We start from the raw sequence: 54,756 nt of genomic DNA, 5'->3' as shown, positions 1-54,756 counted from the left end.
AGGGCGAGGTCACCGACAAGGGCTCGATCAACCAGCGCGCGGTGCTCGAGCATCGCAGCCTGCTGATCGAGGAGCTCTACGCTGCCAATCCATCGGACCGTGTGATATCGGTCGGGTAAGAAAACGTCGCACCAGGGAGAACGCCATGTTGTTGAAGGATCAGGCTGTCATCGTCACGGGCGGCGCGTCGGGACTGGGCGCGGCGACCGCGCGTAAGCTGGCGGCGCAGGGCGCCAGGGTCGCGGTGTGCGACCTCAATGCCAAGCTCGCCGAAACTGTCGCCGCCGAGATCAAGGGCGTGGCTGTGGCTTGCGACGTCTCCGATGCGGCTTCCGCTGAGGCTGCGATCGCCCAAGCGACCAAGTCCCATGGACCCGCGCGCGTGCTGGTCAATTGCGCCGGCATCGGCGTTGCCAAGCGCGTCGTCGGCCGCGACGGCCCGATGGCGCTCGCCGATTTCGACAAGGTGATCAAGGTCAATTTGATCGGCACCTTCAACATGCTCCGCCTTGCCGCGAACGAGATGTCCAAGCTCGAGCCGCAGGCAACCGGCGAGCGCGGCGTCATCATCAACACGGCATCCGTTGCCGCTTATGACGGCCAGATCGGGCAATCGGCCTATTCGGCCTCCAAGGGCGGCATCGTCGGCATGACGCTGCCGATCGCGCGCGAGCTGGCGCAGTTCGGCGTCCGCGTGCTGACGATCGCGCCCGGCCTGTTCCTCACGCCGCTGCTCGCCAACCTGCCGCAGGAAGCCCAGGACTCGCTCGCCGCCGCGATCCCGTTCCCGCGCCGGCTCGGCCACGCCGAGGAGTTCGCGGCACTGGCGCTGCACATGGTCGAGAATTCGTACCTGAACGGCGAAGTGGTGCGCCTCGACGGCTCGCTACGCATGGCGCCGAAATAGGGCGCAGCATATGTTCGTGAACCGGCGCGACGTCCAGATCCAGTGGGGTGACTGCGACCCCGCCAACATCGTCTATTACCCGCGCTATTTCGCGATGTTCGACGATTCGACGTCGACCCTGTTCGAAGTCGCCGGCTTCTCCAAGCAGGACCTGGTCCGCAAATACGGCTTGGTCGGCATTCCCATGGTCGACACACGCGCCAAGTTCTACATCCCCTCGACTTACGGCGACTGGATCACCATCGAAACGAAGGTCGAGAGCATCAAGCGCTCGAGCTTCGAGGTGAAGCACAGCGTCTACAAGGGCGAGGCGCTGGCGATCGAGGGTTTTGAGACCCGTGTCCTGGTCGGCCGCGACCCCGTTAACCCCGACAAACTGAAATCGGCACCGTTTCCTGCGGAAATGGTAGCCAAATTCACCGGGAGCGAGGCCCGGAGCTAAATCGCCACATCACCAAAAGAGGGGGCTGAATTACCCCCCGATTTCTGCTTTCAAAGAAACACATAAAGGGAGGAATAGATGAAACGCTTTTACCTGACCGCCGCCGTCACCGCGGCCGCGCTTGCGCTGCCAGCCGTGCCCGCGCTGGCCCAGACCGCCGAGGTCACCATCGGCATCACCACCACCACCACGGGCCCCGGCGCAGCGCTGGGCATTCCCGAGCGCAATGCGCTGGAGTTCGTGCCGAAGGAGATCGGCGGCGTGCCGCTGAAAGTGATCGTGCTCGACGACGGCGGCGATCCGACCACCGCGACCACCAACGCCCGCCGCTTCGTGACCGAATCCAAGGCCGACATCATCATGGGCTCGGCGCTGACGCCCCCGACCATCGCGGTGTCCAACGTCGCCAACGAAGCCGGCATTCCGCATTTCGGCCTGGCGCCGTTCCCGATTACGCCGGAGCGCATGAAGTGGTCGGTGGCGATGCCGCAGCCGATCCCGATCGTGGGCAAGGTGCTGTACGACCACATGAAGTCGAAGGGTGTGAAGACCGTCGGTTATATCGGCTATTCCGACTCCTATGGCGACCTCTGGTTCAACGATTTGAAGGCGCAGGCCGTGCCGATGGGCATAACCATCGCCGACGAGGAGCGCTTCGCTCGCCCCGACACGTCGGTGACCGGACAGGTGCTGAAGCTCGTGGCGGCGAATCCCGATGCCATTCTGGTCGGCGCTTCCGGCACCGCGGCCGCGCTGCCGCAGACCGAGCTACGCGAGCGTGGCTATCAGGGCCTGATCTACCAGACCCATGGCGCCGCCAGTATGGACTTCATCCGCATCGCCGGCAAAGCTGCGGAAGGCGTGCTGATGGCCTCTGGTCCCGTCATGGATCCCGAGGACCAGCCGGACGAAGCCGCCACCAAGAAGCCGGGCCTCGCGCTCAACTCGGCCTATGAAGCCAAGTACGGCCCGAACAGCCGCAGCCAGTTCGCCGGTCACTCTTACGACGCCTTCGAGATTCTCAAGCGCATCATCCCGGCGGCACTCAAGACGGCGAAGCCAGGCACGCCGGAATTCCGCGAGGCGATTCGCCAAGCGCTGCTGTCGGAGAAGGAGCTTGCGGCGAGCCAAGGCGTCTACAATTTCACCGAAAAGGATCGCTACGGCCTCGACGAGCGCTCGCGCATCCTGCTCACGGTGAAGAACGGCAAGTACACGCTGGTGAAATAGACGCAGCGGCAGGATTGAGACGACGAGAGCCGGCCCGATGGGCCGGCTCTTTTTGTTTGCAGCGAGCGTAATGCCGGATCGCGTTTGAACAACAGCACCGCTCTCTGAGTTCCCTCCTCCCTTGTGGGGGAGGGGACACACCTTTCTCGGGGCGCTAGATGAGTCTCATTCCAGGCCTCAAGCCGCCTGCCGCAGCGGGGTCCAGGCGAACTCCGGATAGTAACTGTCCATCATCCGGTCGACATAAGCGGTGAGGTTCCGAAATCCTTCGGCGCGACGGCGCAGTGCGGATTCGAAGAACGGCGTCAGGATCCCGGCGAGTGCACCGAAGGCGGTGGCATCGACGCCGCAGGGCTTGTTGCCCATCAGATAGGACTTGTCGCCGAGCTGCACCGAGAGCGCAAACAGCGAGCGCACGGCGAGATCGACGTCGTCATCGGGCGCGTGGCGGCCGAGTCCGGAGAGCAGGTAGTTCTCGGCGACACGGAATTGCGCGTCCTCGCGCAACTTCTCGCGATTGTGCTCCGGCGCGCCGTCGAAGAAATGCGCAGGCCCCTTGGCGAAGTTGACCGGATCGACCCAGCGCGCCCCGACCAGCGCAAAATAAACGTGATGCTCGATCATGCGTTCGAATGCCCAGGCCTGCGCGCGCTCGACGAGCGACAGACCGGCGTCGAAATCGAAGCCGTAGCGGCGCTCGATATGGGCGCGGATGAAAGTGGAATCGGCCACCGCCTCGCCGCCATCGTCGATGAAGGGCAGCTGCCCCTTGGGTGATGCGGGTGGCATCGCCCGCTCCTTCCGGTAGGGCAATCCCGCCATCTTGAGCTGCACCTCCGTCTTGGTGACGAAGGGGCTGATTTCCGGCAGGCCGAAGCCGGCGCCAAAGCCGTAAAGCGTGATCATGAAGGCTCTCCTGAAACGACCGAAAGAGTTGAGGGAACTTAACCGCGGGCTGCTGCCACCATGGTGGCAGCAGCCGTGATATCTTCTGCGAAACGGGCCCCCCGCCAGGCGCGGGCCATGACATGACGGACCAGCGCGTCCGCGGCCTGGACCAGGAAGCGAGCCACCATGGTCGCGAGCGCAAGGCGGAGGTCGAGGACCATGAGATCAAGGGATACGAGGCGGCCGAACGCCCATGCGTACCAAGCTCGGGCTTGCAAACGCGGGACTTGCAAAGGCTGGACCTGTAAAGGCGGGGTCCGCCACAGCGCAGCGGCCGGGCCGAAATGAGTTGGAATGATCATGGACAAATCCTCTTCAGTCGACGTGTTGTCCCGGTATAGAACTCCCCTGCTGCCAACATCCTGTCAGCAGCCACGCGCCGCCTTCTGAAAAACCACCGACAAGAGATCCGTCATGAGACGCGCCGACCGGCTGTTTCAAATCATCCAGGTGCTGAGGCGCACGCGTAAGCCGCTGACGGCGGACGCTATCGCGGCCGAGCTCGAGACCTCGAAGCGCACAATCTATCGCGACATCGCCACGCTGATCGGCCAGCGCGTGCCGATCCGTGGTGAAGCCGGCATGGGCTACATCCTGGAAAAGGGTTTTGACCTGCCGCCTTTGATGCTGACACCCGACGAAATCGAGGCGGCGGTGCTGGGCGCGCAATGGGTCGCCGGCCATGCCGATCCCGCGCTGGCGCGTGCGGCTGAAGATCTGATGGCCAAGATCGCCGACACTGTCCCTGAGCGCCTGCGTCCGTTCGTGCTGGAGCCGGCAAGCCGGGCCCGGCCGAGCTGGAACAGGGAGCCGGACCGCCTGGACATGGCTCGCACGCGCACCCAGATCCACGAAGGCAAGAAGATCATGCTGCGCTATCGCGACGAGCAGGGCCGCGCCAGCGAGCGCATGATCTGGCCGATTTCGATCGGCTATCTCGAAGCCGTGCGCCTGCTCGCGGCCTGGTGCGAGCTTCGCGGCGACTTCCGCAGCTTCCGCACCGACCGCGTGGTCGACGCGAGCTATCCCGACGAGAGATATCCTGAAAGGCGCGACGTGCTGCGCGCGAAATGGCGCCAGAGCCTGGTCTGGGGCCCGCCAAAGGACACGTGACGATGGATGAGAACGCCCCCATCGACCTGTCGAGCTGTTGCCAGAGTTGCGGCGCCTGCTGCGGCTATTCGGCGAACTGGCCGCGCTTCTCGATCGAGAGCGACGAGGAGCTTGCCGCGATTCCCGAAGCGCTCGTCAACGACCGTCAGTCCGGCATGCGCTGCGAAGGCGATCGCTGTTCGGCGTTGCAGGGAGAGATCGGACAAGCGACGGCGTGCGGCATCTACGCAGTGCGACCGGACGTGTGCCGCACCTGCTTGCCCGGCGATGCCGAATGCGCGATGGCGCGACGGAAATTCGGGCTGCCGGTGATAGAGGCCGCCGGCGCATGATCCGGAAAAGTGTGCAGCGGTTTTCCGCCGAGATCATGCGCCAATAGAGAGCTAGAGCGCGATCGAGCGCGCTTTAGGCCGGGACGGCTTCGCTGATCTCGTCGTCGATCTCGTCGTCCAGCGGCGCGAGCACCGAGAGCGGCTTGGTCGACAGCGTGATCGGCTTGCGGCCACCCGACAGCGACGGCGAGGATTTCGCCGCGCCTTCGCGCGCAAGCGCGTAGAGCGTCGAACCGACACGGCCGCCGTTCTCGATCAGGTCGCGCTCGTTACAGCTGCCAGCGATCGCGACCGCCAGCGAGTGCAGATGGCTGCGGCGATAGCAGAACAGCGCCAGCCTGGCGCGCGCGTCAGGGGAAACACTTTCAACCAGCCTCGGCAGGCCACTCTCGCTGGCGCGGTACATCTCGCCAAGGAGTTCGTCGCGGACCGGGCACGAATCGCCTTCAAAGGTATCGCGGCTTGAAAACATTGCAGTTCTCCCTCGTCTGGGAAGATGCAGTGCAATTCTCTAATGAAAGGTTAACCACGCTGCCCGGTAGTCACCCGGGGGTCCTTGCGCGTGGGCCGCGAATCAATGGGCTGGGCGGGGATCCAGCCGCGCTATCTGAGCCGATGAGTCAGGCGCGAACGCCTCCACGCGTCATGGCCGGGCTTGTCCCGGCCATCCACGGAAAGCCGAGAGGCGCGCAGAACGTGGATGCCCGGGACAAGCCCGGGCATGACGACCTCTTGTGGATGCCGATGGACGACCACCTACGCGCCGAGGCCGCCAGCGGTCAGTTCGCCGCCATGAAGATGGAGAGGCCGAAGCCAGTCAGATGGTGCAGGGCCTGGTCGACACCGATCAGGGTCCAGAACCAGGGATGCGCAAGATCGACACCGAAATTGGCTGAGACGAGGCCCTTGGCGCGGTCGATCGTGATGTGGATGACGAAGTCGATCAGCGCCACAAACCAGAATTTCGGCGCCACGATCAGGATCAGCGGCAGCGCAACCGCAAGGTGAACCAGGCAGTGCACCAGGAGCGGCAGGGCCCAACCGTGCTTCTGGTCCTTGCCGTGCGCCATCCAGGCGGTCTGGAGGACGAAATCGGCGATGATGTGCTTGAACGTCAGCAGCAACATCCAACCAATGAGGGCTTCGACCGGAACCGCCGATGACAGGGGTGGAAACGACAAGGCGCCCTCGTTGACGTGACAAGAAGAATTGGAGCGTTCAGCGCAATCTCTTCCTGGACCGGTCAAATCGCCGGGACTTGCGATTTATGACACCTCCCGCGGCGGAATGCAGCCGGGGGGAACCGGAAAATCGCCAACTGTGGCTAACTGGTGATAGGATGACCAATCGCCGGGGCCGAGTTGAGTAAGGTTACCTTCGGCTCGGAATTTGCATTCCGCGGCCTGCGCGCTACCATCGTCAGTAGAGAATATCGTTCTTTTTTCAGACGTTTACGAATTGCAGGGCGACCGCAGCGATCACATCCGCAAGCCGCCCGCCACCGGAAGCATAAGGCCAGAGTGCTGCCATGAGTACTGAGGGCCCGACCTCATCGCCGATCGAGCCACCGCCCCGGCGACCCAAGGTGATCAAGACCAACCAGCAGCAGGTCTTCCTCTACGTCGTGCTGACCCTGCTGTTGTCGCTTGCCACCGTCTGGGCCGGCCGCATGCTGGTGCACAATTCGGAGACGCTGACCTTTGCGGTCGGCGCCCCCAACAGCGACGAGGCGCTGTTCGCAGCCAAGCTCGCCGCCGTCCTGAAGAACAACGCCTCGCGCTTCCGGATCAAGATCGTCAACAACGCCGACAACGCCAAGGCGATCGCCCAGTTCGATCGCAAGCAGGCCGACCTCGCGGTGCTGCGCACCGACGCCAAGGTGCCGCTGCGGGCACGCACGCTCGCGATCCTCGAGCACGATATCGTGCTGCTGCTCGGGCCCGGAAACAAGAAGATCAAGTCGCTCGCCGAGCTGAAGAAGAAGAAGGTCGCCGTCGTCGCCGACAACGACTCCGCGCTCGTCTTCGTCCGCGGTATCCTCGACGTTCCGGAGGGTGCGGACGCGGGGAGGATCCGGATGGCGCCACAGGGCGCTACGCTCGACAAGCTGTTCGCGCCGGCGAGCGGCTTTGGCGCGGTCGTCGCCATCGTCCACGCCTCGCGGGCGGTGCGGGACAAGGCGTATGAGCAGGTCGCCAGGCGCGGCGGCTTCACGCTGAACGCGATCGACGAGGCGAAAGCGCTGGCGCGCAAGATCCCCGGCATTTCCAGCGAGACGCTGACGGCGGGCACGCTGTCTGCATCGCCGGAAATTCCCGGCGACGATCTCGACACGATCGGGCTCGAATGGTTGCTGGTCGCCCAATCCAGGATGTCGCCGACGGCGGCCGGGGAGCTCGCGCGCACCGTCTACGAGAACAAGTCCGCGCTCGGGCTCGACAGCGGCTTTGCCACTAGGATCGAGCCCGCCTCCGTCGAGAAGGACGCCTTCGTGATGGCGCATCAAGGGGCGGCCGACTACATCAACGACGACACCAAGTCGTTCATGGATAAGTACAGCGACCTGATGTATCTCGGCGCTGCCGCGCTCAGCGTCATCGGCTCGATCTTCGCCGCGATCTACGCCAAGATCACCCGGATCGCGCCGGAGAAGGCCAGCGAGCTGGCCACCGCCATCCTCGACATCGGCGAGCGGATCGAACATGCGCATTCGCTCGACCAGCTCGAATGTCTCCAGGACGAGCTGGAAGGCATTTTACGCGGCGCCGTCATCGGCCTCAGAGACGGCACGATCAGTACCGACGGGCTCGACACCTTCAAGCTCGGCTACGAATTCGTCCGCGACGAGATCGGCATGCGCCGCGACTATCTCAAGCGCCATGCGGGCGCGGGCGAGAAGGCCGCTCAGGATGTGGCCCCTTCCCAGCACGACGAGAGCAATGTCGTGGTGGTGAAGACAGCTCAGAGTGCCTGACCCATCAATTTGAGGACCTACGGCGACGCCTTGCCGGCACGTCTGCGAGCGACCGGGGGCCCTAGGCCGGGAACCGTCCCTGTCCACAACCGTTTGTTCTCGGATCAACCGGAGACCGCGCCATGCGTGCACTCCTCATCATCTTCCTGCTGGGAATGTTGGCCGCGGTTGGCTATTTCGTTTATTCCGCGATGGCAGTCGAGGGCGAGCCGATCCCGACGGAAGGCTACGTGGCGCTGGCGTTGGGGGCCGGTTTTTCCGTTCTTGTCGGCATCGGCTTGATGGTGCTGCTGTTCTTCAGCAGCCGTCGCGGCTACGACGAACCGCCGCATTTCAAGTAGCGGCGCGTGGTCCGGCGGACCGTCGTTGACGGCCTCGAGCCGGGCAGGCACTTTGGCAGCGAGGTTCCAGCCGGGGACCGCAAAGACGAAACTGAGCCGCCTGCCCGCATGTCCAAGCCGCTGATCTCCGCTCTGGCCCAGTTCGCGGCCGCCACGGCCGGCCGCAACATGACCAGGGCGGCCTATGTGGCCGTCGCCGTCGGCGTGCTTGCCATGGTGCTCCTGACGGTCAACCCGGCCTATGAGACGGCACATCGCTGGGTCGACGCCCTGCTTTGGACCTGTCTCGTGTACTTCGTATACGAATGGGTGGTCCGGCTGCGCCATATGACGCGACAGGGGCGCCTTGCACTCTACATGTCCTCCTCCGCCGGGCTGGTCGACGCGGTCGGTGCGTTGGCCGTGCCGGCCGCGCTGATTCTCGGGATCGAGCCCAGGACGGCGTGGCTGCTCAGCGTGCTCTGGGTGCTGAAGGTGGTGCCGGGCATTCCCGGCCTGCGGCAGCTCCGCCGCGTGCTGGTGCTGGAATCGGGGCCGCTGGTCAGCGTGCTCGTGATCTTCCTGATGGTGGTCTTCCTGGCCTCGGTTGCCGAATATTTCCTGGAGCGGGACGTGCAGCCGCAGACGTTCGGCAGCGTGCCGGCCGCGCTGTGGTGGGCCGTCGCAACCCTGACGACGACGGGCTATGGCGACGTGGTGCCGGTGACGCCGCTGGGCCGCATGGTGGCGGCGCTGGTGATGATCTCCGGCCTCGGTGTGTTCGGCCTCTGGACCGGTATTTTGGCGACCGGCTTTGCCGCGGAGACCCGGCGCGACAATTTCCTCAAGACCTGGGAATCCGTCAGCAAGGTGCCGTTCTTTGCAGCGCTTGGACCGGCCGCCATCGCCGACGTCACCCACATGCTGCGCACCATGGAGCTGCCGGCGCGCACCATGATCATCCGCAAGGGTGCGCAGGGCGACTGCATGTATTTCATCGCCGCCGGCGAGGTCGAGGTCGACCTGCCCGGCAAGAAGGTGCGGCTCGGCGATGGCGCCTTCTTCGGCGAGATGGCCTTGCTCGGCAACAATTTGCGCGGCGCCAACGTCTCGACCACCAAGGTGTCGCGGCTTCTTGTGCTCGACCTCGTCGACTTCCGCGTGCTGATGGCGCGGCATCCCGATCTCGCCGAGACCATCGATGCCGAGGCGAAGCGGCGCGCGCTCGAAAACAAATAAATGGCGACAAGCAAATAAATGGAGACAAGAATGTCGGACACAGCCGACGCAGCCACTGGCCCGGTGCTCGAACTCGTTGGCGCACGCGCCACCATCCGCCTCAACCGGCCCAAACATCTCAACCGGCTCCAGGCCGAGGATCTCGGCGAACTGGTCAAACTGTTCGACCGGGTCGAGGCCGATCCTGCTATCCGCGTGCTGGTGCTGACCGGCACGGGGCGCGCCTTCTCCGCGGGCTATGACCTCAATTCCGTTGCCGAGCGCGCGGTCAGTGCGAACGAGCAGCAGAGCGCGGGATCGGCGTTCGAGGTGGTCGTCAACCGGCTGGAGGATCTCGGCGTCCCCACGATCTGCCGGCTCAACGGCGGCGTTTATGGCGGCGCGACCGACCTCGCGCTTGCCTGCGACTTCCGCATCGGCGTCGATACCGCCGAGATGTTCATGCCCGCGGCACGGCTCGGGCTGCATTACTACAGCAGCGGCATCAAGCGTTACGTGACGCGGCTCGGCGTCGACAATGCAAAAAAACTGTTCCTGACCGCGCAAAAGATCAGCGCGCCGGAGATGCTGCGGATAGGCTATCTCACCGACATGGTGGCGTTGGAGTTTCTGGACGAGGAGGTCGACAGGCTCGCTGCGGTCCTCGCCGGCAACGCGCCGCAAGCGATGCGCGGCATGAAGCGCGCGATCAACGAATTCGCCCGCGGCGAACTCGATCAGCAAGCCGCCGACCAGCGTCACCGCGACAGCATGCGCGGCGACGAGATCAAGGAAGGCATCAAGGCGTTCGCGGAGAAGCGACCGCCGAAATTCTGATCAAGCCCGCTTCGACCGCATCGCGCGCACCTGCGTGAGCCTGGGATCGCGGGCAAGCGCCTTGTAGCGTTTGCTCTCGATGGGATAGATCGCGATCCGGCCCTTGCTATCGGCATGAACGCCCCAGCCGAAGCGCTTGCCCAGGCTCGACGCCCTCATGCAAGCCTGCCCTCGGGAGAAGAACGCTTCGCGGGCCGCCTGCTTCTCCGTTTTCGTCGCCTTCACGGCGAGTTCGCGTCCCGGCGCAGACGTCGCGAAGATCACGTCGTCGGACGTGTATTTGTAAGGCGCCTTGGCGATCATCCCGTATTGCAGGCACGCCACCGTCGGCTTTCCCGCGCGCAGCGGCGGCTCTTCGCCGGTACGCGCAGGACAATCTTCAGCAACCTGGATGAAGGTGTTGAAGCAGTTGGTCGTGTGCACCGGCTTCGTCATCTGCAACCCCGGTTCATTCAACCGCCAGCCGCCGCAGCATGCTGCGCCGCCATCTCAGCGTCCGCCGCGTTGATGCGCTGGAACGCGGGCCGCGAGGTCATGCGTTCGGCATAGCGGACGAACACGTCCTTTTTCGGCACAATGCCGAACATCATGGTCCAGCTGAACGCGACGCCCCACAGCACGTCGGCGGCCGTCATGCGCTCGCCGAGCAGATACGGTCCCTTCGACAGCTGCGCCTCGAGCGCGCCGAGCATGATGTCATAGTCGGCATACGGCGATTGCGTGATCGGTGCCGGCTCGCGCTGCATGAACTTGTCGATCAGGGCCGGCTCGAACGAGGCGCCGTAATAGGCGATCCAGCGCAGATACGGGCCGCGCAGCGGATCGTTCAGCGCGGGTGTCAGCCCCGCCTGCGGAAACAAATCGGCGAGATAGATGGTTATCGCGACCTGCTCGGTCACCAGCGCGTTGCGGTGGTGGATCGCCGGCACCTTGCCGAGCGGGTTGATGGCGAGATAGGCCGGCTGGCGCTGCTCGCCGGCCTTCATGTTGAGGACATGAAGATCATAGGGCGCCCCCAGCTCCTCCAGCAGCACCCGCGTGCCGGTGGCCCGGGTTTGCGGCGAATAATACAGCGTGATGCGGTTCGGATCAGTCATGGCGGTCTCCATCTGCCGGCTGGCGATGGCGTTGTAGCGGACCATACCTGACATCCTGTGTCAGGTATGGTTTAATGAATCATGCGCGCGAGCCGGATGCTGTCGATCCTCACCACCCTCCAGGCCAAGGGGCAGGTCACCGCGCCCGAGCTCGCGCAGGCCTGCGAAGTCTCGGTGCGCACGATCTACCGCGACATCGACGCGCTCGCGGCGTCCGGCGTCCCCGTCTATGCCGACCGCGGGGCGGAGGGCGGCTATCGCCTGCTCGACGGCTATCGCGTGCGGCTGAACGGTCTGTCGCAGAGCGAGGCGGAAGCGCTGTTTCTGGGGGGATTGCCGGGCCCAGCGGCGGCGTTCGGGCTGGATGCGGCGATGATCGCCGCACAGAACAAGCTGATGGCCGCGCTGCCCGCCAATTTGCGCGAAGACGCCGGACGGATGCAGGAGCGCTTTCACCTCGACGCGCCGGGCTGGTTCGGCGAGGCGGAAGAACCGAAGCATCTGCGCACGATCGCCGCCGCGACCCTGCGCGGGACACTGATCAAGATCCGCTACCAGAGCTGGCGCGCCGAGAAGCAGCGTCGCGTCGCACCGCTCGGTCTCGTGCTTAAAGGGGGCAGCTGGTATCTCGCAGGTCTGGTCGACGGCAGCGTGCGGACCTATCGCGTCGCGCGCGTGCTCGACTGCACCGCGCTCGACAATCGGTGTGAGCGGCCCGCCGGTTTCGATCTCGCTGGCTATTGGCGGGACGCAACGCTGCGTCTTGAGGCCGAGATGCATCCCAATGTCGCGATCGTTCGGCTGTCGCCCTTCGGCGTGAAACTGCTCGATGCACTGAGCCAGCCTTACGTCAGGGCGCGTACGCAGCTCGAAGAGACCGCGGATGCGGACGGCTGGCGCATTGCCAGAGTGCCGACCGGAAAGACGTCATGGCATGCCGCCGCCGAATTGTTGCGGCTCGGGCCCGAGGCCGAAGTGCTGGAGCCGGCCGACCTGCGCGAGAAGATGGCCGAGCTGACAGAGGCGATGGCTGTGCGCTATCGCGCGGCGCGGAAAACAGGACGGCGGCGCGACGCGCCGCGACCGACGAAACACTCCTGAAACACGATTCTCCCCGCGCTGCATGAACGCATTCGCGTTTCGGCTCGACCGAGATGCAGGGACACAACAACGGCCCTTACGCCAAACTGGAGAATGAAAATGTTTCGTAAGCTTGCACTTGGTCTGATCGCCGCCGGCTCGCTCGGCGTTGCCGCTCTCGCCCCCACCGCCGCGTCGGCCCACGGCTTCCACCATCACTGGGGTCCCGGCTGGGGCTTTGGCGGGGTCTACATCAACAGCGGCGTCAACAATTGCTATCAGGAGCGCGTCGTCCAGACCCGCCACGGCCTGCGCGTCCGCGTCGTGAACGTCTGCGCATACGGGATCTACTGATATCCCGCATTCACGACAAAGCCCCGATCGCACCGCGATCGGGGCTTTGCGCGTCGATTTTTCTTCCGCTAACCGGCCTGTCTATGTCGCCGAAACCAGGCCCAGGTCTCGCGCGTCGTCCGGACGTAGCCGCGGCCACGATGGACGATTTCGCCGTCGACGATCCCGTTCAGCTTCGGCAGTGCGTGGAACGGGATCGAGGGATAGGCGTGATGCTCGACATGGTAGGGCATGTTCCACGCGATCCATTTGACGATCGCGCCGGTGTAGGTGGTGCGGGTGTTCTGGAATGCGCTGCGGGTACGCTCGCAGCCGGTGTGCTCGGCGTAGAGATAGGGACGCAGGAAGAACTGCCCAATGATCAACGGCACGATCCAGACCCAGAGCAGCAGCGCCGACGAGAACCACAACGACAGCACGAGCAGCAGCGCATAGAGCGCGACATAGGCGCGCGCCTCGGTGACGATGATGGCGCGCCTGTTCTCGGGGATCCATGGCACGACGACCTTGCCGGTGACGGCATGGCCGAGCATCAGCCACAGGCGGCCGGCGACCTGAAGCACGCCGCTATAGGCGAGCGCGAGCTGCGTGTCGGATTTCGGCTTCACGCCGACGACGAGCTCCGGGTCCCTCTCGGGGTCTTGGGTGTAGCGGTGATGGTCCCAGTGAAACAGGCAATAATATTCGTAGGGCAAGCCGATGATGAAGCCCGAGAGATAGCCGACCACGAGGTTGAGACCGCGACTTTTGAACGCGGTCTTGTGCGCCGTCTCGTGCACGGCCATGAACAGGAAGGCGACAAGATAGCCCTGCACAGCCATCAGCGGCAGCGCCCAGAGGGCGCCATGGCGTGAGGCGACCATCCAGATCAGCGCGCCGACCAGCAGGATCACGCCGTAATGACCGAGGCTCTGCACGGCGCCCCTGAGGTTGGACCGCACCGACAGTTCACGCAGCATCGCCGGCGCCAGCGGCTTCAGCCGATGGCCGGAGTCTGAAACGGTTGCGTCACTCATGATCGGATGCCTGCCCTACTTGCCGAGAAGCTCCGCGATCTCGGCCTCGATGAAGGCCCGATCGCGCGGATTGTTGACGGGGTTGCCGGCGCGATGGCCGTGCAGCGACGGGATCGGATGCAGCACCGCAGAGCGCGCATTGACCAGCCCAACGAGTTCGTCCTCGTTGTCGCGGACGTCGAAATAGCGGTCCGTCGCACCAGGCATCAGCAGCATGTGGGCCGTGATCGCACCGAGCGCGCGATCGAAATCGCCGTTGAATGTGGCGCAGCGACTGATATCGCCGTTCTGCCAGATCGCGATCTGAGCCAGGAGATCGTTGGCATCGCGCCGGGCAAACGCCGCGTCCCAGGTGCGGACGAGATAATCGTCCAGCGAGGTGAAGCCTGCTTCGCGCCAGATCTCGTCGCGATAGAAACCGTGCGACATCGCCCAACCCGCGTAGACTCGCCCCATGGCGCGATAGCCTGCGACGGGCTTCTCGGCGAAGCGGCCGTCACGGAAGGCGGGATCGGCGGTCAGCGCGGCCTTCACACTTTCCAGGAAGACGTAATTATAGGGCGCGCAACGGGCACTGCCGCAGACGACGGCCGCCCGTTCGACCATATCGGGATGCAGCGCCGCCCAGTGATAGGCCTGCATGCCGCCCATCGACCAGCCATAGACCAAGGCTAGCTTCGAGATGCCGAACCGCTCGGTGAGCAGCCGATGCTGGACCGCGATGGCATCGTGATAGCTCACGATCGGGAACGGCGCGGCGGTATTCGACGGCGAGGACGACAGGCCGTTGCCGAACAGGTTCGGAATCACGATGAAGTAGCGCGTGGGGTCGAGCACGCCGTCGGGGCCGATCAGCCACTCGGTGTCGGTGTGCTGCGCGCTGAACGAGGTCGGATAGAGAATGACATTGTCCTTGTCCGGACCGAGCGTGCCGTAGGTCTTGTAGGCGAGCTTGAGCGAAGGGACGACGTCCCCGGACTGGAGCCTGACGTCGCCGGCCTCGAAGATCTCGTAGTCGCGCCCTGCCGTCATGGACCGAACTCCCGCTCACGCGGCAAGCGCGCCGCGGACACAGCGATGCATCGATCATGCCGGTCCCGCAGACGCATCGTCGCGTCACGCTTAATACTGTACTTATAGTCCATTTATTGTGAATCAGCAAGATAAATCCGGTCGCGAGCCGGCTCAGGCGATGGCGGCCAGATAGCGCGCGACAGAGGCCGCGAAGGCGGCCTTGGCGCCTGCGGCGATGTTGCGGTCCCACCAGGCGCCGTAGATGCGATCGAAGGCCAGCGGCTCGACGGCAGCCGCAATCCGTCGCACTGCGGCGGCATTGAGTGGCATGTAGTTCGGATATGAGTACATGAAGCTGACGAAGCGGCGATCCATCGTGACCTGCGCGATATCGCCGGTGAGCAGCGCGCCCCTGCCGTCCGCACCCCTCGCATGGTGCAGCATGGTGGCGCCGGCGAAGTGACCACCGGTGCGCAGGAGCAGCACATCGTCGGAGATGCGATGGTTTTCGCCGGTCCAGTGCACGATCGACGCATGCGGACGCGTCACCCATTGGCGATCATCGGCGTGCAAATAGACCGGCACCCCGCCGAACGCCTCGCTCCAGTCGGCGAGCGCGCCATAGTAATGCGGATGCGAGATCGCGATCGCCTTCAACCCGCCGAGCGACCGCATATGCGCGATCGCCTCCGGCGTCGCCAGCGGTACGCAGTCCCACATCAGCCAGCCGTCCGCGAGCGGCACCAGCAGCGCCCGCTGGCCGATCGCAAAACTTGGCTCGAGCGCGATGCCGGTCAAGCCGAGATCGTCGCGCCAGGCCAGGCAGTGACGTTCCGAGAGCGCCTCGCGCGTGAGGAAAGTCTGGCCCTTCCAACCGACGTATTGCCGCTCGTCCTCGCAAATCTGACAGGCCGCGGGCGGATTTTCGCCATCCGGGAATTGCGCGCCGCAGGTTTCGCAGGTCCAGAGAGGCATGCCGTACTCCCAACAGAGACAATCCAACGTCAATAAGGAATTGCTGGCCGTAACTGCAAGGCCCGCCTCCGGGCCAGGGCTGGAACCAACCCGATCAGCACTCGTTAATGCCTCGTCCGCGCCAGAACGATTGGCTGAAAGGATTATGTCCCACCCGCCGTATTCCGGCTGAGACGACGTTTTGGTATCGATGACATCGCGGTCCCCCTCCTCGTCTCGTATCTGGCCCCTGTTCGCTCTCAACTTCTTCATGGCCGACATGCAGTCGGGCATCGGCCCTTTCGTCGGCGTCTTCCTCCAGGAGCGCGGCTGGGCGAGCGGGTTGATCGGTACCGCGATGACGATCGGCAATGTCGCGGGCATGCTGATCACCACGCCGATCGGCGGCTTCATCGACGCCAGCCGCAACAAGCGCATGTGGGTCGTGATTCCCGGCATCTGCGTGGTGCTCGCCTCCGCGATCATCCTGATCTCGCAAAATTTCTGGGCGGTGACGTTCTCGCAGATCGCACAATCGCTGGCGAGCGCCGCGATCGTGCCGGCGGTCACCGGCATCACGCTCGGCATCGCCAAGCAGAAGGGCTTCAACGCGCTCAACGGCCGCAACCAGGCCTTCAACCACGCCGGCAACATGGTCGGCGCCGCGCTGTCGGGCTATCTCGGTTACAAGTTCGGCTATGTCTCGGTGTTCGTGCTGGCGGCGGTGTTCGGCGCCATCGCGATCGCCTGTGTGATGATGATCCCGGCCAAGGCGATCGACGATCGCGCGGCGCGCGGCAGCAAGGAGGACGATCCCGACAGCGCGCCGGACGCGCTCACGATGCTGCTCAAGCATCGTGCACTGCTGGTGCTGGCACTGGCGCTCGCGCTGTTCCATCTCGGCAATGCCGCCATCGTGCCGCTCTATGGCCTGGCGGCGGTCGCCGAGGGCCAGGCCAACGGCCCGAGCTTCGTCGCGACCATCGTGGTGATCGCACAAGGCGTCATGGTCATCACGTCGCTGATCGCAATGAAGGCGGCGAGCAAGCGCAACTACTGGCCCATCATTCTTGTCTCCTTCATGTTCCTGCCCATCCGCGGCGTGCTCGCCTTCTTCGTCACGGGATGGTGGGGCGTCGTACCGATGCAGGTGCTCGACGGCCTCGGCACCGGACTCCAGACGGTTGCCGTCCCCGGCATGGTCGCGCGCTCGCTCAACGGCACCGGTCGCATCAATCTCGGCCAAGGCGCCGTCATCACCGTGCAGGGCGTCGGCGCGAGCCTCAGTCCCGCGCTTGGCGGCTGGATCGCGCAATGGATCGGCTACGGCCCGACATTCCTGCTGCTCGGCGGTTTCGGCCTCGCGTCCATGGCGCTGTGGTTCGCGTTCGGCGCCCACGTGAAGAAGTATTGAGGCGCGAGCTTCACGTGCCAAAATTCTTCTGGATCGCCTTGTCGAGCGTCTCGCCGCCGACGAAGCGCTGGCGTAGCTCGCGCTTGAGCAGCTTGCCGCTCGGGTTCTTGGGCAGGGCATCGACGAAGATGACGCGCTTGGGCACCTTGAAATGCGCCATCTGGCCGGCGCAATGCTTGATGACGGACTCCTCGTCGAGCTTCTCCCCGCTCTTGACCACGACGATCGCAGTCACCGCCTCGATCCAGCGCGGATCGGGCAGGCCTACCACCGCCACCTCGGACACGGCGGGGATGCGGTAGACCATCTCCTCGACCTCGCGGCTCGCGACGTTCTCGCCACCGGTCTTGATCATGTCCTTGACGCGATCGACCACGGTGATGTGGCCCTCTTCATCGACAGTGGCGAGATCGCCGGAGTGAAACCAGCCGCCGGAGAACGCCGCCACCGTCTTGACCGGATCGTTGTAATAGCCGGAGAGCAGATGCGGTGAGCGGTGCACGATCTCGCCGACTTCGCCGACCTTCACATCCTCCATTGACGTATTGACCACGCGGGTCTCGACATTGAGCACGGGCTTGCCGGCCGAGCCGGCCTTGCGCAGCTGGTCCGCAGGACCCAGCACGGTCGCGAGCGGCGCGATCTCGGTCTGGCCGTAGAAATTCCAGAACTTCACGCTGGGCAGGCGGCGCTGGAGCTCGAGCAGCACCTCCACCGGCATGATCGAGGCGCCGTAATAGCCTTTCTGCAAGGTGGACAAATCCGTCTTGTCGAAATTGGGCGAGCGCAGCATCGCGATCCAGATCGTCGGCGGCGCGAAGAACGACGTGATCTTGTGCGTCTGGATCAATGAGAGAATGTTGTCGGCCGCAGGCTTGCCCGTGATCACGCCGGAGGCGCCGAGATAGATTTGCGGCCCCAGGAACACGTCGAGCTGCGCGCAATGATAGAGCGGAAGGGCGTGCAGGAATTTGTCGTCCACGCTCATGCCGCCGTCGATGATGCAGCTGACATACTGCCACATCACGGCTTCATGGGTCAGCATCGCGCCCTTGGGCAGCGACTCCGTGCCGCTGGTGTAGACGATCTGCGCGAGATCGCGGCTGTCGACGAAGGCCTCAAGGTACGAGCCGTTGGCATCGAGCAGATCGGCGAAGGTGGTGAGGCCCGCTGGCGCCGTGGCGGGATCCTCACCCGGCAGCCAGATCATCTTCTCGACCGCGCAATCCCGGGCGCTGGCCGCGCGCGCGGACTCGACGAAATCAGGGCCGGCCGCGAGCAGCTTTGCGCCGGAGCTCTTCAGGATGAAATTGATCTCGTCCGGATTGAGCATGAAGTTGATCGGCACCAGCACCGCGCCGATCCGGGCCACCGCGAACCGGAGCGCCGCAATGGCATGCGAATTGCGCGAGAGCACGGCGAGGCGGTCACCCTTTTTCACGCCGAGGCCAAGCAGGCCACGGCCGAGCCGATTGCAGATCGCGTCCATCTCGGCAAAGGTCCAGCTCACATTGCCGCAGCTCACCGCGAGCTTGCCCGGATCGCGGCCCGCCGCACGGCGCAGGAGGTCGCCGATGGAATGCTCGCGGGCCTTCGAGATGGTGGCTGCGATATCGCCGGTCATTTCCATTCCCCTGAATTTTCTCTTTGCGTGAGGGCCGCCAGCACAGGTCAGGCCATGGCATCACACGGTTCTCGTCTTTGCAAAAGCGTAGTCGGCGGGACCGGCCGCGTCAAATCACCCAGCGAGCGCGGCGCCGTTACGCAAGAGTTGACGCTTCAGGGAGGCAAATCTAGCCTCGTGCATCAACGATAAAACTTAGGGGGGGAAATGCCATGTGCCGGATTATTCGTGCTACCCTAGCGGCCGGATTGACTGCGTTTCTAATCAGCCCGTCTCTCGCCCAGCAGGCACCGCTCAAGATCGGCGTGCTCTCCGACTTCTCCTCAGTCTATTCCGACATCGGAGGCCAGGGGAATGTCGAGGCCACCAAAATGGCGATCGAAGATTTCGGCGGGCAGATGTTCGGCAAGCCGATCGACATGGTCAGCGCCGACGTGCTGAACAAGCCCGATGTCGCCTCCACCATCGCGCGAAAGTGGTGGGAGACCGAGGGCGTCGACATGATCATCGACCTGCCGACCTCGGCCACTGCGCTTGCAGTGATGGAGCTGTCGAAACAGTATGAGAAGATCATGATCGTGACGGATGCGGCAAGCTCCGACATTACCGGAAAGTCCTGCTCGCCCTACACCGCGCACTGGACCTACGACACCTACGCCAACGCGCACACGGTCGGCAGCGCCATCGTCAAGAACGGCGGCGATAGCTGGTTCTTCCTCACGGCGGACTACGTGTTCGGTCATTCAGTCGAGCGCGACACCTCCGACGTGGTGAAGGCGGCCGGCGGAAAGGTGCTCGGCAGCGTCAAGCATCCGCTCAACACCGCGGACTTCTCCTCATTCCTGCTGCAGGCCCAGGCCTCGAAGTCCAAGATCATCGGGCTGGCGAACGGCGGTGGCGACACCATCAATGCGATCAAGCAGGCCGGTGAGTTCGGCATCGTCGCCGGCGGCCAGAACCTGGCTGCGATCGTGATGTTCATCTCCGACGTGCACAGCTTAGGGCTGAAGCTCGCGCAGGGACTGATCATCACCGAGGCCTATTACTGGGACCTCAACGAGAAGACCCGCGCTTTCGGCAAGCGTTTCATGGAGCGCGTCAAGCGCATGCCGACGATGAACCAGGCGGCGACCTACAGCGCGACGCTGCACTACCTGAAGGCGGTGCAGGCCGTTGGCACAAGGGACACCAAGACCGTGATGGCCAAGATGCGCGAGCTGCCGGTGAAGGATGCCTTCACCGACAACGGCAGCTTACGCGAAGACGGCCGCATGGTGCACAGCATGTATCTGTTCCAGGTGAAGAAGCCCGAGGAGTCCAAGGGCCCGTGGGACTATTACAAGCTGCTCGCCGAAGTCCCTGCCGACCAGGCCTTCCGGCCCCTGAAGGACGGCGGCTGCCCTCTTGTGAAGTGAGCCAACAGGACGGACAAGGCATAGGTTCACTAGCGCTGTCGGTACAGGCTCAGAGCTTGTGCCCCTTCTGTCGCAGCGCCTCGATGAGGCGCTGCTTCAACTCGTCGGCCGTCTTCTGGCCGACGTCCTGGCCGATCTGCGCGCTTGCCTGCGCCAGCGCATCCGACTTCTCCAGAAGCTTCTTCCCGGCTGGCTGGACATAGAAAGCCTCGATCTGGCGCAGCTCATCGACGCTGAAGCTCTGCGCATAGAGAGCGGCGACCTGGTCGATCATCGAGGTGAGGGCCGGGGTGTAGATCTCGGAGCCGGGTGCCGTCACCGCGTCATAGTCGCGCTCGATCTCCGGCCTGTCCTGCGCGACCACGGGCCTCAGCTTGAGCAGGAGCTGCGGCAACAGCGCGCGATACTGATCCGCGATCTTCAAGGTGACGACGAGCTTGCGCGCCGCGCTCATCGCCTCCGGCGAGGGCGCTTGCGCCGATGCACCCGAGATCAGGAGCAGGAGGGCGCCGGCGATCGTCAACACAAGTCTGGACATAAACCTCTCCGTTGGATCTCTCCGCGAAAATGCAGGCCGGCGATACTCAACGACCCGCGGGCGCCACGGCAGACCCGTCCGCAGGCGCGCTTTCCAGGACGGTGTCGGCCTCCTCGATCTCCGTCACCTTCACGAACAGGTTCGGCACCCGTTCGGCCCGGTCGAGCAGCCAGGCGGCGGCGATCATGATGACGATGCCGACGACGGAGACCGCGAGCTGCTCCCAGACCCCCTTGGTGTATTGCGTCAGGATCCAGTGCGCCGAGAACGACAGGAAGACGCCGAGGCAGAAGATCGGCAGCGAATGCTGGCCGCAGAGGATCACGGGGCGCAGCCAGGCTCCGTGCAGGGTCCGCCATTTGCGCGAGATGAGGTGAGTCACCCAGATCGCCAGCGCCAGGAAATGCGTGAAGCGCAGCATGTCGAGGTCGGTCTTGTCGATCGGGTAGATCGCCTTGATCATCCATTTCGGGGTCAGGGCATCGAGCGCGGGGACGTGCCAGGTCATCACGATCAGCAGCGCGAAGGCGAGCCAGGCCGCGGCCAGCGCCATCGCCGCCTTCGACCACGCCCATCTCGCGATCTTGGCGATCTGGCCGATGCCGCACCAGGCTGCGAACACGAACATCAGCTGCCAGCAGAACGGGTTGAAGTACCAGTGCGTGCCGGGCGGATAGGAGGCGACGTTCCAGTCTAACCAGCGCGCCAGCACGTAGAGCACCACGGATGCGGCGAGCGTCAGGTTCGGCCGGCGAACCAGGCACCACACGATGAAAGGCGAGGCGAAAACGAGCGTGATGTAGAGCGGCAGCACGTCGAGATTGACCGGCTTGTACTTCAGGAGGATCGCCTGCCCGATCAGCTCGTCCGGATGCGACAGGAAATTGAACACGTTGAACTCGTGCTCGTACATCGGATTGTCGAAGCGGCGCGCGGTGCGGGCGATCTGCGCCGTGAACAGCAGGAACAGCATGATGTGGGCGACGTACATCTCGACCGCGCGCCGCCACAGCCGCTTCAGCGCGGCGAGAAACCAGCCGCCCGCGACGATCGGCCCGTAGATCCAGCCGACCAGATAACCGGAGATGAAGACGAAGAATTCGGCGGCGTCGCTGAAGCCGTAATTGCGCAAGGTCAGCCAAGCCACGACGTCGTGCGGAATGTGGTCGAGGAAGATCATCCACAGACCGATGCCGCGGAAGAGATCGAGCCGCAAATCCCGCTCGACCGGCGCGAGCAGCGCTGACTGGTCCCGTGTGATCATGGCCCCGCCTCGTTCGGTGGGCGTCGCGCCGTCGCGGCGCCGCAAAATCGGATGCTAAAAAATTGAAATCAAAAGTCGCCTGGCCGTGTGGCCAGGGCCGACGGTAGCCGACCTTGCTGCGCGTGCAAGGGCATAGTCATCGGAGCGGGGCCGCACAAGCGTGCCGTCCTCCGCACTGCACCATGGGGGCCTCTTCAAAAAACGCCAAAAACAACCCCATGCACAGTAGCTAACCCATTGCGGGCCCTGCTTAATTTATTTGACGCGTCGGGCAGATTTCGGCCCCGATAGCGGCCCGGCCGCCGCTGCCGTCAGCTGAGCTCGTCACCCGTCGCCTGCATCTCGTTGAGCATCGCCTCGGCTTTGTGCCGCAGCGGCAGCGCGCCGCTCTCGGTGGCGATCGCGATGGTCGCGCGCAGGGCGCTCAGGATCGCCGCCTTGGCCTCCGCATCCGACGGCGGCGTCACCACGGCCTCGCCGAACAGGGCCTCCGCCTCCAGCCCGGAGAACCCCTGTTGCCGCGCGGTGTTGCGCGCTTCGCGCAGCATGTTCTGCGCGGCCTGGACGTCGCCGAGACGGTGGGTGGCGAGCGCCAGGTAGATCGAGCTGCGCAGCACCGCCGAGGTATAGCCGACCGCCTTCGCCTCCTCACGCGCCTCCGTCAGCATGCCGCGCGCGCGGTCGAACAGCCCCTGCTCCAGATAGGCCATGCCGAGATGGCAGGCGAGCACCGGCACGAACAGTCGGATGCCGTGCTTCTGCGCCAGGACAAAACCGTCCTCGAGAATGGCCGCGGCCGCCGCCGGCTCGCCGCGGCCGAGCATCAGCCAGCCGCCGCTATAGGCAGCCGCGACGCGGTCATAGGGCCGGCCGGTCTCCTCCGCGATCGCTGCGGCTTGCTGCTGGAGCTGCTCGGCGGCATCGATCTGGCCCATCACCGTGTGAGTGACGCTGTTCATCATGCAGCAAAGCAGGAGCAAAGATCGTGGGGTCGTGCCGATCGGAGCACTCGCGGTCAGACCCGCAAGATGGACGCGGGCGGTGGCCAGCATCTTCTCGGCGCGATCGTAGCGGCCGGAAAGAAAATAGGCCTGCCCGAGACTGTATTGCGCGAGATTACGCCAAGCGGGATTTCCCGAGCTTTCCGCCAGATGCACCACATCTTCTCCGATCGCGACGGCTTCGACCGGCGTTCCATAGAAATTCTGGGCACCCGCTCTCATGGTCATGGCCGCGACCTTGCGTTCAATATCGCCAATCGCATCGGCTCGCCGTTCGGCCTCGCTCCCCAAATCCAGGGCTTCGGCGACACGCCCCGACCCGGCAAAGGCCAACCGCGCCTCCATCCGCAGGTCGATGGCGTCCGTTTCGCGCGCGTGCGTCACCGGGATCTTGTCGAGAGAACCCATCGCGATCTCGAAATAGTCGACCGCTTCGGCAAAGGCCGAGCGCACCAGACATTTTCGAGCCGCGCTCCTGCCATGCTGAAAAGCCTTCCGCCAATCCTTCGCTCGGGTCGCGTGATAGCAGAGCGTATCCGGACCGTCGGTCCACGCCTCGTCGGTCTCGAGAGCCGCCAGAATGCTGGCATGGATGCTTTCCCGCACCTTCTCGACCATCGAATCGTAGGTCACCTGCCTGACCATCTCGTGCCGGAACTCGAGCGAATCCTCCAACTCACTGTCGATCCTGACGAGCAGCTCGGCCCGGTCGAGCGCGGTGAGGCAATCCTGCAGGACGTCTTCCGGCACGGCCGCTACTCTTCGCAGTGTGGCCTGGTCGGCCCGGGGTCCAAGCGCCGCGGCGATCTGGAGAAGCGATCGTTCCTGTCGTGACACACGATCCAGCCGCGCCGCGATCACACCCTGAATGCTGCTGGGGATGCCGAGTTCGTCCACAGGACGCGCAAGGGAAAGGTCGCCCCACTGGCCAAGAAGCATGCCGCTGTCCTTCAGACTGCGGCAGACCTCCTCGATGAACAGCGGAACGTTGGCCGTATGAGAGATGATCCGATTCTTCAGGTCTTCGTTGGTCGTGGCGGGACCAAGCATGTCCGCGAGCATGGCCAGCCCCGAATTGTCATCGAGAGGCCGCATCGCCACGATTTCCGCGCGGCAGCTCGCGATCCACACCGGCATTCCATTGGGCCGCGTCGTCAGCAGCACAAGCAAATCAGGGCATTGCAGCCCCGAAAGGGTCGCGACGACCGCATCGCTGGCCCGATCCATCCAGTGCAGGTCCTCAATCAAAAGGATCGTACGCTGACGACGGGCGACGCTCTCGACGATCGCACAGCTTGCGTCTGAAATCGCACGACCGCGCGCGTGAGGCTCCAATTCATCCCATTGCGGATCGGAAACCGGCAAATCCAGGATCGCGTCGAGAGCCCGCTGTTGCACCACCGGCAATTCGTCTCTGGGATCATCCGTCTTGGTCTGATCTCTTGCTGACGTATCGAGGATCGAGAGCAACAGGCGCTTGAGCGCGCTGTACGGCGCACCCTGGAGATTCGGGCTGCACTCGACATCGATCAGCCGCCAGCCGCCAGCCCGGAGGTCCTGCGCGAATTCATGCGCAAGCCGAGACTTGCCAATGCCGGCGTCACCCATCAGCAGAACCGTCTGCCGGCCGGCAGCAACCCTATCCGCAGCGCGCCACAACAACGCCCGCTCCGTCGTGCGGTTGACGAATCTGGAAACGCTCCGCGCACGTCGGACCCGCCAGCTCGACAGATCACTCGCACCCATCACCCGGTAGACAGGCAGGGGCTCGCCGAAACCACGGAGCGCCTTGGGGCCAAGGAATTCAAAGCGGACGTGTCCGTCCGCCAGCTCCTGGCAGGCTTCGGAGACATAGATCTGGTTCGCCTCGGCTGCCGTCTCCAGCCGAGCCGCGAGGTGCTGGGCTGCGCCGCCGATCTCGTAGACCTTGGAAAATTCGCTCGCGACCATGTAAGCCACCACATGACCCGAGTGCAGGCCGACCCGGACTTGAAGTCCTGGATCGCCCAGACTGCCAACACGCCGGACCAGCTCGATGGCCGCGTGGCAGGCTAAGGGCGCGTGGTTGTCGTCGGCGATCGGGGCGCCGAAGACGGCGGCCAACCCGTCACCCAACTCCTTGCTGACGATGCCGCCGAACTGGCGCACCGCGCCTCTCATCGCCGCAAGAGCAGGCTCGAGGCGCGACACCGCCGCCTCCGGCTCCAGTTCGGCAACAAGACCTGTGGAATCGACGACGTCGGCACGCAGAATCGTCACAAAGCGTCGTTCGCTGTCGGGGTCGACGGGCTGGCGCACCGCCGCTCCGCATTTGGAGCACCAGCGGTCGCCCGGACCAATCGCCGACTGACAAGCGAAGCAATGCATTCCAGCGCCTTCAACCACTGCCTCGGCAGCCTCACCCCAACCCCCGCGAGGCGTTCGACCCAACAATACCTATAGGAAGGTGCATGGCAATTGGGCTTGCGACATAGGCGACGTTACGGGATGGAGGCTCTCTGGACGAAATACATTCCTGAGTGGTAGCGTTGAGTGCGCACAACAAACAGCGTGATCGGCCGTAGCGTGACGCGTATTTTCGGCCACCGCACCAGAGATTTTGACCAACAGACATATGAAGGAAAGAGGCGATGGCCGGACTGGTATATAGCGGCAAGGCATTTCGAGACTTGATGAATAGCAATTACTATCCTTTGGCGAACATGAAGAAGAGCGTCGCGAAGCTCAAGGAGTCCGAGGACATCGACCTGCCGACCTTGGAATACGGCCAGTACCATTTGATTCTGAACCCGGCATCGAACTGGCCGCAGGGCAGCGCCAAGTACTGGCACAAGGAAAAGGGCCGAGCCCGCGTCGACCTCAGCACCCAGCCGAACACAGTCCCCCTGTCCAGGGATGAGCCGGGCGTCATTCCGCTGACGCGATGCGATCTGCTCGATGCCTGCGTCCGGAAATGCTTCAACTCCGAACCGCCGATCCCGATGAAGACGAAGATCATCACCCACGAAGCCAGCGACGCTTTCGCGCACCGGCACGAGATCCGGCTGGAGTGGGAGTACAAGAAGGGTTCGGACAAGCCGACGCTGCTCAATCTGACGATGGTCTGCCCGCACAGATCCTGACGCATTCTGTAGTACGCAAGAACGCAATACGTCCGTGCTAGCGCGGACGTATTTGTTGGCTTCGATCGCCGCTCGCCCCAACGGGCAGCGCTCGCCAAGACCGCGCTGTCGAAGGAAGCAGTACGGCCAAGCCGCTGGTCCTAGCTACCGCCTCCGAAAAACCGGTTCAGCTCGTACGCAGTCTGCTGCGGAAGCTCCTCCGGAAAGAAGTGTCCGCCATCAAGCGGCTTTCCGTCCACGTTATCGGCCCAGGTCCGCCAGAGCCCCAAGGGCCCGCCCTCGCTCGCATACCACGCGTTGAGGGGGCCGCGACCGCTCCAGAGCACGCGCACAGGGCAGTCAATTCGGCGGCCGGAACGACGGTCCGCCACATCGTGCGCGTGATCGAGTGTCGCGGCCGCACGATATTCCTCGCAGATCGCGTGAACATGCGCCTCATCGCTCAACGCGTCGATATAGGCTGCTCGCACCGCCGGACTGAAGCTGCCGGCCGAAGACCCCCAGCCATGCAGCGCATTGTCGATGATGGCGTCGGGGGCTGCCGACAATAATCGCTCGGGAAGAGGTTCAGGCTGCGCAAGCAACGACCACGGCCAATAGCCGACCGCCAGGTTCTTGTCGGCGCGCTCCCAGGCGTCGGCGATCGGAACGACGTCCAGGACGGCAAGCCGCTGCACACGCTCGCGGTGATCAAGCGCGAGCCGATAGGCGACACGGCCGCCACGATCATGGCCCGCGACCGAGAAACGGTCGAAGCCGAGTTTCGTCATGACGGACACCATGTCGTTTGCCATTGCTCGTTTTGCATAGGGCGCATGGTCCGGACTGGAGGGAGGACAATCGCTCCGGCCATATCCGCGAAGATCGGCGCAGACCACGGTGAAGTCTTGCGCGAGCAATGGCGCAACGTCTCGCCACATCAGATGCGTCTGCGGAAATCCGTGCAACAGGAGAACGGCCGGCCCCGAACCGGCGCGACGGATGAAGATCCGTGCTTCGTCCGCCCGAATATCGGCGGCCTCGAAATCCTCGAACTGCATTGGCCCTCTCCTTCCGAACGACGGCAAGCCAACAAGTGAGCACCGGACGGGGCGGTGGTCTGTGTTGACGCCCGGCGCCATCCTGGGTTCCTTCCCGGACGGCATGCTCTGGCCCGATCGCGCTTACGCTTGGCAGCTCCACCGACGGCGACGGGACGCGCTTCGGCATGGTCCGAACGAACCCAAGCTCAGCCAAAGCAGGACATGCATGATCGAGGACGCCCCAAAACAAAAAATGGCGCGCGCAAGGCGTGCCATTTCCTTCTGTAAACCAACAAATTCAGCGAAGGCCGCCGGCGACGTGAAGCGTCTCGCCCGTGACGTAGGATGCGTCGTCCGAAGCGAAGAAGGCCACCGCGGCAGCGATCTCCTCGACCTTGCCGACTCGGCCAAGCGGAGTGGTGGATTCGATCCAGTTTCGCATGTCGCCCTCGTGCAGGCCGGCGGACACGACCCCCTCGGTGACGATCATGCCGGGATTGACGGCGTTGACGCGGATCTTGCGCGGCGCCAGTTCCTTGGCCAGCACGGCGGAGATCGCATCCACCGATGCTTTGGTGGCGGAGTAGACGGCGCCGTTCGGCGGCGCGAGGGTCGACGCCGCGGAGCTGATGTTGATGATGCTTCCGCCATTGGCGTTGAAGTGCCGCGCCGCCTCTCCTGAGACCAGGAGGAGGCCCAGCACATTGAGATCGAACTGCTTGTGGAAATGCTCCGGCGTGATGGCCTCGAGCGGCGCGAACTCGTAAACGCCCGCGTTGTTGACGAGGATGTCGATCGCACCGAGCGCCTTCACGGTATCCGCGACTACGCTTTTCACGTCCTTGGCATCGGCCAGATTGCCGTGGACCGCGACGGCTTTGCCACCCTTGGCGACAATGGCGGCGACGACGCGGTCGGCGGCCTGCTCGCTGGAGCTGTAGTTGACGGCGACCGCCGCGCCCTCGGCCGCGAGCCGCGCAGCGATTTCGGCACCGATGCCTTTGGATGCGCCGGTCACGAGCGCAACTTTTCCTTCGAGTCTCTTGGTCATCACATTCTCCATCATCCGGCGCGACGCCGATATTCAATAGTTCAATACTAGTGAACTATTGAATGAGTTCAAGGGAGGTGCTATATTTTGTGCATGGTGCAGTTCGTTCACCCATCGCGGAGCGAGATTTCACTGGCTGGGGTGCTGGGAGCGCTCGCGGACCCTATGCGGCTGCGGATCGTCAAAAGCCTGGCCGCACAGAGTGATTGCATGTCGTGCACCGAGGCGGCGCCCTGCCCTGACATGGCGAAGTCGACCCTGTCGAACCATTTTCGCATCCTGCGCGAGGCCGGCCTGATCCGGACCTCAAAGCAAGGCGTCCAGCACCGCAATGTCCTGCGCGAGGAGGACATCAATGCGCGGTTTCCGAAGCTGCTGAAAATGATCCTTAGCTATCCGGAGTGAGCCGTTCCCCCACTCTTGCGCAAGGTGCGACCGACGTTTCCACCGGAGCGCGGCCAAAACAAAAATGGCCCGCGTGAAGCGGGCCATTTTCGGATCGGGACCGGTAAGGTCCGAACTTGGTTGCGGGGATAGGATTTGAACCTATGACCTTCAGGTTATGAGCCTGACGAGCTACCGGGCTGCTCCACCCCGCGTTAACCGTTGCTTTGCCTTCGTGAAAGCGCCGGGGACGGTGAATGAAGGGCCGGCGCTGTTCGCGTGGCTTGCTTCGTCCGTCCCGAAGGCTTCCTTGGAAGGCAACCCCGGGCAAAGCCCGTTGGGTGCGGGCGGTATGTACCAACCCGGGGTGCCTTTGGAAAGGGCTGCGAGAACGTTTTTTTCGACTTTATGACAGCGCGGTGGACGAATTTGCGGCCTATTTGGCCGGCCCTTGCCAGAAGTTCCACAAGGGGCCAGCTTGCGGCAACAAAACCAGGCGGAAACGCCACTTAATGGGGGAGAACGCCATGGACCACGCCTTGGATCGCCCCTCAGATCGCCCCCCGCCGAGCGCCCCGCTTCGGGGCCTCGAAGACGCCTTCCATGCCATGGTCGAGCGGTCGCGGGCCGAGCCGGCGCCTGGCCTCGCCGAGCGGCTCGACCGGCTGGCGCGGTTGCGCACTGTCGTCGCCGACAACGAGGAGCGCTTCCGGCAGGCGATCTCGGCCGATTTCGGTCACCGCTGCGCGGTCGAGACCAATATCGCCGAGACCATGATGGTGTTCTCCGAGATCCGTCATGCCACCAAGCACCTCAAGAGCTGGATGGCGCCGCAGCGCGTTTCGACGGCGCTGCAATTCCTGCCCGCGCGCAACCGGCTGATGCCGCAGCCGCTCGGCGTCGTCGGCGTCATCGCGCCCTGGAATTATCCGCTGCAGCTGACGCTCGCGCCCGCCATCGGCGCGCTCGCCGCCGGCAACCGCGTCATCATCAAGCCGAGCGAGCTCGTGCCGCATTTCTCAGCGCTGCTGAAGGAGACGGTCGCCGCGCGATTCGACGCTGCGGAATTGCTCGTCACCGGCGTCGAAGACGAGGTCGCAAAGGCCTTCGCGCATCTGCCGTTCGATCATCTCGTGTTCACCGGCTCGACCCGGGTGGGGCGGCTGGTGGCGGAGGCCGCGGGGCGTAACCTGACGCCCGTCACGCTCGAGCTCGGCGGCAAGTCGCCTGTTATCATCGACGCCTCGGCCGACCTCGAAGAGGCCGCCGAGCGCATCGCCTACGGCAAGCTGCTCAATGCCGGGCAGACCTGCATCGCGCCGGACTATGTGCTGGTGCCCGAGCGCGCGTTGCAGGCCTTCGCCGAAAAAGTGCGCGCGCAGATGCGACGCATGTTCGGCACCGATCCCGCCAACAAGGATTACACCTCCGTGATCTCCGACCGGCATTATGCGCGGCTGGAAAATCTCGTCGCGGATGCGGCAAGCCGCGGCGCAAAGATCCTGCAGCCGGCGGAACCGGACGATCCCAACTGGAAGGCACACCGCAAATTCCCGCCGACGCTGATCGTGGGCGCGACCGCAGACATGGCGGTCATGCAGGAGGAGATTTTCGGCCCCGTGCTTCCCGTGCTCGGCTATCGCGAACCCGCCGACGCCATCGCCTTCGTCAACGCCCGCGACCGGCCGCTGGCGCTGTACTGGTTCGGCAAGGACCGCATTGCGCGCGACGAGGTGCTGGCGCGCACCGTCTCCGGCGGCGTCACCGTCAACGACTGCCTGTTCCATTTCGCGCAAATCAACCAGCCGATGGGCGGTGTCGGCGCGTCCGGCACCGGCGTCTATCATGGCGAATGGGGTTTTCGCACGTTCGGCAAGCTGAAGCCGGTGTTCTATCGCTCGAAATTCAACCGCCTCGCCGACCTCTATCCGCCCTATGGCGGCAAGATCGCGCGGCTGGAGAAGATGATGCGGTTCATGTCGTAGGTTTCAGCACCTGTCATTGCGAGCGCAGCGAAGCAATCCAGAATCCCTCCGCGGCAAAAGTCCGGATTACTTCGCTGCGCTCGCAATGACAGAAAGAATGAATGCAGAGGGAAACATCAGTGACTGACACATTCGATTTCGTCGTCGTGGGCGCGGGCTCCGGCGGCTGCGCGGTGGCGGGGCGGCTGTCGGAGGATGCGGGGACATCCGTGGCGCTGCTCGATGCCGGCGGTCGGAACGACAATTGGCGGATCACCACGCCGTTCGGACTGGCTTTGCCATACAAGGCGGCGAACTGGGGTTTCGATACCGTGCCGCAGAAGGGATTGAACGGCCGGATCGGCTATCAACCGCGCGGCAAGGGACTCGGCGGATCCTCGGCGATCAACGCCATGGTCTATATCCGCGGCAACAAATGGGACTACGACCACTGGGCCTCGCTCGGCAATGCCGGCTGGTCATATGCGGACGTGCTGCCCTATTTCAAGCGCTCGGAGAACAACGCCGATTTCGACGGCGCCTATCATGGCAAGGGCGGCCCGCTGCATGTCAACAGACTGCGCGCGGACAATCCGATCCACGACATCTTCCATCAGGCCGCCCGCGAGGCGCAATTCCGCATCCGCGAGGACTTCAATGAAGAGGATCACGAAGGGCTCGGCAGCTACCAGGTGACCCAGCACAATGGTGAGCGCTGGAGCGCGGCGCGCGCCTATCTGCATCCCCACATGGACAAGCGCGCCAATCTGCGTGTCGCGACGCAGGCGCATGCCACGCGCATCCTGTTCGAAAGTGGGCGCGCGGTCGGCATCGAATATGTCCAGGGCAAGCAGACAAAGAAGCTACGCGCCCGTCGCGAGGTGATCCTCGCCTCCGGCGCCTTCCAGTCACCGCAATTGCTGATGCTGTCGGGCATAGGCGACGGCAAGGCGCTTGCCGCCCACGGGATCGACGTCGTGCATCATTTGCCGGGCGTAGGACGCAATCTGCAGGATCATCCGGATTTCGTGTTCGTCTACGCCTCCGACTATCCACACTTCGTCCATTCGTCGCTCGGCCGGCTACCATCCCTGCTCCGCGCCATCCAACGATACCGCCGGGAGCGGCGCGGCCTGATGACCACCAATTTCGCCGAGTGTGGCGGCTTCCTGAAGACCCGGGCCGACCTCGATGTGCCCGATATCCAGCTGCACTTCATCATCGCGACGCTCGACGACCACGGCCGCAAGAAGCACAAGGAGGCGGGCTTCTCGTGCCATGTCTGCCTGTTGCGGCCGAAGAGCCGTGGCAGCGTCTGGCTGAAAAGCGCCGATCCGCTGGCAGCGCCGCTGATCGATCCGAATTTCTTGGGCGAGGCGGAGGATCTCGAGACGATGGTCGCGGGCTTCAAGACGACGCGAAGGCTGATGGAGACGCCCGCGATGCGCGCGTTGCAGAAGAAGGACATGTTCACGTCCGATGTGAGAACGGACGACGATATCCGCGCCATCCTGCGCGCGCGTGTCGACACCGTCTATCACCCCGTCGGCACCTGCAAGATGGGCACCGACGCGATGGCCGTGGTCGATCCGGCGCTGAAGGTGCACGGCGTGGAAGGTCTGCGCGTCGTCGACGCCTCGATCATGCCGACACTGATCGGCGGCAACACCAATGCGCCGGCGATCATGATCGGCGAGAAGGCGGCGGATATGATCAGGGGCGAGATGCGGTGACTCTACCTCGTCGTCCCGGCCTAGTGCGCAATTGCGCATGGGGGGCTGGGACGATAGCAGCTTCTCAATTCAGCAAGAACCCGCCGTCCACCGTCACCACACTGCCCGTCATGTACCGCGAGGCCTTCGAGGCCAGCAGCAGGATCGCGCCGTCGAGATCGGACTCGGCGCCGATGCGGCGCTGGGGAATGCGCTCGGTCAGGCGCTCGCCCGGCGGCGTCGCCCAGAACGCGTGGTTCATCTCGGTGTCGATGTAGCCGGGTGCCAGCGCGTTGACGCGGATGTTCTGCCCCGCAAGCTCCAGCGCCATCGCTTTGGTCGCCTGGATGATGCCGGCCTTGGAGATCGCGTAAGGCGACACCGCCTTCAGCACGCCGGTGCCGAGCACGGAGGCGATGTTGACGATGTTGCCTGCCTGCTTGCGCGCGATCATGCGGCGCGCGATCTCGGTCGCGAGGAAATAGGCGCCCTTGAGATTGGCGCCCATCACCGCGTCCCAATCGGCCTCGGTCTGCTCGGTCGCGAGCTTTTCGATCGCGATGCCAGCATTGTTGATCAGCACCGTGACCGGGCCGAGCGCGGCTTCCGTGGCATCGACGGCCCTGGCGATCGATGCGATGTCGGTGACGTCGAGCGCGACGGCGGCGGCGCGGCCGCCCTTGCCGCGGATCTCGTCTTCCAGGCTCTTCAGCTTGTCGGTCTGCCGCGCCGCGAGCGCGACGGCCGCGCCATGTGCCGCCAACACCCGGGCAAATTGCCGCCCCAAGCCCTGGCTCGCACCTGTGACGAGGATGGTTTCTCGACTGACGTCGAATAGGTCTGACATTGGGCGCGTCCCTGAGCTTTGGGGTCATCGGTTTTGGCCATCAATACAGACGATTTTAACGATCTGAAACCGGAATGATCGGTTCTGCGTTCACTCGTTCCATGGCAGGCTCCCGCGCATGAACAGTTTCGATCTCGCCGTCTATGCGGCGCTCGCCATCGCGATCGGCTTCGGTTTCAGGACCGGCCTGCTCGGCAGCGCCATGACGATCCTGGCCTATCTCCTCGCCGCCCCCATCGCGGTTGCGCTGATGCCGCTGATCGTCCCGCAGGTCGCGGGCAATCCGAATGCGCCGCTGCTGCAGAACTGGATCTGGTTCTTCGGCATCTTCGTGGTGGTCGGCATGCTGTTTGGACATCTCGGCCGGCTGGCGCTGAGCGACACGATACGCGACGCCGGCATCGGCGACCGCCTCGGCGGCGCCGCGCTCGGCGCCATCAGGGTCGGCCTCGTCGCCACCACCTTGGTGCTGGTGTTCGACCAGATCGTGCCGGCCAACCGGCAGCCGCCGTTCCTCGCCGGTTCGCATCTGCGGCCGCTGTTCTCGACGGTCGGCCAGATGGGCTTCAAGTCGCTGCCGCCGGAGGCGGCCTCCGCGATCGACCGTCTCAAGCAGGAGCGGCGCATCTGATGAGGCGCATTTGCATCGCCGCGCAAGCGTGCATGCATTTTGATGCGAGCCAATCCCTTATCAGCGGCGCCAAGGTTGGCTAGAATAGCGGCTCTAAAAACCTGCCTGACATTACGGGAGTGAAACAGTGGATCTTGGGATCAAAGGCCGCCGCGCCATCGTCTGCGCATCCAGCAAAGGCCTCGGACGCGCCTGCGCCATCTCGCTGGCCGAGGCCGGCGTTCACGTCACGCTGACCGCGCGCGGCGCCGAGGCCCTGAAGAAGACGGCCGACGACATCCGCAAGGCCTATCCTGGTGTGACCGTCACCGAGATCGTCGGCGACATCACGACGCCGGCGGGCCGCGAGGCGGTGCTGAAGGCCTGCCCCGAGCCGGATATCCTGATCAACAATGCCGGCGGACCTCCGCCCGGCGATTTCCGCAACTGGACCCGCGACGACTGGATCAAGGCAATCGATGCCAACATGCTGACCCCGATCGAGCTGATCAAGTCGACGGTGGACGGCATGATGGCCCGCAAGTTCGGCCGCATCGTCAACATCACCTCGGCGGCGGTGAAGGCGCCGATCGACATCCTCGGTCTCTCCAACGGCGCGCGCGCCGGCCTCACCGGCTTCATCGCCGGCCTCTCGCGCAAGACCGTGATCAACAACGTCACCATCAACGGCCTGCTGCCGGGCCCGTTTGAGACCGATCGCCTGCGCAGCACCGCGAAGGGGGAATCCGAGAAGCGCGGCATCACGCCGGACCAGGTTCTGGCCGAGCGCGCCAAGCTCAATCCCGCGGGCCGCTTCGGCGATCCCGAGGAGTTCGGCTACGCCTGCGCATTCCTGTGCGGCGCCAAGGCCGGCTTCATCACCGGGCAGAACCTTCTGCTCGATGGCGGTGCCTTCCCGGGAACGCTGTGAGGGCGGTCTGGTACGAGGAGACAGGACCGGCGGCGGACGTCCTCACCTATGGTGAGATGGCCACGCCGGTCGCAGGTCCAGGCGAAGTTCGTATTCGCCTGGAAGCCTCCGGCGTCAATCCGGCCGATGTCGGCCGGCGCGGGGGCGGCTATCGCGCCAAGGAATTTTCGCGCGTCATTCCGAACAGCGATGGCGCGGGCTTTATCGACCAGATCGGCGATGGCGCGACGCGGTTCAAGATCGGCGACAGGGTCTGGCTGTTCAACGGCCAGCGTAACGGCCGCGCCTTTGGCACCGCGGCCGAATATATCGCGCTTGCCGAGCATCTGGTGACGCCGTTGCCGGACAATCTCTCTTTTGCGGAAGGCGCGACGCTGGGCATTCCCGCAATGACGGCGTGGTGCTCCCTGTTTGCGGACGGGCCGATCGTCGGCAAGTCGGTGCTGGTCACCGGCGGCGCGGGTGCAGTCGGGCATTACGCCGTGCAACTCGCGAAATGGGGCGGCGCGCAGGTGATCGCGACCGTCAGCTCGGCGATAAAAGGCGAGCAGGCGCGACAAGCCGGTGCCGATCTCGTGGTCAATTACAGGGACGAAGATGTCGTTGCCAAGGCCATGGCCTTCACCGGCGGACGCGGGGTCGACCAATTGGTCGATGTCGATTTCGGCGGCAACATCGCGACGACCCTGAAGTTGATGGCCATGAATTCGACAATCGCGGTCTACGCCACGAACGGCAACCGCACGCCGACCGTGCCGATGCGCGAGCTGATGGAGAAGTGCATCACGCTCCGCTCGCTCGTCTTGTTCGCCCTGCCGCCGGCGCTGCTTGCGGCGGCGCAGGCCGACATCTCGAAATGGCTGGCAGCGGGGCCGCGAATCCACAATGTCGCGGCGCAGTTTGCGCTGTCGGAGACGGCGCAGGCCCATGTCGCCGTCGAGAAAGGCGACAAGCTCGGCACCGTGGTGGTCGACTGCGCGCGCTGATATCGGCCGGAATCACCGCTGCTTGGTGATCTCGTCTTCGTCCCGCTGGCTTGGAGCGGATGAATCGGCCACCAGGTCTCCGTCGGTCCAGTCGACGCCGAATTCGTCGAGCCCGTCGGCGAGCAGATCGCCCAGCATCGGCTCACCGAGCAGATAATGCGCCGTCTCGCGCCGGGGACTGCGATACTCCGCGCGTGCCTCCACGGCGCGTGCGCGCAAATCGTCCCAATCGTCGATCGTGCCGTCGCCGCGGCCGAGCCAGGTCAGCGCGACGAGATCGATCTGCTCGTCCTCGTTCATGGCCACGATGAAACTTCCGAGTTCGTTGACGACCGGATCGGAGCCGTCATCCTCGAGGATGTCGACCGCATCGTCATCAGTCGCGTTCGAGCCGGAATCCGGATCGGAATCCGCCTGCTTGACGTCGAATTCACGCGCCTTTTCGATGATGAAGGCGACCTTCTCCGCGGAAATCGCAAGCTCTGGCATGGCTGGCCCTTTGTCTTTCCCTGGGTTCCCGCGATAACGCCGCACGGCGTCAGATGATCCATTGCGCCTGACGGCGAAACTGCGCATGTTCCCCGCCAAAGCAAGAACATGAGGATGCGCCGGATGCAGTGGAAGGTCGGCAGGGTCAAAATCACTGAGGTCGTGGAATTGAAGACGGTCGGCTCGACCCGCTTCATCCTCCCGGCAGCAACCAACGATGAAATCCGGAAGCTGCCCTGGCTGATCCCGCATTTCGCCACGGAAGAAGGCCGGCTGAAAATGTCGATCCATTCGCTGGTGCTCGAAACTCCTTCGCGCCGCATCGTGGTCGATACCGGACTTGGCAACGACAAGCAGGGCCGCAACGTCCCGACCTGGAACAATCGCACCACACCATTCCTGGAGACGATGATTGCGGCGGGCTTTCCGCCCGACAGCATCGATACCGTGCTGTGCACGCATCTTCATGTCGATCATGTCGGCTGGAACACGAAATGGGTCGACGGCAAATGGGTGCCGAGCTTCCCCAACGCGCGCTACGTCTTCGGCAAGACCGAATACCAGCACTGGCGCGACCACTCCACCGAGCCGGACAAGCAGGCCGTGTTTGTCGATTCCGTGAAGCCGATCGTCGATGCCGGCCGGGCGGAGTTGGTCGCGAGCGACCACCGGCTCAGCGAGGAGATCAGCATGATCCCAACCCCCGGCCACAGCCCCGGGCATATGAGCGTTCTGATCCGGTCGGACGGCGAGCAGGGACTGCTGACGGGCGACGTCGCCCATCATCCCTGCCAGATGGCGCATCTCGGCTGGTCCTCGAACGCGGATTCCGATCAGAGCCAATCTGCCGCGACGCGGCGCGAATTGTTCGGCCGGTTTGCCGACACCCCGACGCTGGTGATCGGCGGGCACTTTTCGGCCGGGCACATCAAGCGGGATGGGGACGCATTCAGGTTCGAGGCGCTGGCCTAGTCTCGTGCCCCGGACGAACCTCCCGAATCGAGAGGGCTGCAATGCGCCCTCTTTGAGCGGTTGAATTTCCCGCCGCCCTGTTCCATGAAGCTGTTTAACCGATCGGTCCATTCCAGGGAGAAACGAGAATGAAGCTTGTTCGTTATGGCGAGAAGGGTGCGGAAAAGCCCGGCCTGATCGACAAATCCGGCCAGTTGCGGGACCTATCGGCGCATGTGAAGGACCTGACCGGCGAGGCCTATTCGCCCGAGAGCCTGAAGAAGCTGGCGGCGCTCGATCCCGCCTCGCTGCCCGCCGTCTCCGGCAAGCCGCGGTTCGGCGCCCCCGTTACCGGCATGTCGAAATTCGTGGCGATCGGCCTCAACTACAGCGACCACGCCAAGGAGACCGGCGCGGAGATCCCGAGCGAGCCGATCATTTTCATGAAGGCCAACACCTCGCTGTCCGGCCCGAACGACGCCATCGAGAAGCCGCGCGGCTCGACCAAGCTCGACTGGGAGGTCGAGATCGCCGCGATCATCGGCACCCGCGCAAAATACGTTTCGGAAGCCGACGCGCTCAACCACGTCGCCGGCTACTGCGTCTGCAACGACGTCTCCGAGCGCGCCTTCCAGATCGAGCGCCTGGGTCAGTGGACCAAGGGCAAGTCGCACGACACGTTCGGCCCGCTCGGCCCCTGGCTCGCCACCAAGGACGAGATCAAGGACGTGCAGAACCTGCCGATGTGGCTCGACGTGAACGGCCAGCGCCGTCAGACCGGCTCGACCAAGACTATGATCTTCTCGATGGCCAAGTGCATCTCCTATGTCTCGCAGTTCATGACGCTGCTGCCGGGCGACATCATCACGACAGGCACCCCGCCCGGCGTCGGCCTCGGCATGAAGCCGCCGACCTTCCTCAATGTCGGCGACGTCATCACGCTCGGCATCGAGGGTCTTGGCGAGCAGCGCCAGGAGATCGTCGCGGCGTAAGCCTCGGCCAGCGCACACTCGTCGTCATGCCCGGGCTTGTCCCGGGCATCCACGTCTCACAGTCTAGCCACGCGGAAGCGCGTGGATGGCCGGGTCAAGCCCGGCCATGACGGACGAGACACCATTTGCTCAAGACCGATCGCAGGGAATTGTCCCATGAAGCTCACCTTCTCCCCCGCCTCGCCCTTTGCCCGCAAGGTGCGCATCGCCGCGATCGAGCTCGGGCTGATCGACAAGATCGAACTCACGCCGGCGAGCGTCGCGCCCGGCACGGCCAACGAGGACTATTCACGCATCACGCCGCTGAAAAAGCTGCCGGTGCTGATCACCAATGACGGCGACGTCATCCTGGACTCGTATGTCATCGTCGAATACCTCAACGAGATGGCCGGCGGCAGCCTGATCCCCGATTACGGTCCGCGGCGCTGGAAGGCCAAGACCAATCATTCCCTGATCAACGGCATGCTCGATTCCATGCTGCTGTGCCGCTACGAGAAGATGGTGCGACCGCAGGGCCTGCAATGGCAGGCGTGGTCGGACGACCATTGGAATCGGGCCTGGACCGGCATGGCGCGCTTCGAGAACATGCCCGATGTCCTCAACGGTCCGTTCGACATCTCGCAGATCGGCCTCGTCTGCGTGCTCGGCTATGCCGACTTCCGCTTCGCCGATTGCGGCTGGCGCAAGGCCTATCCGAAGCTCGATGCCTTCCATCAAAAGATGCTCGAGCGGCCCTCCGTGAAGATCTCGGTGCCGCCGGCGGCGTAAAGCGCGGGAGTTCATATGAGCCTGAAATCCGCGGTCGGCGATCTCACCATCCATCGCATCATCGAGCAGGAAACCTCGTTCGTCCCGGCGCTGGAGATGTTGCCGGGGCTGACACCGGAGCTGCTGGCCGAGAACCGCGCGTGGATGAGGGAGGCGAAAGCCTTGGATGACGGCGACACATTGATGCTGTGCTTCCAGTCCTATGTGATCAAGACGCCGCACCACACCATTCTGGTCGACAGCTGCATCGGCAACGACAAGCCGCGGCCGCAGCGCCCGAAATGGAACATGAAGACCGACGACACCTATCTGCGCGGACTCAACGCTGCCGGATTCTCGCCTGACGACATCGACTTCGTGATGTGCACGCATCTGCATGTCGATCACGTCGGCTGGAACACGCGTCTGGAGAACGGCCGCTGGGTGCCGACCTTCCCGAAAGCGCGCTACGTCTTCGCCAAGCAGGAGTTCGATCATTGGACCGAGCAGAACGCGAAGGCGGAGGTGCCGCCCTTCGCCGACAGCGTGCTGCCGGTGGTCGAGGCCAAACGCCACGAGCTTGTCGGCAACGATCACCAGATCGGCGATCACGTCCGCATCCTGCCGACGCCGGGCCACACGCCGGGCCATATCGCCATCACGATGGGCCACGGCAAGGACGACGCCGTGTTCTCCGGCGACCTCATGCACTCACCGATCCAGACGCTCTATCCGGAGCTGTCGGTCAAGTTCGACCTCGATCAAGCCAGGGCGGCAACGACGCGCCGCAGCTTCCTGGAACGCTATTGCGACACCGACACGCTGTGCTGCACCGCGCATTTCCCGTCGCCGTCCGTTGGGAAGATCCGGCGCAAGGGCAGTGGCTTCGTATGCGCGGCGGTGTAGTCGAATGGCGCAATCGTAGGGTGGGCAAAGCGAAGCGTGCCCACCATGCCAAACGCGTTGTAGAATGATGGTGGGCACGGCGCGCGAAGCGCGCCTTTGCCCTCCTTACGATTCCACCCGTGTGGAGAAAGCAAATGACAATGCTCCCCGACATCCCGCTCCCCGCCGGCATCCGCTCACGCTATGTCGACGATATCAACGGCCTGCGCATGCATGTGCTGGAGGCCGGCTTCGAGACCAAGGGGCGGCCCTGCACCCTGCTGCTGCACGGCTTTCCCGAGCTTGCCTTCTCCTGGCGAAAGGTGATGCCGGCGCTGAGCTCGGCTGGCTATCACGTGATCGCGCCGGACCAGCGCGGCTATGGCCGGACGACGGGATGGAGCGCGGAGTATGACGGCGATCTCGCGCCCTTTTCGCTCTTCAACCTGGTGCGGGATGCGCTCGGGCTGGTGTCGGCGTTCGGCTACAGGCAAGTCGACGTGGTCGGACATGATTTCGGCAGCCCAGTCGCGGCCTGGTGCGCGCTGATGCGGCCCGACGTATTTCGTTCGGTGACGATGATGAGCGCGCCATTCGGCGGAGCGCCGCCGCTGCCGTTCAACACGGTCGACACGCCGGTAAAGCCAGCGGCCGAAGACCCCGTGCATCGCGAGCTCGCCGCCTTGCCGCGTCCACGCAAGCATTATCAATGGTACTATGCGACACGCCCGGCCAATGCCGACATGCACCGCGCGCCACAGGGCGTGCATGATTTCCTGCGCGCCTACTATCATCACAAGAGCGCGGACTGGACCGACAACAAGCCATATCCGCTGAAATCCTGGTCGGCGAACGAGCTTGCGAAGCTGCCGACCTATTATGTGATGGACCTGAACGAGACCATGGCCGAGACGGTCGCGAAGGAGATGCCCTCGCAGGCCGCAATCGCCGCCAATCAATGGCTGCCCGACCGCGAGCTCGGCTACTACAGCGCCGAATATGGCCGCACTGGATTCCAGGGCGGCCTGCAATGGTACCGCTGCGGCACATCGGGCGCATTCAACAGCCAGCTCCAATTGCTGGCCGGCCGCAACATCGACATCCCCTCCTGCTTCATCTCGGGCAAGCAGGATTGGGGCACCTATCAGCGTCCCGGCGTATTCGAAGCCATGCAGGCGCGGGCCTGCACGAAGCTGCTGGGCTGCCACCTCGTCGATGGCGCCGGTCACTGGGTGCAGCAGGAGCAGCCGGCCGAGGTGAGCCGCCTGCTGCTCGATTTCCTGGCGAAGAGCCGCGGCGTGGTTTGACCCGGTAACCCAAGCGCCCTATATAGTTTAGAATTATTCTAAACTAATCGGACAGGGCCGCCGTGAAGAATTTTGCCGATCTGACCGAGCGCGAGGTGCTTGCGGTCGCAATCTCCTCCGAGGAGGAGGACAGCCGCATCTACATGAGCTTCGCCGAAGACTTGAAGGAGCGCTATCCGGACTCCGCCAAGATCTTCGAACAGATGGCCGAGGAAGAGCGCGGCCATCGCCACATGCTGCTGGAAATGTACGAGCAGCGCTTCGGTCCGCATTTGCCCCCGATCCGCCGCGAGGACGTCAAAGGCTTCCTGCGCCGCCGTCCGGTCTGGCTCACCAAAAACCTGTCGCTCGACACCATCCGCAAGGAGGTCGAGACAATGGAATTGCAGGCCGAGCGCTTTTACGTGAAGGCCGCTGAACAGGCGCAGGATGTCGGCGTGCGCCGCCTGCTCGGCGATCTGGCCGAGGCCGAGAAGGGCCACGAAGAGGTGGCGGCGAAGCTGACGGATCGGATCCTGAGTTCAGACGTGCGCGCCGAGGAAGACCGCACCAACCGGCGCATGTTCGTGCTGCAATATGTGCAGCCAGGTCTCGCCGGCCTGATGGACGGCTCCGTCTCGACGCTGGCGCCGCTGTTTGCGGCTGCCTTCGCCACGCATCAGAATTGGCAAACATTTCTGGTCGGCCTCGCCGCCTCGATCGGTGCCGGCATCAGCATGGGCTTTGCGGAAGCGCTGTCCGATGACGGCTCGCTGACCGGGCGTGGTTCGCCCTGGCTGCGCGGTCTCACCTGCGGCTTGATGACGACGCTAGGCGGGCTTGGGCACACCCTGCCCTATCTCGTGCCCGATAGCTGGGCCAACGCATTCTGGATCGCGACGGGAATCGCCGGAATTGTCGTGTTCTTCGAATTGTGGGCGATCGCCTTCATCCGCGCGCGCTACATGGACACGCCGTTCCTCCAGGCCGTGTTCCAGATCGTGCTCGGCGGCGCGATCGTGCTGGCGGTGGGGATATTGATCGGAGCGGCGTAGGACGCCTTCATGCCCCGGCTTGACCGGGCATCCAGCACGCCGCGACCTGTCCGTGTCCAATCGGCGCCGGTGGAATACTGGATCGCCCGGTCAAGCCGGGCGATGACTGCGAGTGGTTGCTTGGCTCACCGCGTTCCGTCTTGCTCAGATGTCAATCGCGATCAAACGGCGGTTGCGGTGCTGGGCCAAACTGCGCATCATTGTTCCACGCTAAGAACAGGAGATGCGGGATGGCCAAATCCGAATGGAGCTTCAAGAGCGCGGTCGAGCTGTCGGCGGCACTGACGGCCAAGAAGGTTTCCGCGGTCGAGCTCACGCAGGATGCGATCGACCGCATCGAACGGCACGACAGCAAGGTCAACGCGATCTGCGTCCGGGATTTCGACCGTGCGCTGGACGCCGCACGCGAGGCAGACGCCGCATTGGCGCGCGGCGAGCGAAAGCCGCTGCTCGGTCTCCCCATCACTGTGAAAGAATCCTACAACATCGCCGGCCTGCCCACGACCTGGGGCTGGACGCCGCAGAAAGATTTCAAGCCGGCGGAGGACGCGCTGTCGATCGCCCGGGTCAAGGAGGCCGGTGGCGTCATCCTCGGCAAGACCAACGTCCCCGTGGGCTTGGCGGATTGGCAGAGCTACAACGAGATCTACGGCACGACGAACAATCCGTTCGATCTCGGCCGCACGCCGGGTGGCTCGTCGGGCGGCTCGTCTGCGGCGCTCGCGGCAGGCTACGGACCACTCTCGCTTGGGTCCGACATCGGCGGCTCGTTGCGCGTGCCCGCCTTCCATTGCGGGGTCTATGCGCATAAGCCGACCTACAATCTCTGTCCAACGCGTGGCCACACGCCGCCGCCCTTTCCAGCCATCCCGATGGAGCGCGATATGGCGGTGATCGGTCCGATGGCGCGGAGCGCAGTCGACCTGCCCCTGCTCCTGGACGTGATGGCAGGCCCCGATCCGTTGGACCTGGGCATCGGATACAAGCTCGCGCTGCCGGAGGCGCGACACCGCGCGCTGAAGGATTTCCGGGTGCTGGTGATCGACAGCCATCCGCTGCTGCCTGCGAATGCAGATATTCGCGGCGCGATCGAAAAACTGGCGGGGCAATTGACGGGCACGGGCGCGCGCGTCGCGCGCGAAAGTCCGCTGTTTCCGGACTTCACGGAGGCTTCTCGCCTCTACATGCGCATGCTGATGAGCTTCCTCGGCGCCTTCCTTCCGCCGGACAATCTCGCGCGCGCGCGTGCCGGTGCAGCGCAGCTCTCACCCGACGACAAGAGTCTCGCTGCCGAACGGCTGCGTGGTATCACCAGCACGCATCAGGCCTGGGTATTCGACGAGGGCGCCCGCGCCGGCCTGCGCGCGCAATGGCGGCAATTGTTCAAGACATTCGATGCGGTGATCTGTCCGATCATGCCCACGCCGGCCTATCCGCATGATCATTCGCCGGAGCAGGAAAAGCGCCGAATCAACATCGATGGCAAGGACCACGCCTATCCGGACCAGCTTGCGTGGCCCGGCATCGCCACGCTGACGGGCCTGCCGGCAACGGCTGTTCCACTCGGCCTATCGAAGGACGGCCTGCCGGTCGGCGTGCAAATCATCGGGCCCTTCCTCGAGGACCACACGCCGTTGAAGCTCGCCGAGCTGATCGAACGCGAGTTCGGCGGGTTCGTGCCGCCGCCCTTGTTCAATGACTGAGAGAAACCCCATGAGCAACGACCTCGAACAGCTCACCGCGCTCAACCGCGACTATGTGGCCTCGGTGCAGAATTGCGACGTCAAGCGCTTCGACGAGATTTTGGCGCCGGAGTTCTACTGCTCCAATCCCGACAAGACGCTGGTCGATCGCGAGGCCTTCCTGAAGCAGACGGCGCGGCCGATTGCGATCCGAAACCTCAGAGAGCACGACGTCATCATCCGTATCATGGGTGATTTCGCCATCATCCACGCGGCAACGAGCTACACCAATGCGGACGGCCAGCAGGCCACCGGGCGCTATACCGATTGCTGGGCGAAGACGAACGGGACGTGGCTGGCGGTGTCGGCGCACGTGTCGCGGTAAAGAGCGCGTCACACCACACATTCTCCGGCACAGCCAGATATTCGGGAGGCCGCGAGCTCACCGCTCCAGATTCTTCAGCAGCAATTTCAGCGCTGTCGCTGCAAAGGTCTGCATATTGGCCAAGCGGTCGTTGCTGCCCGTCTCAAGCGTCATCACCTCGACTGCGGGCCCGGCGACCGCCATGCAGCTGTGGCCCGCCGCATCGCCGTAGCGATTGCCGGTGGGACCGGACGCCCCGGTCTCCGACAGGCCCCAATCGCAGTTGAAACGGCTGCGCATCTGCCCGGCCAGCAATTGCGCGTAGGGCTCCGAGGAGGAACGAAAGCCCTTCATTCCTTCGTCCGAAATATCCATCAGCACGCGCCTGGCATCGCGAGTGTAGACCACGGCCCCCCCGAGGAAATAAGCGGACGCGCCGGGCACCGCGAGAAGGCTGGCCGAGATCAGGCCGCCGGTCGAGGATTCCGCAACAGCAATGGTCTGTTTGCGCGCGATCAGCTTCGCTGCGACCTGTTCCGCAATGCCGACGAGCTCTTTCATTCCTTGACCCCTTATTGCTTCGCAACCGAGCTCGGCCTTTCTAGCATATGACAGCGCCGTTGGCCGAGTTGCAGCCAACGGGCAGGCCTGCTTGAATGGCGGCCAAAGGGCGGAGCGGCCAAGCTCTGCCCGCGGGAAAGACGCGACGAGGAAACGTGAAGGACACGTCATGGCGTCCCTGATCGCCGGCGGAGTGGATTGCGATGTGCATCCGGCCGTGCCGCATCTGACCAGCCTGCTGCCGTACCTGAACGAGTATTGGCGCGATCAGGTGACGACGCGCGGCATGGTCGATCTCATCTCGCAATCCTACCCGCAGAACTCGCCGATCACGGCGCGGCCCGACTGGCGCCCCGAAAGCGGCAAGCCGGGTGAAAGCCTGGCGGACATGCTGCGCCATGTGCTCGATCCCTTCCAGCTCTCGCACGCCATCTGCAATCCGCTCTACGGCGTGCAGATGGTGTTTTCAGAGGATCTGCAGGCCGCCTTCTGCCGCGCGCTGAACGACTGGCTCGTGAAGGAATGGCTCGATCGCGATCCGCGGCTGCGCGGCTCGATCGTGATCCCCACCCAAAGCGTCGAGAAGGCCGTCGCCGAGATCGAGCGCTGTGCGACGGACCGCCGCTTCGTGCAGGTGCTGATGCTCGTGATGGGCGATACGCCGCTCGGCAAGCGCGCGCTCTGGCCGATCTACGAGGCGGCGGAACGGCTGGAATTACCGATCGGCATTCATGCCGGTTCCGCCTATCACAATCCGCCGACCGCCGTGGGCTGGGGTTCCTACCACATCGAGGATTATGCCGGTCAGGCCCAGGCGTTCCAGACCCAGCTCACCAGCCTGATCGTCGAGGGCGTGTTCGTCAAATATCCGCGGCTGAAGATGGTGATGCTTGAATCCGGGGTGTCCTGGATCTCCCCATTTCTATGGCGCCTGCACAAGTTCTGGCGTGGGGTGCGGATGGAGACGCCGTGGGTTGATCGCGCGCCGCTGGACATTGTGCGCAGCAACATCCGCTTCTCGTTGCAGCCATTCGATGCACCGCCGGATGAGGCGACATTAATTCGCCTGTTTGATCATATGCAGTCCGACGAATTGGTCGTATTCTCCACCGACTATCCGCACTGGCAGTTCGACGGCCAGGAGGCGCTGCCCGCAGGTCTCACCCCCGATCTCGTGCGCAAGATCATGATCGATAATCCGCATGCGACCTATCCCCGCCTGACTTAGCCGCTGCCAAAGGAGGCAAGGCGATGAATATTCAGTTCCGCGAAAGCTCCGAAGCCGCTTCCCCACTGGCCGTCAAAGCCGCGATCGCGGACTGCGACATCCATCCGGCACGCGCGACCCGCGCCGAGCTCTATCCCTACCTGGCCAAACGCTGGCAGCATCATCTCGAAGTGTACGGCGTCCATGCCTATCAGGGCATGATGGAAGGCCCGCCCTATCCGAAGGCCCAGCCCAACGCCTCGCGCCGCGACGCCTATCCGCCGGAAGGCGGGCCGCAGGGCTCCTCGCTGTCCTTCATGCAGAAGCAGCTGCTCGATCCCAACAACGTGCAGCTCGGCGTGCTCAATCCGCTCAACACCGGGCAAGGCATCCGCAATCACGAGCTTTCGGCGGCCTTGTGCTCGGCGATCAACGACTGGCAGATCGACAAATGGACCAGCAAGGACAAGCGGCTGAAGGCGTCCATCGTCGTCGGCAATGAGGACGGGCTGTCAGCCGCCGCGGAAATCCGCGAGCGTGCCGGCGACAAGAATTTCGTGCAGGTGCTGCTGCTCAGCCGCAATGTCGAGCCGCTCGGCCAGCGTCGCTACTGGCCTATCTATCAGGCTGCGGAAGAGGCCGGCCTTCCCGTCGGCGTCCACGCCTTCGGCTTCGGCGGCAACCCCATCACGCCGTCGGGCTGGCCCTCCTATTACATCGAGGAGATGGTCGGCCACTCGCAGTGCCAGCAATCGGCGCTCGCAAGCCTCGTGCTGGAGGGCGTGTTCGAGCGCTTCCCGAAGTTGAAGATGGTGATGATCGAGGCCGGCTTCGGCTGGGCGCCGTCGCTAGCATGGCGGCTCGACAAAGTCTGGCAGCGCCTGCGCAGCGAGGTGCCGCATGTCAAGCGGCCGCCGTCCGAATATATCCGCGAGCAGGTGTGGTGGACGACGCAGCCGATGGAGGATCCGGAGCGGCGCGAGGATCTGTTCGATGTCATCAAGTGGATCGGCTGGGACCGGCTACTGTTCGCGACCGACTATCCACACTGGGATTACGACGAGCCGTCGCGCGTGCTGCCCGCGGGCGTCAGCGACGACGACCGCGAGGCCTTCTATCTCGGCAATGCGAAGAAGCTGTACGGGATCAGTTGATGGCGCGGCATGTGATTGCCGCGGTCGACGAGCTTCCGCCCGGCACGCGAAAATTTCTGGAGATCGACGGACGGCCGATCGCAATCTTCAACATCAAGGGTGAATATTTCGGCCTGATGAACCGCTGCCCGCATCAGGGCGCTGCGCTGTGCGAGGGACCCTTGATCGGGCTCGCGCAATCGAAGGATCCGGGCGAGATCGAATATACCAAGCTCGGCGAGATCATTCGCTGCCCCTGGCATGGCTGGGAGTTCGACATCCGCACCGGCCAGTCCTACTGCGACCCTCGCCGCTTCCGCGTGAAGGCCTACCCGGCCCATGTCGAGCCGGGTGCAAGCGTGGTGAAGGGGCCGTATGTCGCCGAGACGATACCCGTGAAGATCGAGAGCGACTACGTCGTGGTGGAGCTGTAGCGAGAAGCAGGTTGCGCGGACATGCGCCGGCACGATTTCAGGCCTTATTCCGCGTTGCCGCGATCATCCACTCACGGAATGCGGCGAGCTTCGGCGCTTCGCGGCGCCCCTCCGGCGCGACCAGGTAGAAGCCCGCATCGGCCGGCAGCGCGATCTTGAAGGGGACCACTAGTCGCCCCTTGGCGATGTCGTCCTGGACATAGGAGGTCCGCCCCATCGCCACGCCGATGCCGTCGATCGCGGCCTGGATGGTCATGAAGATCATGTCGAAGGTGATGCCGGGCTGCCTGGCGATGTCGGCCGGCAGACCCGCCGCCGTCAACCACAGCCGCCAGTCGTCGCTGTTGGCGTTGGAGGTGTGCAGCAGCATGTGGCTCTTGAGGTCCTCGGGACAGCGCAACGGCTTGTCGCCACGCAGCAGAGACGGGCTGCAGACCGGAAACAGCTCGTCCGCCATCAGCCAGTCGGCGCGCAAGCCCGGCCACTGGCCGCGCCCGTAGCGGATCGCGGCATCGACATTGTCGCGCTGGAAGTCGACGAGGCTGGTGGAGGTCGTGATACGGACGTCGATGCCGGGATGGTGCTCCTGGAAATCGGTCAGCCGCGGCAGCAGCCATTTTGCGGCGAGCGAAGCCAGCGTCGAGACCGTCAGCACCTTGTCATCGTCCTTGCGCAGCAGCCGATCGGTGGCAAGCCGGAGGTCGTTGAAGGCGGCGCGGACGCCCGGCAGATAGTCGCGCGCCTCGGCCGTCAGCGCCAGCGCGCGGTTCTGCCGGACGAACAGGCGGATGCCGAGCTCCTCCTCGAGCCTGCGGATCTGGTGGCTGATCGCGGTCTGGGTCACGTTCAGCTCGGACGCCGCCAGCGTGAAGCTGAGATGGCGCGCGGCGGCCTCAAAGGCCCGCAATCCATTCAGGGAGGGCAATCTGGCAGTCATCTGGCAGCAGGATACATGACGTTATTTCATGCGAAAGAGTACAAATTGTCGTTTGTCGCAGTGCACCCGGAAGCAGATATTAGCGGTCAACTTAGCTCCAGGAGCTGGCAATGTCTACTTTGACCCAGAATTCGATGACAAATCATCATGCGCCAGGGCTGATCCACCAGATCGGCGAGACGCTTCACCTTTGGCACGAGCGTTACCGGACCCGGCGTGAGCTCACCAACTGGTCCGCGCGCGACCTTCAGGACGTCGGACTGTCCTGGAGCGATGTCGCCTACGAGGCCGACAAACCGTTCTGGCGGGCCTGATTGGCCGCCAGGCCGGCGCCGCCTGACTGTGGGGGCGCCGGCGGTCCCTTTCCCCTTTGGTCCCCTTGGGGGCGCGTGTCATGAGCACCCTTCGCCTGGAAGATCTGAAGCAATATTCGGACACGCTGCGCACGCGACACGGCGAGGCGCTGCGCGTTCGTTTCGTCGAGCCGCGCGACACCGAGGAGCTCCAGCACTATTTTCGCTCGCTCTCGACGCGGTCCCGATACAACCGCTTCTTCGGCGCGATCAGCGAACTGCCGCAGGGCCTGCTGCACGAATTCCTTCAAATCGGCGAGCGCGAACGTTTTACCGTGGTGGCGACCATGATGGTCGACGGCTTCGAGACCATCGTCGCCGAAGCGCGCTATGCGCTGCATGCCGAAACCGCGACGCTTGAATTCGGTCTGTCGGTTGCCGACCGCTGGCAGGGCCACGGCATCTCCACCGTGCTGATGAAGAATCTTGAATGCCGCGCGGCCGCGCTCGGCGCCGACCACATGTTCGGCGACACGCTGCGCTCCAACGCCGCCATGATCTCGGTCGCGCGTAAATCGGACTTCGCCTTCGTCAACCATCCGGACGACTGGAAGCTAGTGCGCTTCGACAAGGAGATCTCCGTCGCACCGAAAGACATTCCCTGCGCGAGCTGGCGCCTCGTCGCTCTTTCCCGTCAGGCCGATAGCCCCTCAGCCTCGGCCTGACACCACTCGAGCCCGGCCTGGCGAAAACCAGAGCCGGGCATTTTTGCGCCGCTACTTCCCCGTGAACACCGCCTTGCGTTTCTCGATGAAGGCCTGCACCGCTTCCTTGTGATCGGCGGTCGTGGTCAGGCGAACCAGACGTTCGGCCTCGTGGTCGCGCGCGGTCTCGAAGTCGAACAGCAGGGCCTCGTCGAGATTGTCCTTCATGTAGCGCAACGCGAGGCGCGGACCTTCAGCGAGGGATTTTGCCAGTGCAAAGGCCTCCGCCTGCAATTTGTCATCGGGCACCACGCGGTTGACGAGGCCGATGGCCTCGCACCTGACAGCATCGACCCGATCGCCGGTGAACAGCAGCTCGCGCGCCCGCGCGGTGCCGACGAGGCGCGTCAACAGCCACGCGATGCCATAGTCGCCGGACAGCGCGATGCGCGCATAGCCGGTGGCCACGAAGGCCGATTGCGCGGCAATGCGGATATCGCAGGCCATGGCGATGGCGAGCCCCGCGCCGACCGCCGGCCCCGGCAGCGCCGCGATGGTCGGCTTGCGCACCGACACCAGCGCGCCGGTGAGCAGGCGCTGCCGCTCCTGGAGATCGGCGACCTTGTCGTCAAAGGACATCTCCAGCTTCTTCGGGTCGCGATGCGCGCCCATGCCCTTGACGTTGCCGCCGGCGCAGAACGCTTCGCCGGCGCCGGTGATCAGCAGCGCGCCGACATCGGGGTTCTCGCCGCAGGAGCGGATCATCGTACGCAGCGCCGGGGTCAGCGCGTCCGACAGCGAGTTGCGCGCCTCGGGCCGGTTCAGCGTGATCAATGCGACGCGATCGCGGATCACGCAGAGGAGTTCACTGGTGCCGGTATCGATGGTGGTTTCCGTGGACATGATTCCCGCCCTTGTAGGATGGGCAAAGCGAAGCGTGCCCACCAATTGCTGTTTCGTCGTTGATAGTGGGCACGGCGCTATGCGCCTTTGCCCACCCTACGGCAGCTTGCCTCAAAACTTCTCCACCCAGGGCCGCAGCTCCAGCTCCCAGCTCCAGGCGCTGCGCGGCTGCTGCAACACGTTCCAGTAGCTCTCCGCGATGGCATCGGGATCGAGCATTGAATCCGGCTTCTCCGGCGCTTCCGTGCGCGCTGCGCTCCTGATGCCGCCATCGATCACGAAATGGGCGACATGGATGCCTTGCGGCGACAATTCGCGCGCCATGCTCTGCGCGAGCCCGCGCAGTGCGAACTTGCCCATCGCGAACGGCGCGGACTGCGCATAGCCCTTGACGCTTGCCGAAGCGCCGGTGAACAGGATCGCGCCGTGCTGGTTCGGCAGCATGCGCCTGGCCGCTTGCTGCGCCACCAGGAAGCCGCCATAGGCACTGACCGCAATGGCGTTCGCCACGTCTGCCGGAACGAGATCGACGAACGGCCCGCGCGCGCGGCCGCTGGCATTGTAGACGACCACGTCGGGCGTGCCGATCTCGCGTTCGACCAGGCCAAACAGGCGTTCGACCGCATCAGGCTCGGTGGCGTTGCAGGCATAGGCCTTGGCGCCGGTCTCGCTGCAGAGCGCGCCGAGCTTCTCGATTTTTCGCGCGGCCAGCGCGACGCGGATGCCCTGGGCGGACAACAACCGCGCCAGCGAGGCGCTCAGGCCTTCGCCGGCGCCGACGATGAGGGCGATCTTGTATTTCGGGTGTTCCATGGCGTGATCTCTCGAAGACGGGAAGCCGCTGATCTATGCACGGTCCGCGCGGACAACCAGCCGGGACGATCACAATTCCGCAGAGCGAATTGCGCCCTCATTGCGATCATGCCTCCCTGACAATTTGCGGCTTTATCCGCTTTCGCGACTGGAGCATGATCGACATCATCCCAAGCGGCAAGCGCCAAATCAGCGCAAAATGACCGCAAGGCGGAAACGAAGAGGACGATCATGCGACAGCCGGCCCCCGCGCAGCGAAAACAGGTCGCGGCTGCACCATCCGAACTGCTGGCTCCCGATACCACCGGCATGAATTTCTACCGCGCCGATCAGGCCCTCACCGATCTCCTGCGCATTCATCTACCGGAGACGCTATTCCGCCACATCGAGCCGCATCTCGATCGGCTGGGCGAACTCGCCGGCGGCGTGCTCGATGAATGCGCGCGGCTCGCCGACCGGCACACACCGGTGCTGCACCAGCGCGACAAGTTCGGTCGCGACGTGCAGTGGATCGAATACCACCCGGCCTATCGCGAGCTGGAGAAGGCCGCCTTCGGCGAGTTCGGCATCCACGCGCTCTCGATCCGCAAGGGCATCATGGGCTGGCCGGACAAATATCCTGTCGTCGCCAAGCACGCCTTCACCTTCCTGTTCAACCAGACCGAATTCGGCATGGGTTGCCCGATCAACGTCACCGACGGCTGCGCCAAGCTGCTCGCGAATTTCGGCAGCGAGGCGCTGAAGGCGAAATATCTCGACGGACTAACCCAGACCGACATGAGCACGCTGACCCAGGGCGGCCAGTTCATGACCGAGAAGGAAGGCGGCTCCGATGTCGGCACGCTGACCACGACGGCCGTGCAGGAAGGCGACCATTGGCGCCTCACCGGCGAAAAATGGTTCTGCTCGAACGCCGACGCAAAGATCGTGATGCTGCTGGCGCGCCCCGAAGGTGCCGGCCCCGGCACGCGCGGAGTCGGCCTGTTTCTGATGCCGCGCTTCCTCGACGACGGCTCGCAGAACCACTACCGGATCGTGCGTCTGAAGGACAAGCTCGGCACGCGCTCGATGGCCTCGGGTGAAATCAAGCTCGAAGGCGCGATCGCCTACGCGGTCGGCAAGCTCGACCGCGGCTTCGTGCAGATGGCCGAGATGGTGAACTCGTCGCGGCTCTCAAATGGCGTCAAATCCACCGCGCTGATGCGGCGGGCCTACCATGACGCGATAACGGTGGCGAAGAACCGCGTGGTGTTCGGCAACCGCATCATCGACCTGCCGCTAGGTCGGCGCCAGATGCTGAAGATCATGCTGCCGGTCGAGCAGGCGTTGTCGATGAGCTTTCTCACTGCGGACGCGCTCGACCGCGCCGAGGCCGGCAGCCAGGATGCGGCCGCACTGCTGCGCATCCTGACGCCGACCTTGAAATTCCGCGCCACCCGCGATGCGCGAAAGGTCTGCGGCGATGCGATCGAGATGCGCGGCGGCATCGGCTATATCGAGGAATTCGCGACCGCCCGCCTGCTCCGCGACGCGCATCTCGGTTCGGTCTGGGAAGGCACCGGCAATATCGTCGCGATCGATGCGCTGAGGCGTGCGGTCGGCCGCCACGGCGCCGAATCCGCGCTGGCCGCCGATCTGCATGCTCGCCTCGATGACAGTCCCTCGGTGCCGCAGGCCTGGCGCGACCGGTTGCACACCCTCACCGATCGTGCGGTGGGCTTCGCACGCGAGGTCGCGGGAAAGGCCGACAATGAGGCCGATGCGCGCCGCGCCACCAGCCTGCTCTATCATGTCGCCAGCGCCGTCGCGCTCGCCTGGGAGGCGCATCGTATTCACGACCTGCGGGGCGATGCGCGCAGGCTGTTGTTGTCGCGGCTGGTGATCGATCACCGGGTGTCGCCGAGCGATCCGTTCCGGCTGACGGAAAATGCCGTGCAGCAGAAGATCGCGGCGCTGCTGCTCGGCGATCGCGCAGGCGGCATGAGCGAGGTTGGCGAACTGGTCCTGGCAGCGTAGGCTGCACCCGCGTTCGAAGCAAAAAAAGCGATAGGGAGTGCTCGATGAAGGCCGCCGTCCTCCATGAAGTCAACAAGCCCTTGGTCATCGAGGATGTCAGCCTGCCGAAGCCCGGCCCGCGCGAGGTCCTGATCCGGACCTCGGTCGCAGGTCTCTGCCACTCCGATCTGCACTTCATGGAAGGCCTTTATCCGCATCCGCTGCCCGCGGTGCTCGGGCACGAGTCGGCCGGTGTCGTCGAGCAGGTCGGCTCCGACGTCACCTATGTGAAGCCCGGTGATCATGTCGTCACCTGTCTTTCGGTATTCTGCGGCACCTGCGACAACTGCACCACGGGCCGCACGGTGCTCTGCACCGACACCACGGTGAAACTGCTGCCGGGGATGTCCAATCGGATGCAATGGGCTCGCTCCGAGAAGCTGCATCAGTTCCTCAACCTCTCGTCCTTCGCCGAGCAGATGCTGGTGCACGAGAACGCGATCGTCAAAATCCGCAAGGAGATGCCGCTCGATCTTGCGGGGTTGATCGGCTGCGGCGTCATTACCGGCTACGGCGCGGTCGTGAATACGGCGAAGGTGACGGCTGGCGAGACCGTGGCCGTGATCGGTTGCGGCGGTGTCGGCATGGCCGCGATCAACGGCGCGCAGATCGCGGGCGCCGGTCGCATCATTGCCATCGACACCAATCCGGCCAAGCTCCAGCTCGCGACCAAGCTGGGCGCCACCGACATCATTAATCCGGCAGACGGCGACGTCGTGAAGCAGGTGCGCGATCTCACCAATGGCGGCGTGCATCATTCCTTCGAGGTGCTCGGCCGCAAGGAGACCGCGGAGCAGGCCTTCGGCATGCTCGCCTCGGGCGGCACGGCCACCATCGTCGGCATGATTCCGTTCGGCCAGAAGATCGAGCTGCACGGCTTCGACTTCCTGCGCGAGCGCAGGATCCAGGGCTCATCGATGGGCTCGAACCATTTTCGCGTCGACATGCCGCGGCTGGTGGATTTCTACCTGCGCGGCCGGCTGCATCTGGAAGACTGGATCTCGGCCAAGCTGAAGCTCTCCGAGATCAACGAAGGGTTTGCCAACATGAAGGCCGGCAAGACGCTGCGCAGCGTGATCATGTTTGACAGCTGATGGCTCGATGACGCGGGTCGCCCAGGATTAAGGCAACTGGTCCGGGCCGGCCAAGTCGCCACGCGACTCTTTCAGGAGCAGCAGCGCCGCAGCTGTCACGAGACCCGTGGCGAGCAGGTACAGGGGCGATATGTTCAAACCGGGCCCTTCGATGACCAGATAGGAGAACAATCCCGCGGTCGACGCGATGAAGCCGAGCCAAGCAAGCTTCGGAAAGCGAAATCCACGTTCGCCGCGCCAAAGATCATGCACGAGGTAGTACACGAGAAGGCTGTTGCAGAGTGCCGCCGGCAGCACGCCCAGGACGATTCCGTTTTCGAACGCGAGATAGGATAACACGCCGTCGACCTGAGCCATCACCGCGAAGGGCACATAGCGCGGATTGAGGCAGGCCAGCGCGATCGACGCAAGCTCGAACGCGTAGAAGTACCGCTCGTGCATCTTCGGGAG

General features: G+C 64.2%; 57 protein-coding genes, 1 tRNA gene and 1 pseudogene (1 of these 59 only partly in view). 36 read left to right on the top strand and 23 right to left on the bottom strand.

Features of this window, described 5'->3' with window-relative positions; all coding sequences use genetic code 11:
- From ACIPUD_RS23070 to ACIPUD_RS23055, 4 genes are all read left to right on the top strand, one after another.
- Positions 1-119, top strand: the 3' portion of a protein-coding gene (locus ACIPUD_RS23070; RefSeq protein ID WP_446481609.1) for a feruloyl-CoA synthase. 1,765 nt of this gene lie to the left of the window's left edge; only the last 119 of its 1,884 coding nucleotides appear in the window; its start codon lies beyond the left edge, outside the window; its stop codon occupies positions 117-119.
- Between the two features lie 26 nt (positions 120-145).
- The gene (locus ACIPUD_RS23065; RefSeq protein WP_446481608.1) at positions 146-907 is read left to right on the top strand and encodes an SDR family NAD(P)-dependent oxidoreductase; all 762 of its coding nucleotides are present in this window, start codon (positions 146-148) and stop codon (positions 905-907) included.
- Positions 908-917: 10 nt separating this feature from the next.
- On the top strand, positions 918-1,349 hold the full coding sequence (locus ACIPUD_RS23060; protein ID WP_085351696.1) for an acyl-CoA thioesterase: 432 nt from the start codon (positions 918-920) through the stop codon (positions 1,347-1,349).
- A 78-nt stretch (positions 1,350-1,427) separates the two neighbouring features.
- Complete coding sequence (locus tag ACIPUD_RS23055) at positions 1,428-2,579, top strand: ABC transporter substrate-binding protein (RefSeq protein ID WP_204513256.1); 1,152 nt, start codon at positions 1,428-1,430, stop codon at positions 2,577-2,579.
- Positions 2,580-2,756: 177 nt separating this feature from the next.
- Here ACIPUD_RS23055 and ACIPUD_RS23050 read toward each other — a convergent pair whose 3' ends face one another.
- Positions 2,757-3,485, bottom strand: a complete 729-nt coding sequence (locus ACIPUD_RS23050) for a glutathione S-transferase family protein (protein WP_446481607.1) — start codon at positions 3,483-3,485, stop codon at positions 2,757-2,759.
- 38 nt (positions 3,486-3,523) lie between these two features.
- Positions 3,524-3,829, bottom strand: a complete 306-nt coding sequence (locus ACIPUD_RS23045) for a hypothetical protein (RefSeq protein ID WP_247294194.1) — start codon at positions 3,827-3,829, stop codon at positions 3,524-3,526.
- 112 nt (positions 3,830-3,941) lie between these two features.
- On the opposite strand from ACIPUD_RS23045, the gene ACIPUD_RS23040 reads away from it, so the two are divergent.
- Positions 3,942-4,640 carry a helix-turn-helix transcriptional regulator gene (locus ACIPUD_RS23040; RefSeq protein WP_007599649.1) on the top strand — a complete coding sequence of 233 codons (699 nt, stop codon included), beginning with the start codon at positions 3,942-3,944 and terminating at the stop codon, positions 4,638-4,640.
- Between the two features lie 2 nt (positions 4,641-4,642).
- Entirely contained in the window at positions 4,643-4,972 is a 330-nt protein-coding gene (locus tag ACIPUD_RS23035) for a YkgJ family cysteine cluster protein (protein ID WP_377791474.1), read from the top strand.
- 73 nt (positions 4,973-5,045) lie between these two features.
- Here ACIPUD_RS23035 and ACIPUD_RS23030 read toward each other — a convergent pair whose 3' ends face one another.
- Together ACIPUD_RS23030 and ACIPUD_RS23025 are read right to left on the bottom strand one after the other, a co-directional pair.
- Positions 5,046-5,444, bottom strand: a complete 399-nt coding sequence (locus tag ACIPUD_RS23030) for a hypothetical protein (protein ID WP_007599645.1) — start codon at positions 5,442-5,444, stop codon at positions 5,046-5,048.
- 307 nt (positions 5,445-5,751) lie between these two features.
- A complete protein-coding gene (locus tag ACIPUD_RS23025) occupies positions 5,752-6,099 on the bottom strand; it encodes a DUF3307 domain-containing protein (RefSeq protein ID WP_018458457.1) in 348 nt (115 codons plus the stop codon).
- Positions 6,100-6,500: 401 nt separating this feature from the next.
- Between ACIPUD_RS23025 and ACIPUD_RS23020 the strand changes: the two genes are divergently transcribed.
- The 4 genes from ACIPUD_RS23020 to ACIPUD_RS23005 all read left to right on the top strand — a co-directional run bounded on the left by ACIPUD_RS23020 (position 6,501) and on the right by ACIPUD_RS23005 (position 10,321).
- Positions 6,501-7,946 carry a TAXI family TRAP transporter solute-binding subunit gene (locus tag ACIPUD_RS23020; protein ID WP_446481606.1) on the top strand — a complete coding sequence of 482 codons (1,446 nt, stop codon included), beginning with the start codon at positions 6,501-6,503 and terminating at the stop codon, positions 7,944-7,946.
- A 122-nt stretch (positions 7,947-8,068) separates the two neighbouring features.
- Positions 8,069-8,287 (top strand): hypothetical protein, encoded by a 219-nt coding sequence (locus ACIPUD_RS23015; protein ID WP_018459453.1) that lies wholly within the window; start codon positions 8,069-8,071, stop codon positions 8,285-8,287.
- 108 nt (positions 8,288-8,395) lie between these two features.
- On the top strand, positions 8,396-9,505 hold the full coding sequence (locus ACIPUD_RS23010) for a cyclic nucleotide-gated ion channel (RefSeq protein WP_085351831.1): 1,110 nt from the start codon (positions 8,396-8,398) through the stop codon (positions 9,503-9,505).
- Between the two features lie 30 nt (positions 9,506-9,535).
- A complete protein-coding gene (locus ACIPUD_RS23005) occupies positions 9,536-10,321 on the top strand; it encodes an enoyl-CoA hydratase/isomerase family protein (protein ID WP_085351689.1) in 786 nt (261 codons plus the stop codon).
- Here the strand turns inward: ACIPUD_RS23005 and ACIPUD_RS23000 are convergent, their stop codons facing one another.
- On the bottom strand, positions 10,322-10,756 hold the full coding sequence (locus ACIPUD_RS23000) for a DUF6157 family protein (RefSeq protein WP_085351688.1): 435 nt from the start codon (positions 10,754-10,756) through the stop codon (positions 10,322-10,324).
- 17 nt (positions 10,757-10,773) lie between these two features.
- A complete protein-coding gene (locus tag ACIPUD_RS22995; RefSeq protein ID WP_446481668.1) occupies positions 10,774-11,418 on the bottom strand; it encodes a glutathione S-transferase family protein in 645 nt (214 codons plus the stop codon).
- Positions 11,419-11,499: 81 nt separating this feature from the next.
- Here ACIPUD_RS22995 and ACIPUD_RS22990 point away from each other — a divergent pair, with 81 nt between their 5' ends.
- Both ACIPUD_RS22990 and ACIPUD_RS22985 read left to right on the top strand, forming a co-directional pair.
- Positions 11,500-12,519, top strand: coding sequence for a helix-turn-helix transcriptional regulator (locus ACIPUD_RS22990; protein ID WP_446481605.1), 1,020 nt, complete (start codon positions 11,500-11,502; stop codon positions 12,517-12,519).
- A gap of 99 nt (positions 12,520-12,618) precedes the next feature.
- Positions 12,619-12,852, top strand: coding sequence for a hypothetical protein (locus tag ACIPUD_RS22985; protein WP_446481604.1), 234 nt, complete (start codon positions 12,619-12,621; stop codon positions 12,850-12,852).
- 68 nt (positions 12,853-12,920) lie between these two features.
- Here the strand turns inward: ACIPUD_RS22985 and ACIPUD_RS22980 are convergent, their stop codons facing one another.
- The 3 genes from ACIPUD_RS22980 to ACIPUD_RS22970 all read right to left on the bottom strand — a co-directional run bounded on the left by ACIPUD_RS22980 (position 12,921) and on the right by ACIPUD_RS22970 (position 15,857).
- A complete protein-coding gene (locus ACIPUD_RS22980) occupies positions 12,921-13,868 on the bottom strand; it encodes a fatty acid desaturase (RefSeq protein WP_446481603.1) in 948 nt (315 codons plus the stop codon).
- 15 nt (positions 13,869-13,883) lie between these two features.
- Positions 13,884-14,900, bottom strand: coding sequence for an alpha/beta fold hydrolase (locus ACIPUD_RS22975; RefSeq protein WP_446481602.1), 1,017 nt, complete (start codon positions 14,898-14,900; stop codon positions 13,884-13,886).
- Positions 14,901-15,053: 153 nt separating this feature from the next.
- Positions 15,054-15,857: a hypothetical protein gene (locus ACIPUD_RS22970; protein ID WP_018459445.1), complete on the bottom strand. Its 804-nt coding sequence runs from the start codon at positions 15,855-15,857 to the stop codon at positions 15,054-15,056.
- 190 nt (positions 15,858-16,047) lie between these two features.
- Here ACIPUD_RS22970 and ACIPUD_RS22965 point away from each other — a divergent pair, with 190 nt between their 5' ends.
- Entirely contained in the window at positions 16,048-17,250 is a 1,203-nt protein-coding gene (locus ACIPUD_RS22965; protein ID WP_446481601.1) for an MFS transporter, read from the top strand.
- Between the two features lie 10 nt (positions 17,251-17,260).
- On the opposite strand, the gene ACIPUD_RS22960 is transcribed toward ACIPUD_RS22965, so the two are convergent.
- On the bottom strand, positions 17,261-18,874 hold the full coding sequence (locus ACIPUD_RS22960) for an acyl-CoA synthetase (RefSeq protein ID WP_446481600.1): 1,614 nt from the start codon (positions 18,872-18,874) through the stop codon (positions 17,261-17,263).
- A gap of 212 nt (positions 18,875-19,086) precedes the next feature.
- Here ACIPUD_RS22960 and ACIPUD_RS22955 point away from each other — a divergent pair, with 212 nt between their 5' ends.
- Complete coding sequence (locus tag ACIPUD_RS22955; RefSeq protein WP_446481599.1) at positions 19,087-20,289, top strand: ABC transporter substrate-binding protein; 1,203 nt, start codon at positions 19,087-19,089, stop codon at positions 20,287-20,289.
- A gap of 49 nt (positions 20,290-20,338) precedes the next feature.
- Here the strand turns inward: ACIPUD_RS22955 and ACIPUD_RS22950 are convergent, their stop codons facing one another.
- The 3 genes from ACIPUD_RS22950 to ACIPUD_RS22940 form a co-directional block, all read right to left on the bottom strand.
- A complete protein-coding gene (locus ACIPUD_RS22950) occupies positions 20,339-20,827 on the bottom strand; it encodes a DUF2059 domain-containing protein (protein WP_446481598.1) in 489 nt (162 codons plus the stop codon).
- Between the two features lie 46 nt (positions 20,828-20,873).
- On the bottom strand, positions 20,874-22,091 hold the full coding sequence (locus ACIPUD_RS22945) for an OpgC domain-containing protein (RefSeq protein WP_446481597.1): 1,218 nt from the start codon (positions 22,089-22,091) through the stop codon (positions 20,874-20,876).
- Positions 22,092-22,402: 311 nt separating this feature from the next.
- The gene (locus ACIPUD_RS22940) at positions 22,403-25,459 is read right to left on the bottom strand and encodes an ATP-binding protein (protein ID WP_446481596.1); all 3,057 of its coding nucleotides are present in this window, start codon (positions 25,457-25,459) and stop codon (positions 22,403-22,405) included.
- A gap of 263 nt (positions 25,460-25,722) precedes the next feature.
- On the opposite strand from ACIPUD_RS22940, the gene ACIPUD_RS22935 reads away from it, so the two are divergent.
- Positions 25,723-26,214, top strand: coding sequence for a hypothetical protein (locus ACIPUD_RS22935; RefSeq protein WP_377828384.1), 492 nt, complete (start codon positions 25,723-25,725; stop codon positions 26,212-26,214).
- A 140-nt stretch (positions 26,215-26,354) separates the two neighbouring features.
- On the opposite strand, the gene ACIPUD_RS22930 is transcribed toward ACIPUD_RS22935, so the two are convergent.
- Both ACIPUD_RS22930 and ACIPUD_RS22925 read right to left on the bottom strand, forming a co-directional pair.
- Positions 26,355-27,254 (bottom strand): alpha/beta fold hydrolase, encoded by a 900-nt coding sequence (locus ACIPUD_RS22930; protein ID WP_446481667.1) that lies wholly within the window; start codon positions 27,252-27,254, stop codon positions 26,355-26,357.
- Positions 27,255-27,534: 280 nt separating this feature from the next.
- A complete protein-coding gene (locus ACIPUD_RS22925; RefSeq protein WP_377828385.1) occupies positions 27,535-28,287 on the bottom strand; it encodes an SDR family NAD(P)-dependent oxidoreductase in 753 nt (250 codons plus the stop codon).
- Between the two features lie 93 nt (positions 28,288-28,380).
- Between ACIPUD_RS22925 and ACIPUD_RS22920 the strand changes: the two genes are divergently transcribed.
- Positions 28,381-28,692: an ArsR/SmtB family transcription factor gene (locus tag ACIPUD_RS22920; RefSeq protein ID WP_026233807.1), complete on the top strand. Its 312-nt coding sequence runs from the start codon at positions 28,381-28,383 to the stop codon at positions 28,690-28,692.
- A gap of 117 nt (positions 28,693-28,809) precedes the next feature.
- On the opposite strand, the gene ACIPUD_RS22915 is transcribed toward ACIPUD_RS22920, so the two are convergent.
- Positions 28,810-28,886 (bottom strand) — tRNA-Met (locus tag ACIPUD_RS22915).
- Positions 28,887-29,198: 312 nt separating this feature from the next.
- On the opposite strand from ACIPUD_RS22915, the gene ACIPUD_RS22910 reads away from it, so the two are divergent.
- Both ACIPUD_RS22910 and ACIPUD_RS22905 read left to right on the top strand, forming a co-directional pair.
- Positions 29,199-30,656, top strand: a complete 1,458-nt coding sequence (locus tag ACIPUD_RS22910) for a coniferyl aldehyde dehydrogenase (protein WP_446481595.1) — start codon at positions 29,199-29,201, stop codon at positions 30,654-30,656.
- A 119-nt stretch (positions 30,657-30,775) separates the two neighbouring features.
- Positions 30,776-32,368: a GMC family oxidoreductase gene (locus tag ACIPUD_RS22905; protein ID WP_446481594.1), complete on the top strand. Its 1,593-nt coding sequence runs from the start codon at positions 30,776-30,778 to the stop codon at positions 32,366-32,368.
- Positions 32,369-32,432: 64 nt separating this feature from the next.
- Here ACIPUD_RS22905 and ACIPUD_RS22900 read toward each other — a convergent pair whose 3' ends face one another.
- Positions 32,433-33,194, bottom strand: a complete 762-nt coding sequence (locus ACIPUD_RS22900; protein WP_085361656.1) for an SDR family oxidoreductase — start codon at positions 33,192-33,194, stop codon at positions 32,433-32,435.
- A gap of 118 nt (positions 33,195-33,312) precedes the next feature.
- On the opposite strand from ACIPUD_RS22900, the gene ACIPUD_RS22895 reads away from it, so the two are divergent.
- The 3 genes from ACIPUD_RS22895 to ACIPUD_RS22885 all read left to right on the top strand — a co-directional run bounded on the left by ACIPUD_RS22895 (position 33,313) and on the right by ACIPUD_RS22885 (position 35,721).
- A complete protein-coding gene (locus tag ACIPUD_RS22895; protein WP_018457563.1) occupies positions 33,313-33,825 on the top strand; it encodes a CvpA family protein in 513 nt (170 codons plus the stop codon).
- Between the two features lie 127 nt (positions 33,826-33,952).
- Entirely contained in the window at positions 33,953-34,735 is a 783-nt protein-coding gene (locus ACIPUD_RS22890) for an SDR family oxidoreductase (RefSeq protein WP_085361657.1), read from the top strand.
- A complete protein-coding gene (locus ACIPUD_RS22885) occupies positions 34,732-35,721 on the top strand; it encodes an NADPH:quinone reductase (protein WP_446481593.1) in 990 nt (329 codons plus the stop codon). The genes ACIPUD_RS22890 and ACIPUD_RS22885 overlap by 4 nt, the downstream gene beginning before the upstream one ends.
- Positions 35,722-35,733: 12 nt before the next feature.
- Here the strand turns inward: ACIPUD_RS22885 and ACIPUD_RS22880 are convergent, their stop codons facing one another.
- Positions 35,734-36,210 (bottom strand): DUF3775 domain-containing protein, encoded by a 477-nt coding sequence (locus ACIPUD_RS22880; RefSeq protein ID WP_446481592.1) that lies wholly within the window; start codon positions 36,208-36,210, stop codon positions 35,734-35,736.
- 123 nt (positions 36,211-36,333) lie between these two features.
- Between ACIPUD_RS22880 and ACIPUD_RS22875 the strand changes: the two genes are divergently transcribed.
- The 8 genes from ACIPUD_RS22875 (at position 36,334) to ACIPUD_RS22840 (ending at position 44,193) form a co-directional block, all read left to right on the top strand.
- Entirely contained in the window at positions 36,334-37,182 is an 849-nt protein-coding gene (locus ACIPUD_RS22875) for an MBL fold metallo-hydrolase (RefSeq protein WP_446481591.1), read from the top strand.
- Between the two features lie 128 nt (positions 37,183-37,310).
- The gene (locus ACIPUD_RS22870) at positions 37,311-38,153 is read left to right on the top strand and encodes a fumarylacetoacetate hydrolase family protein (protein ID WP_018457567.1); all 843 of its coding nucleotides are present in this window, start codon (positions 37,311-37,313) and stop codon (positions 38,151-38,153) included.
- 156 nt (positions 38,154-38,309) lie between these two features.
- A complete protein-coding gene (locus ACIPUD_RS22865; RefSeq protein ID WP_018457568.1) occupies positions 38,310-38,921 on the top strand; it encodes a glutathione S-transferase family protein in 612 nt (203 codons plus the stop codon).
- Positions 38,922-38,936: 15 nt separating this feature from the next.
- Positions 38,937-39,806: an MBL fold metallo-hydrolase gene (locus ACIPUD_RS22860; RefSeq protein ID WP_446481590.1), complete on the top strand. Its 870-nt coding sequence runs from the start codon at positions 38,937-38,939 to the stop codon at positions 39,804-39,806.
- A 134-nt stretch (positions 39,807-39,940) separates the two neighbouring features.
- Entirely contained in the window at positions 39,941-41,092 is a 1,152-nt protein-coding gene (locus ACIPUD_RS22855; RefSeq protein WP_026233401.1) for an alpha/beta hydrolase, read from the top strand.
- A 62-nt stretch (positions 41,093-41,154) separates the two neighbouring features.
- Positions 41,155-42,126 carry an iron exporter MbfA gene (gene mbfA / locus ACIPUD_RS22850; protein WP_018457571.1) on the top strand — a complete coding sequence of 324 codons (972 nt, stop codon included), beginning with the start codon at positions 41,155-41,157 and terminating at the stop codon, positions 42,124-42,126.
- A gap of 230 nt (positions 42,127-42,356) precedes the next feature.
- The gene (locus ACIPUD_RS22845) at positions 42,357-43,829 is read left to right on the top strand and encodes an amidase (RefSeq protein WP_018457572.1); all 1,473 of its coding nucleotides are present in this window, start codon (positions 42,357-42,359) and stop codon (positions 43,827-43,829) included.
- 10 nt (positions 43,830-43,839) lie between these two features.
- Positions 43,840-44,193 (top strand): nuclear transport factor 2 family protein, encoded by a 354-nt coding sequence (locus ACIPUD_RS22840; RefSeq protein ID WP_018457573.1) that lies wholly within the window; start codon positions 43,840-43,842, stop codon positions 44,191-44,193.
- A gap of 57 nt (positions 44,194-44,250) precedes the next feature.
- Here ACIPUD_RS22840 and ACIPUD_RS22835 read toward each other — a convergent pair whose 3' ends face one another.
- Complete coding sequence (locus ACIPUD_RS22835) at positions 44,251-44,733, bottom strand: CinA family protein (RefSeq protein ID WP_018457574.1); 483 nt, start codon at positions 44,731-44,733, stop codon at positions 44,251-44,253.
- A 169-nt stretch (positions 44,734-44,902) separates the two neighbouring features.
- On the opposite strand from ACIPUD_RS22835, the gene ACIPUD_RS22830 reads away from it, so the two are divergent.
- Genes ACIPUD_RS22830 through ACIPUD_RS22820 form a run of 3 tightly spaced genes read left to right on the top strand, consistent with a single transcriptional unit; the run spans position 44,903 to position 47,507 of the window.
- Positions 44,903-45,961, top strand: coding sequence for an amidohydrolase family protein (locus tag ACIPUD_RS22830; protein WP_446481589.1), 1,059 nt, complete (start codon positions 44,903-44,905; stop codon positions 45,959-45,961).
- Between the two features lie 23 nt (positions 45,962-45,984).
- Positions 45,985-47,094 (top strand): amidohydrolase family protein, encoded by a 1,110-nt coding sequence (locus tag ACIPUD_RS22825; protein WP_446481588.1) that lies wholly within the window; start codon positions 45,985-45,987, stop codon positions 47,092-47,094.
- Positions 47,094-47,507: a Rieske (2Fe-2S) protein gene (locus ACIPUD_RS22820; protein WP_018457577.1), complete on the top strand. Its 414-nt coding sequence runs from the start codon at positions 47,094-47,096 to the stop codon at positions 47,505-47,507. Before ACIPUD_RS22825 ends, ACIPUD_RS22820 begins: the two co-directional genes overlap by 1 nt.
- A 37-nt stretch (positions 47,508-47,544) precedes the next feature.
- Here the strand turns inward: ACIPUD_RS22820 and ACIPUD_RS22815 are convergent, their stop codons facing one another.
- A complete protein-coding gene (locus ACIPUD_RS22815) occupies positions 47,545-48,444 on the bottom strand; it encodes a transcriptional regulator GcvA (protein WP_026233402.1) in 900 nt (299 codons plus the stop codon).
- Positions 48,445-48,554: 110 nt separating this feature from the next.
- On the opposite strand from ACIPUD_RS22815, the gene ACIPUD_RS22810 reads away from it, so the two are divergent.
- Together ACIPUD_RS22810 and ACIPUD_RS22805 are read left to right on the top strand one after the other, a co-directional pair.
- Complete coding sequence (locus ACIPUD_RS22810; protein ID WP_446481587.1) at positions 48,555-48,758, top strand: DUF1127 domain-containing protein; 204 nt, start codon at positions 48,555-48,557, stop codon at positions 48,756-48,758.
- Positions 48,759-48,838: 80 nt separating this feature from the next.
- Complete coding sequence (locus ACIPUD_RS22805) at positions 48,839-49,462, top strand: N-acetyltransferase family protein (protein ID WP_446481586.1); 624 nt, start codon at positions 48,839-48,841, stop codon at positions 49,460-49,462.
- 51 nt (positions 49,463-49,513) lie between these two features.
- On the opposite strand, the gene ACIPUD_RS22800 is transcribed toward ACIPUD_RS22805, so the two are convergent.
- Together ACIPUD_RS22800 and ACIPUD_RS22795 are read right to left on the bottom strand one after the other, a co-directional pair.
- Positions 49,514-50,344 carry an enoyl-CoA hydratase gene (locus ACIPUD_RS22800; RefSeq protein WP_018457581.1) on the bottom strand — a complete coding sequence of 277 codons (831 nt, stop codon included), beginning with the start codon at positions 50,342-50,344 and terminating at the stop codon, positions 49,514-49,516.
- Positions 50,345-50,455: 111 nt separating this feature from the next.
- Entirely contained in the window at positions 50,456-51,157 is a 702-nt protein-coding gene (locus tag ACIPUD_RS22795; protein ID WP_446481585.1) for an SDR family NAD(P)-dependent oxidoreductase, read from the bottom strand.
- A 231-nt stretch (positions 51,158-51,388) separates the two neighbouring features.
- Between ACIPUD_RS22795 and ACIPUD_RS22790 the strand changes: the two genes are divergently transcribed.
- On the top strand, positions 51,389-53,173 hold the full coding sequence (locus ACIPUD_RS22790) for an acyl-CoA dehydrogenase family protein (RefSeq protein ID WP_446481584.1): 1,785 nt from the start codon (positions 51,389-51,391) through the stop codon (positions 53,171-53,173).
- A 44-nt stretch (positions 53,174-53,217) separates the two neighbouring features.
- Complete coding sequence (locus ACIPUD_RS22785) at positions 53,218-54,306, top strand: Zn-dependent alcohol dehydrogenase (protein ID WP_446481583.1); 1,089 nt, start codon at positions 53,218-53,220, stop codon at positions 54,304-54,306.
- 27 nt (positions 54,307-54,333) lie between these two features.
- Here ACIPUD_RS22785 and ACIPUD_RS22780 read toward each other — a convergent pair.
- Positions 54,334-54,756, bottom strand: a pseudogene (locus tag ACIPUD_RS22780) (hypothetical protein); the annotation flags it as partial.

The sequence above is a fragment of the Bradyrhizobium sp. CAR08 genome (assembly GCF_052871955.1).
Note: the sequence above shows the minus strand (reverse complement) of the source record. Positions and strands in the feature narration are given on the sequence as shown.

Bases quoted from the DNA above. Each gene is read 5' to 3' on its own strand.
- ACIPUD_RS22930 (WP_446481667.1), bottom strand. From the start codon at position 27,254: ATGCAGTTCGAGGATTTCGAGGCCGCCGATATTCGGGCGGACGAAGCA.
- ACIPUD_RS22785 (WP_446481583.1), top strand. From the start codon at position 53,218: ATGAAGGCCGCCGTCCTCCATGAAGTCAACAAGCCCTTGGTCATCGAG.
- ACIPUD_RS22900 (WP_085361656.1), bottom strand. From the start codon at position 33,194: ATGTCAGACCTATTCGACGTCAGTCGAGAAACCATCCTCGTCACAGGT.
- ACIPUD_RS22990 (WP_446481605.1), top strand. From the start codon at position 11,500: ATGCGCGCGAGCCGGATGCTGTCGATCCTCACCACCCTCCAGGCCAAG.
- ACIPUD_RS22945 (WP_446481597.1), bottom strand. From the start codon at position 22,091: ATGATCACACGGGACCAGTCAGCGCTGCTCGCGCCGGTCGAGCGGGAT.
- ACIPUD_RS22925 (WP_377828385.1), bottom strand. From the start codon at position 28,287: ATGACCAAGAGACTCGAAGGAAAAGTTGCGCTCGTGACCGGCGCATCC.
- ACIPUD_RS22935 (WP_377828384.1), top strand. From the start codon at position 25,723: ATGGCCGGACTGGTATATAGCGGCAAGGCATTTCGAGACTTGATGAAT.
- ACIPUD_RS22910 (WP_446481595.1), top strand. From the start codon at position 29,199: ATGGACCACGCCTTGGATCGCCCCTCAGATCGCCCCCCGCCGAGCGCC.
- ACIPUD_RS22985 (WP_446481604.1), top strand. From the start codon at position 12,619: ATGTTTCGTAAGCTTGCACTTGGTCTGATCGCCGCCGGCTCGCTCGGC.
- ACIPUD_RS23000 (WP_085351688.1), bottom strand. From the start codon at position 10,756: ATGACGAAGCCGGTGCACACGACCAACTGCTTCAACACCTTCATCCAG.
- ACIPUD_RS22975 (WP_446481602.1), bottom strand. From the start codon at position 14,900: ATGACGGCAGGGCGCGACTACGAGATCTTCGAGGCCGGCGACGTCAGG.
- ACIPUD_RS23005 (WP_085351689.1), top strand. From the start codon at position 9,536: ATGTCGGACACAGCCGACGCAGCCACTGGCCCGGTGCTCGAACTCGTT.
- ACIPUD_RS22880 (WP_446481592.1), bottom strand. From the start codon at position 36,210: ATGCCAGAGCTTGCGATTTCCGCGGAGAAGGTCGCCTTCATCATCGAA.
- ACIPUD_RS22965 (WP_446481601.1), top strand. From the start codon at position 16,048: ATGACATCGCGGTCCCCCTCCTCGTCTCGTATCTGGCCCCTGTTCGCT.
- ACIPUD_RS22825 (WP_446481588.1), top strand. From the start codon at position 45,985: ATGAATATTCAGTTCCGCGAAAGCTCCGAAGCCGCTTCCCCACTGGCC.
- ACIPUD_RS23055 (WP_204513256.1), top strand. From the start codon at position 1,428: ATGAAACGCTTTTACCTGACCGCCGCCGTCACCGCGGCCGCGCTTGCG.
- ACIPUD_RS23030 (WP_007599645.1), bottom strand. From the start codon at position 5,444: ATGTTTTCAAGCCGCGATACCTTTGAAGGCGATTCGTGCCCGGTCCGC.
- ACIPUD_RS22940 (WP_446481596.1), bottom strand. From the start codon at position 25,459: ATGCATTGCTTCGCTTGTCAGTCGGCGATTGGTCCGGGCGACCGCTGG.
- ACIPUD_RS22790 (WP_446481584.1), top strand. From the start codon at position 51,389: ATGCGACAGCCGGCCCCCGCGCAGCGAAAACAGGTCGCGGCTGCACCA.
- ACIPUD_RS22865 (WP_018457568.1), top strand. From the start codon at position 38,310: ATGAAGCTCACCTTCTCCCCCGCCTCGCCCTTTGCCCGCAAGGTGCGC.
- ACIPUD_RS22895 (WP_018457563.1), top strand. From the start codon at position 33,313: ATGAACAGTTTCGATCTCGCCGTCTATGCGGCGCTCGCCATCGCGATC.
- ACIPUD_RS23025 (WP_018458457.1), bottom strand. From the start codon at position 6,099: ATGTTGCTGCTGACGTTCAAGCACATCATCGCCGATTTCGTCCTCCAG.
- ACIPUD_RS22855 (WP_026233401.1), top strand. From the start codon at position 39,941: ATGACAATGCTCCCCGACATCCCGCTCCCCGCCGGCATCCGCTCACGC.
- ACIPUD_RS22820 (WP_018457577.1), top strand. From the start codon at position 47,094: ATGGCGCGGCATGTGATTGCCGCGGTCGACGAGCTTCCGCCCGGCACG.
- ACIPUD_RS22800 (WP_018457581.1), bottom strand. From the start codon at position 50,344: ATGTCCACGGAAACCACCATCGATACCGGCACCAGTGAACTCCTCTGC.
- ACIPUD_RS23050 (WP_446481607.1), bottom strand. From the start codon at position 3,485: ATGATCACGCTTTACGGCTTTGGCGCCGGCTTCGGCCTGCCGGAAATC.
- ACIPUD_RS22805 (WP_446481586.1), top strand. From the start codon at position 48,839: ATGAGCACCCTTCGCCTGGAAGATCTGAAGCAATATTCGGACACGCTG.
- ACIPUD_RS22950 (WP_446481598.1), bottom strand. From the start codon at position 20,827: ATGTCCAGACTTGTGTTGACGATCGCCGGCGCCCTCCTGCTCCTGATC.
- ACIPUD_RS22995 (WP_446481668.1), bottom strand. From the start codon at position 11,418: ATGACTGATCCGAACCGCATCACGCTGTATTATTCGCCGCAAACCCGG.
- ACIPUD_RS23020 (WP_446481606.1), top strand. From the start codon at position 6,501: ATGAGTACTGAGGGCCCGACCTCATCGCCGATCGAGCCACCGCCCCGG.
- ACIPUD_RS22960 (WP_446481600.1), bottom strand. From the start codon at position 18,874: ATGACCGGCGATATCGCAGCCACCATCTCGAAGGCCCGCGAGCATTCC.
- ACIPUD_RS22835 (WP_018457574.1), bottom strand. From the start codon at position 44,733: ATGAAAGAGCTCGTCGGCATTGCGGAACAGGTCGCAGCGAAGCTGATC.
- ACIPUD_RS22980 (WP_446481603.1), bottom strand. From the start codon at position 13,868: ATGAGTGACGCAACCGTTTCAGACTCCGGCCATCGGCTGAAGCCGCTG.
- ACIPUD_RS22955 (WP_446481599.1), top strand. From the start codon at position 19,087: ATGTGCCGGATTATTCGTGCTACCCTAGCGGCCGGATTGACTGCGTTT.
- ACIPUD_RS22970 (WP_018459445.1), bottom strand. From the start codon at position 15,857: ATGCCTCTCTGGACCTGCGAAACCTGCGGCGCGCAATTCCCGGATGGC.
- ACIPUD_RS22810 (WP_446481587.1), top strand. From the start codon at position 48,555: ATGTCTACTTTGACCCAGAATTCGATGACAAATCATCATGCGCCAGGG.
- ACIPUD_RS22920 (WP_026233807.1), top strand. From the start codon at position 28,381: ATGGTGCAGTTCGTTCACCCATCGCGGAGCGAGATTTCACTGGCTGGG.
- ACIPUD_RS23040 (WP_007599649.1), top strand. From the start codon at position 3,942: ATGAGACGCGCCGACCGGCTGTTTCAAATCATCCAGGTGCTGAGGCGC.
- ACIPUD_RS23045 (WP_247294194.1), bottom strand. From the start codon at position 3,829: ATGATCATTCCAACTCATTTCGGCCCGGCCGCTGCGCTGTGGCGGACC.
- ACIPUD_RS22795 (WP_446481585.1), bottom strand. From the start codon at position 51,157: ATGGAACACCCGAAATACAAGATCGCCCTCATCGTCGGCGCCGGCGAA.
- ACIPUD_RS23010 (WP_085351831.1), top strand. From the start codon at position 8,396: ATGTCCAAGCCGCTGATCTCCGCTCTGGCCCAGTTCGCGGCCGCCACG.
- ACIPUD_RS22845 (WP_018457572.1), top strand. From the start codon at position 42,357: ATGGCCAAATCCGAATGGAGCTTCAAGAGCGCGGTCGAGCTGTCGGCG.
- ACIPUD_RS23060 (WP_085351696.1), top strand. From the start codon at position 918: ATGTTCGTGAACCGGCGCGACGTCCAGATCCAGTGGGGTGACTGCGAC.
- ACIPUD_RS22875 (WP_446481591.1), top strand. From the start codon at position 36,334: ATGCAGTGGAAGGTCGGCAGGGTCAAAATCACTGAGGTCGTGGAATTG.
- ACIPUD_RS22830 (WP_446481589.1), top strand. From the start codon at position 44,903: ATGGCGTCCCTGATCGCCGGCGGAGTGGATTGCGATGTGCATCCGGCC.
- ACIPUD_RS22815 (WP_026233402.1), bottom strand. From the start codon at position 48,444: ATGACTGCCAGATTGCCCTCCCTGAATGGATTGCGGGCCTTTGAGGCC.
- ACIPUD_RS23035 (WP_377791474.1), top strand. From the start codon at position 4,643: ATGGATGAGAACGCCCCCATCGACCTGTCGAGCTGTTGCCAGAGTTGC.
- ACIPUD_RS22840 (WP_018457573.1), top strand. From the start codon at position 43,840: ATGAGCAACGACCTCGAACAGCTCACCGCGCTCAACCGCGACTATGTG.
- ACIPUD_RS23015 (WP_018459453.1), top strand. From the start codon at position 8,069: ATGCGTGCACTCCTCATCATCTTCCTGCTGGGAATGTTGGCCGCGGTT.
- ACIPUD_RS22870 (WP_018457567.1), top strand. From the start codon at position 37,311: ATGAAGCTTGTTCGTTATGGCGAGAAGGGTGCGGAAAAGCCCGGCCTG.
- ACIPUD_RS22860 (WP_446481590.1), top strand. From the start codon at position 38,937: ATGAGCCTGAAATCCGCGGTCGGCGATCTCACCATCCATCGCATCATC.
- ACIPUD_RS23065 (WP_446481608.1), top strand. From the start codon at position 146: ATGTTGTTGAAGGATCAGGCTGTCATCGTCACGGGCGGCGCGTCGGGA.